Consider the following 50,575-nt stretch of genomic DNA (forward strand, 5'->3'; position numbering starts at 1 on the left):
GCGCTTCGCTTTTTTGCTGCGTTGGAATGGGTCAGTCCTCCGGCCGCTTGAGGCGGCGGGGGCGGCGCGGGGCCAGAAAGTCCACGGCGGTGGCTGGGTCAAAGGGGCGGCTGGTCTGCTGGAGCCAGGCGGGCATGTGGTACTTCTGCGCCTGTGCTGTGGGGGCCGCATCCTCCCAGCGGCGGTGGGTCAGCCAGCGGGCCGGGTGGGGGATATACCGCCCGCCTGCCTCCTTCCAGGGGGCGCTTTCGCATTGGGTGGAAAGTGCTGCCAGCATGGTGTTTACCAGTTCCTGACTGGGCCGCAGGGCCTTCCAGGCTAAAAGAGCGGCCCGTTTGTCCGCCTTGCGGGGATAGGCCTGCCAGAACCGCTCAAAGCCGGCTGGCGTATCGGCCGAGAGCTGTTTGGACTTGGGTTCAGTCTTCGGTGTGTCGTTCCCCAATTTCTCAGAGGAGGGGGAAGACGCACGTCCGCCGCAGGCGGTGTATGTGTGTTGGGTATCTTCTTGGATATCTTTTTGGGTATCTTTTATAGCTCTTGCGGATTCATCACTTGAATGTTCCGAATTCGTTTGTTGCAAGTGACGATTTTGAAACATGGAAGCAGCGGATTCGCTGACTGCATACCACAGGGTGCGGTCAAAGGCGAAACGGCCGAAGCGGCCCTCTATAAGTGCGCCCTGCCGGACAAGACTTTTCAGCAGGCGGCGGATCTGGGGCACGCTCCAGAAGGAAAAATGTTCCGCCAGACGGGCGGCGCTGGCGTACATCCAGCAGCGGCCTTCTTTCTGGCAGTCCGGGTTCGACTGGTTTTTCTCACACCAGAACCGGATGTGATCCAAAAGAATTGCCTCCTCCACGCCGTAGCGGGCGGCGGCTTCGGTATCAAAGGAATAACGCATGTGTGACCCTCCTTTTTGAAAATAGACCGGGAAAACAAAAACCGCCCCCGGCGCGCCTGTGTTTGCACAAGGCGCACCGGATGACGGTTTGCAAAAAAGGCGGGGCCTGCACCGGCTCCGCCTGATCTTTTCAGTATACAGAATAGCACAGGATGAACCGGGCTTGCCAAGGGTCAAAATGTAAAAAAATCCGGGCTTTCCGGGTCAAAATCGGGATTTAGCCGGGCTTTTCGCGGTGGAGGGAAGGAGGGCGCAAAAAAAGCCCCGCGCGGCGTTGAAACGGGCGCGGGACGAGAGGGGTGGAGTAAAATTATTTTGCGGGGGTGGGGTCCTCCGGCTTCGGGGCGCTGCCCCGGGCCGAGAATTCGCAGCCGCACCAGTCCTGCCGGTAGAGGCCGTACTGGGCCGAAAGCTCCAGGCTGCGCTTGTGGCCCTCCTTGCGCTTGAACTCGTTGGGCAGATGGCGCACGCCGTATTTTTCTTCCAGCTCCCGGCCGATGGCGTTGATCTTCTCCGCGTCCTTGCGGGGGCTGATCGAGAGGGTGGAGCAGAACCAGTCAAAGCCATGCTCGGCGGCGTATTTGGCCGCGTGCTCCATCCGCAGCCGGTAGCACACGGTGCAGCGGCCGCCCCGCTCCGGCTCTGTTTCCAGCCCGGCCACGGCGGTGTAGAATTCGCTCTGGTCGTAGCCCTCCTCCACCAGCGTGATGCCCGGCAGCTTTGCCTGCTTCACGAACTGGTGCAGCTCGTCCGCCCGGCGGCGGTACTCGGATGCGGGCCAGATGTTCGGGTTATAATAAAGAATGGTGATGTCGAAAAAGCCGCACAGCATCTCCAGCACGGCGCTGGAGCAGGGGGCGCAGCAGGCGTGCAGCAGAAGGCGGGGGCGGCGCTCGCCCAGGCTCAGCAGCACCTGTTCCATCATTTTCGGGTAGTTGGGGCGGTTTGCCATAGGGAAAAATCTCCTTTTTGCGGGCCTTTTGGGGAACGGCCCTTCGGCGCTTATTGTATCACGTTTTGCGCCCTTGCGCCAGCGTCCGGCCCGGCAAAATGGACCTGCGCCTGGTCCAGCAGAGCGCGCAAAGAAAGCGGCGGGGCACCGGCGGCAGCCGGTATAAAGTCCGCCACGGTCCGGGCCAGTGCGTCCGGGTTCGCCTCTGCCTGCAGGCAGAGCACCTGCCGGGGAAACGCCCGGGCCAGCTGCCGGTAGAAGGCCCGCTGCCGGGGCACCAGCAGCAGGTTGGAGTCAAAGGCTCCCCGCACCCGGGCGGTGTCGCCGTCCCGGCGGCGGCGCAGCACCGGCTCCTCGGCGTACAGATACACCACCCCGTTTGCCAGCGGAGCATCGCCGGATTCGGCAAGCACCCGGGCGCAAAAGCGGGGGAGCACCTCCCACTCCAGCCCGTGGGCCCGGGGGTAGACCGCCGTGTGGGCGATCACATCCAGCACCCCCATGTCGTTGAGGCGGATGCTCCCCGAAGCCGGTTCAGCGGTTTGGTACCGGCGCAGGGTATTGCGGAAAAACCACAGCTGCTTTTCCAGAAAGTCCTCCGGGGTGTGCCAGTGAAGGTAAGGGTTCGGGATGGTGGCCAGCAGCTCCGGTACGCACACCGCGCCGGGCAGCGCGGCGAACAGGCGGCGGGCCAGCGTGGTCTTGCCCACCGCGCTGGGGCCGTCCAGATCAAGAATCATGGCAATCTCTCCTTTATAATAATATGGTCAGTTGAGCACTTACATCTGAAGAAAAGTATACTGCAAAATCCGCTTTTCGCAAAATGTTTATAGGCCTATCACGAATTATCCACAATTTGCCTGTAAGATAATAAGCGTAGACCGAAGGAAAGACAATCGTCTTTCAAAACCCGGTATTACTGACGCGGCAGGGCGGCCAGGGCCGAATTGCTGCCCGCCGCGCACTTACACTGGAGCCCGGCGATGCGAGGCATTGCAGTGCCGAGCCGGGACCAGACAACCATCTCCGTTTTCCTCTGTAAAGGAAAGCTTCCTTATAATCGCTGTTGCAAAGCCAGCCCGGCAGAAATGCCGGGCTGACTTTGCGTTTTGCGGTAAAATCTGCTACAATAGCCCCTAGGCAACACCACACAATTCACGCCGAACGGCTCAGGCGGCGTATCACGCCAAAATTTTCCGTGCTATTTTCCAAAAATGCGCGCCAAGCCACCAAGGCTTGGCTGTGCTTTTTGGTTCATATCACAAAAAATTTTCCGGCGTGCTCCACTATCTGGAATTGTGCGGTATTGCCTTTGTATCCCAAAAGCAATGAACACAGAAAGTGAGACATACAATATGACCAAGGAAAAGATCGCCCGCATCAACGAGCTGGCCAAAAAATCCCGCACCGAGGAAGGCCTCACCGAGGCGGAAAAGGCCGAGCAGGCCGCCCTGCGCCGGGAGTACATCGACGAGATGAAGCAGAGCCTGCGCAGCCAGCTGGACAACGCCGACTACATCGACGACAAGGGCGTGCGCCGCCCGGTGTCCGACCTGAAAAAAACGAAGAACTGATAAAACAGGCAGCAGCCTGCAAAAAGCCCGTACAACCACTGGTCAACGGGCTTTTGCTATGTTATAATAAAGCGGTGAATCGAATGATCCGGTTCGGTTCGCACAAAGAGAGGAAGGATTCAACGTGACCAAAGCCCTGATCCGGCTTTTTGTGAAAAACCATGAGAACACCCGCGACCCCGCCGTGCGCGGCGCCTACGGCCGCATGGCCGGTGTGGTGGGTATCTGCTGCAACCTGGCCCTGTTCGCGGGCAAGTTCATCGCGGGCACCGTGTTCGGCAGCATCGCCATCGCGGCGGACGCCATCAACAACTTGTCCGACGCGTCCTCCAACATTGTGAGCCTGATCGGCTTCAAGCTGGCGGAAAAGCCCGCCGACGAGGACCACCCCTACGGCCACGCCCGGTTTGAGTATCTGGCGGGTCTGGCGGTGGCGGTGATGGTGCTGGTCATCGGCGTGGAGCTGGCCAAGAACAGTCTGGACAAGATCCTGCATCCCACTCCGGTAGTGTTCAGCTGGCTGTCGGTGGCGGTGCTGGCGGCGTCCATTCTGGTGAAGCTGTGGATGGCGGTGTTCAATACCCACATCGGCAAGCTGATCGATTCCTCCACCCTGCAGGCCACCGCGGCGGACAGCCGCAACGACGTGCTCAGCACCGGCGCGGTGCTGCTGGCCACCCTGATCAGCCGGTTCACCCCGCTGGAGCTGGATGGCTGGATGGGCCTTGCGGTGGCGGCGTTCATTCTGTACAGCGGCGCGGGCCTCATCAAGGAAACGCTGGACCCCCTGCTGGGTCAGGCACCGGACGAGGCGCTGGTGCATTACATCCACGACAAGGTGATGAGTTACCCGGGCGTGCTGGGCACCCATGACCTGATGGTGCACGACTACGGCCCCGGCCGTCAGTTCGCCAGCGTGCATGTGGAGATGGCCGCTGAGGGCGACGTGATGGAAAGCCACGATGTGATCGACAACATCGAGCAGGACTTCTGGGACAAGGACCACCTGCATGTGGTGATCCACTTCGACCCCATCATCACCAGCGACGAAAAGGTGAACGACGCCCGCCACTGGCTGGGCGAGCTGGTGAAGGAGATCGACCCGGCGCTGACCATCCACGATCTGCGCATGGTGGCGGGCCCCACCCACACCAACCTGATCTTCGACTGCGTGACCCCCGCGGGCTTCGAGATGGACGAGGCCGACCTGAAACAGGCCATCAAGCAGGCGGTGCGCAGCCGCCGACCGGATTATTTCTGCGTCATCACGGTGGAGAGCGGCTACGCCTCCATCCCCCATTGATTGGGCATTTTATAAAGGAAAGAAGCGATTCGGCATGGAATTCCGTTATTCAAACAAGGTCAAACAGATGAAACCCAGCATCATCCGCGAGCTGCTCAAGCAGATGAGCGACCCGCAGCTGATCAGCTTTGCGGGCGGCAACCCGGCGGCGGACAGCTTCCCCGCGGACACCATCCGCAAATTCAGCGACGAGCTGCTGGCCACCGACCCGGTGGGCATGCTGCAGTATTCCGTCACCGAGGGCTACGGCCCCCTGCGCAAAGCCGCCCGGGACTACGCCAACCGTCAGTGGCCGGTGGTGAGCGATGCGGATGATCTCATTATCACCAGCGGCAGCCAGCAGATCATCGAGTTTATGACAAAGCTGCTCTGCAACGAGGGCGATGTGATCGCGGTGGAGGAGCCCGCCTTTCTGGGCGCCTACAATTCCATGCGCAGTTTCGGCGCGCGGCTGGCCGGTGTGCCTCTGGAGGCGGACGGCGTGAATCTGGAGGCTTTGGAACAGGTCTTCCGGGATCAGCAGCCCAAGTTCTTCTACTGCATTCCCAACTTCCAGAACCCCACCGGCTACACCACCAGCCTGGCAAAGCGCAAGGCCATCTACGAGCTGGCGGTGCGCTACGGCGTGCCGGTGCTGGAGGATGACCCCTACGGCGCGCTGCGCATCTCCGGCGAAGCGGTGCCGCCTATCAAGCACTTCGACACCACCGGAGCGGTGGTGTATGCCGGGTCCTTCAGCAAGGTGCTCTGCCCGGGCATGCGTCTGGCCTTCTGCGCCGGTGCGCCGGAGCTCATCGGCAAGATGGTGGTGGCAAAGCAGGGCAGTGATGTACACACCAACGTGTGGGCCCAGCGGGTCTGCGAGCGGATTCTGACCCAGACCGATCTGGACGCCCATCTGGCCCGCCTGCAGGACATCTACCGGGACAAGGCCAATTACATGATGGCGGAAATGGACGAAAAACTGGCCGGCCGGCTGACCTACATCAAGCCCGAGGGCGGCATGTTCATCTGGGCCACCCTGCCCGAAATAGTGGACACCGATGCCTTCGTGAAAAAGTGCCTGGAGCACAAGCTGGCGGTGGTGCCGGGCAGCGCCTTCTACACCACCGATGCCGACTGCCCCAGCGTGCGGCTGAATTTCTCCACCCCCTCGAAGGAGCAGATCAAGCAGGGCGTGGAGATCATGGACAAGGTTCTGCGGGAGCTGGGCGCGTAACGCGCTTTCCCCGATTCCCCCCAAACGAGAGAAAGAGAGGACAAGCCGATGGAAAAGATCAAGATGACCACCCCCCTGGTGGAGATGGACGGCGACGAGATGACCCGCGTGCTGTGGCAGTGGATCAAGGAGGAGCTGCTGTGCCCCTTTGTGGAGCTGAACACCGAATATTACGACCTGGGCCTGCCCAACCGAGACGCCACCGGCGACCAGGTGACCATGGACGCGGCGCTGGCCAACAAGAAGTACGGCGTGTCGGTCAAGTGCGCCACCATCACCCCCAACGCCCAGCGTATGACCGAGTATGACCTGCACGAGATGTGGAAGAGCCCCAACGGCACCATCCGCGCCGTGCTGGACGGCACCGTGTTCCGCGCGCCCATCCTGCTGGACTGCATCAAGCCGGTGGTCAAGACCTGGAAAAAGCCCATCACCATCGCCCGTCATGCCTACGGCGATGTGTACAAGGGCACCGAGTTCCGCATCCCCGGCCCGGGCAAGGCCGAGCTGGTGTTCACCGGCGCGGACGGCACCGAAATGCGCCAGACCATCTACGATTTCGAGTGCGCAGGCGTTCTGCAGGGCACCTACAACAAGGATACCTCCATCGAGAGCTTTGCCCGCAGCTGCTTTAACTACGCATTGTCCACCAAACAGGACCTGTGGTTCTCCACCAAGGATACCATCAGCAAGAAATACGACCACACCTTCAAGGACATCTTTGCCGAGATCTACGACAAGGAGTATAAGGAGCAGTTCGAGGCCGCGGGCATCGAATACTTCTACACCCTGATCGACGACGCGGTGGCCCGCGTGGTGCGCAGCGAGGGCGGCTTCATCTGGGCCTGCAAGAACTACGACGGCGACGTGATGAGCGACATGGTCTCCACCGCCTTCGGCAGCCTGGCCATGATGACCAGCGTGCTGGTCAGCCCGGACGGCAACTACGAGTACGAGGCCGCCCACGGCACCGTGACCCGCCACTACTACCGCTACCTGAAGGGCGAGAGCACCTCCACCAACCCCATGGCCACCATCTTCGCCTGGACCGGCGCGCTGGCAAAGCGGGGCGAGCTGGACGGCAACGAGGCTCTGGTGAAGTTCGCCAAGACTCTGGAAGCCGCCTGCCTGGACACTTTGGCCAGCGGCGTGATGACCAAGGACCTGTGCGGCCTGGCCGAGGGCGTGGAAACCAAGCCCGTGGACAGCCTGGAGTTCATCCGCGCCATCCGCGCCAACCTGGAAGCCAAGCTGGCCTGAGCGCAGGTTTAAACGAGTAAGAAAAGAACCGCCCCGGCGGCCGAAGAGTTCGGCTGCCGGGGCGGTTTTGCGCTTTGTTATGGGGTCACGGATAACTGCATCCCGTGACCGGCGCGGTCGTTGGGGATGGAGGAAAACCCGAGGGATTCATAAAATGGCTCTTTGCCGCCCGCGCTGACCAGGGCAATGGTGCAGCGCTCTCCATCGGCAAGGGTCTGCCGGGCATGGGCAATGGTCCGACGGACCAGTTCGCCGCCGATGCCTTTGCCCTGACAGTCCGGTACAACCGCCACATCACACAGAAGATAATAGATGCCGTCGCCCACAAGGCGGGCCATGCCCACCGGCTTGCCGTTCTCAAAGGCGGCCACATTGTACGCAGCGGCATTCAGGGCTCGCTCCAGCTGCGGGGCGGAAAATTCGCTCCAGCCCACGGCGGTGCGAATCCGGTTGACGACCTCCCCCGAAAGGGTATTTTCCCGATAAACGATCATGCAGAACACCTCCGAAAAAAGATTGCATCCATTCTACCTCAAAAAGGCGGACCAGGCAAGGAGAGGGCAGAGGAACTCTGTTCCGAAGCAAGCAGCGTGACCGTGAGCAGACCCTTTTGCTGGCGGTGACGGGCGTATTCCACAAGCTTTTGTGTATTGCTTGCCGGATGCAGCATATAGGCGATCAGGCAGTCGGCATGGTCAAGTACGTAGCGATTTGCCCGGATGATGGAGACTTTGCGGGGGACCATCTCCATACCCGGCGGATAATATGCGCCATCGAAACCAGCCGGAAGCTCGACCGGCCGTTCTGCGGGGTGGTAGGGCAGCAAAAGAAGCAGCGAGACGCTGGGGTGTGTCTGTTTGGCGGCAATCACAGCCTCTGCGGCAAGGTGGTCGAACCTGCCGTAATGACCGACGATAAATTCTGTTACCCCCAGCGTCAGAATGTGCCGTTCCACTTCCGCTCGCAGTATCGGGCCGATTTCAATGGGGGCATCCCGGTGGCCCACAAAAAAGCATGTTTTCCTGCACATCACTCTATCACCAACCCTTTTGAGTTATATTAACTCAAAAGGGTTAAACTTTTCAAGAGGAAACGGGTATCATTTTTTAAAAGTGAGGTGATGCCCGTGAACATTGGCGAAGCGGTGAGGGAACGCATTCTGGAATTGTGCCGGGAGCGGGAACTTTCCATCAATAAGCTGTGCAGCATGAGCGGCGTCACCCAGTCCACGGTGAACAACATCATCAGCGGCCGCAACCGCAGCGCCACCGTGTCCACCATTCAGAAGCTGTGCGACGGGCTGGGCATCACCATCGAGGAGTTTTTCCATTCCCCGCTGTTCCGGGGCCTGGAACAGGAACTGCAATAAACAAAAGCGCCGCCTCCATTGGTCATTTCCAATGGGGGCGGCGCTTTGTTGTGTCAGACGCTCGCCTCCAGCCGGGCGAGGGCGGCGGCGAACACCGGGTGGTCCATTAGGGAGCGGTATTTTTCCTCCTTGTGGATTTCATCCAGCAGCAGGCGGCGCAGCTCCCGGTGGCTGGCCTGGGCGCTTTCCGGGTGCTTGGCGGTCACGCCCGGGGCGAAGATGTCCGCCCGGGGAAAGGCGGGCGGGCCGGTGAGCACCTCCACATACTGCGCAAAGCAGGTGGCGGCTTCGTCCGGCTGGCCCTCCTGCAGGCACAGCTCCATGGCAAGGCCTGCGCTCATGTCCGGAAAATCGAAGGCCCGGGCCAGCGCTCCATAGGCCTCGCACACCGCCCGCTGACGCTCCGGTTCCGGCAGCAGCTTCGGGTTCATCATCGTGGCCAGCAGGCTCTGGGTCTGGCTGATGAGCTTATACAGCTGCTTCTGGATGGTTTCCAGCGCCTTGCCGGGCTGGCCTGTCTTCAGGTAATACTGGGCCCAGGCCCCGGTGGGGTCGCCCACCCGCTCGGGCAGCTGGCGCAGCAGCGCCGCGCCCTGTTCCGGGTCGCCGTCCGTGAGCTCCAGCACCGCCAGCCCGATGGTGGCGGTCTGCCAGTAGGCCGCGTTGCCGCTTTCACGCACCTGCTCCAGCAACTGGCGCTTGCGGGCCCGCCAGCGGGTGCGCACCTCCTCGCCCGCCGCGGGGAAGAACATGGTCAGCGCGTCATAGCTGGCCACAGCGTTGTATTGCAGGGCGGTGCAGCTGGGGTACTGATGCAGCAGCTCCTCCAGCTGCCGCTCGGCGGCCTGCCAGCCGTCCGGCTGCTGGCGCATGGCGGTTTCCAGCAGCCGGTTTATCTGCCGCACCACCTCCTCGTCGCTTAAGGTCTCTTCAAATTGCAGCAGCGCGTCCACGCTGGTGCCCAGCGCCCGGGCCAGCGGGCAGAGCAGAGTGATGTCCGGGTAGGAGGTGTCGGTCTCCCACTTGCTCACCGCCGGGGCACTTACCCCCAGCCGGGCCGCCAGCTGCTCCTGGGTCAGGCCCTTTGCCTTGCGGCGGGCCACGATAGCCGCGCCAATTTTCATCCGGTTCAGTTCCATGGTGTGCTCCTTGTTCGGGTTAAATGGGTGGATGTGCGCCGCGCTCCTTCTGCTTTTATTGTAGTGCATCCCGCCCGCCGCCACAAGCGACGGGTGGTTACGCGCCGGGCAGGTTTTTCTGCCCGCTGGTTACAAAAATGCCCCGGGCCGAAGGTCCGGGGCATGGGCAGAGAGTCAGCGGGGCTGGCGCAGCATCCGGCGCAGGGCCAGCAGCGCCGCGAACAGCACTGCCGCCACCGGCCAGATGATCCAGGTGCGGGTCCACTGGCCGGTGTAAAAGCTCACCGCCAGATAGATGGCGGTGGTCAGGCACCAGTAGAAGCCGGTAAAGGGGTCATTGCGCCGGTTTTCCGCCTTGTGTTCCCGGGTGTAGTCGCCCTCCTCCAGCAGCTTTTCGTAGGCCTCCCAGGGGCAGACCACCCGGATGATGATATAGACGCCCACAGCAATGAGGACTAAGATCAGGCAGACCGCGAACACGCAGGCCAGTTCGGCCTCCAGCGCCATGCAGAAGAACAGCGGCACCACGCTGAGAATGCACAGCACGATGCCCACCACCAGACCCGTGTGGTAAGTGGGGGCGAAGGCCTCCCGCTTGGCCTCCACGATGCCCGCCACCCCGTATTCCGTGGCGATGGGCTCCTTTTCCAAAAATTCATACCGCTCCAGCCGGATGCCGCTGGGCAGCAGGATGGCCACGCCCGCCGCCACGATCACGAACAAAAGCAGCAGGCCGATGGCGGCGACCATGTCCTCGGTGAGGGCGATGCGGCCGTGCTCCGCCATGCCGGCGATGGCGATCAGCGGCACCGGCGACAGGATGAACAGCGCCACCGCCAGCGCAATGAATTTGTGGCAGCGCTCGCTCAGGTCCATATAAGCGTTGGCCTCCTCCAGCGAGATGGGCCGGGGCGCGGGGCCCTCCTCGGGCAGAGGGGCGGCGCAGCCCTCCTCCTCGGCGGCATTGTCCTTTAATAAATAATCGGTGCTCACCCCGAACAGTTCGCTCATTTTTACGATTTTGTCCAGGTCCGGCATGGAGGCCATGGACTCCCACTTGGACACCGACTGCCGGGACACCCCCAATCGCATCGCCAGCTCCTCCTGGGACCAGCCCTGAGCCTTGCGCAGCTTCATAATTTTTTCTGCTAAGATCATATCCCACAACTCCTTCTCACGGGTTCTGTTTTGCTGCTCTCATTGTAGCAAAAGCGCCGGTTTTCCGCCACCCAGTTTGCTGTTCAATTTGTCAACCGGCGGTTGCACCGGAGGAAAACCGGCCGCGCAGGCCCGCCAATCCGGGCAAAAAGAAGCCGCCCGGCCCCATGTTACAACAGGGCCGGGCGTTGTTTTGTTTTGATGTCACATCTCTTCCAGCGGCTCGGCCAGCTGGCGCAGCAGGATCCGTTCCAGCTGGGCGGAAAGGCGGGCGGCGTCCAGCTCGCGGCGGCCGCAGTAGTCCAGCAGAATGCCGGTGAGCGCCCGGGAATTGTAATCCAGAAAGACCTCCCGGTCCGGCTGGTTCACCGCGAAGTTTGGCATAAAGCGTTCCAGCAGCCCGTTCAGAAAGACCCGCACGCAGGCGGTGAGGGCATCGGTGAAGCGCTGCCGCCGGTGGGAACAGAGCAGCTTGTGCAGCACGTCGAATTGCCCGGCGGTGTGGGCGATCAGCAGCTCCAGACCGCAGCGAAGCTGGGGCAGCTCCAGGCTCTGGCGCAGCAGCTGCTCGGTCTCGCGGCGGACAGACCATTCCATCACGTCGTTGATGTCCTGAAAATGGTAATAAAAGGTCTGGCGGGAGATGTGGCACTCCTCGATCAGCGCCTTCACGGTGATCTTGTCCACATTGCCCCGGCGCACCAGCTCCTTGAATTGGCCGGCGATCACCAGCTTCATGTCGATGGGCATAACGGGATACCTCGCAGGGATCAAAAACGATTGGGTGAATTATTTCCCATTATACCAAAAAAACAGCCGGGGAACAATTTGAATTGCCCCGGCTGCGGTAAAATTACTGGTTCCGAGTGTCCAGCTCCCGCTGGATCAGCTCATTGGCGATGGTGAAGGCCTCGATGCGCCGCTTTGCCAGCGTAAGCTGGGATTTATAGCGGGTCGGGTCTTCCTTTGCTTCAAAGGTCTTCACCGTCTGGCGAAGCTTGTGCAGGGTGGAGTCGATCTGGCGCTTTGCCTCGGTCAGCTCGTCGCGGGTGTAGTCCATGGGGTGTCCTCTCTCAAATGTCACATCTGGCCCTTCCAGACCCGGGCCAGAATATCCTTTAATACCAGCAGTGCGTCGGTGGTGTTGTAGCCGTATTCCACCTGCAGCTGGGTGAGCATCTCCCGCAGCTGGGGGGCGTAGTCCTGGATGCGCACCGTCTTGTGGTAGGTGGCCAGCACCGGGTATTTCTTGCTCCAGACCTTGTTCCAGTCGATTTTCGCCTGGGCCTCCTCGCTCACGCTGTCGATCATCTCCCGGGCCTGCTGCTCGTCAAAATCGTATTCCACCAGCTCGTCCAGCGTGATGTGGTACAAAACGGCCAGCCGCTTGGACTGGCGGATGTCCGGCAATGTTTCTCCGGTCTCCCACTTGGAGATGGTCTGGCGGGAAACGCCCAGCTTTCCGGCCACATCCTCCTGGGAAAGGCCGCTCTTTTTGCGGGCGTGATACAAACCGCTTGCAAAGCTCATGGGTAAAACCTCCTGTTGGCTTGTGTATTCTGCCCTTTCAGTATACCGCCAGCCGCGCCAAAAGGCCACCAACCAAACCTGCCGCTTTCGCCCGGTTTGTTAACATCACTTGATGAGGGCAAACCGGTAGGCCTCTTCGGTCCAGTCCAGCAGCTCGGCGTCCACCTCTTTGGGGGTCGTGAGCAGGATGTGGTGGGTCCAGCGGTTGGGGTAGGGCTCGGTGGCCACCGCCACCCGGGGGGACTCCTTATGATAGGAAAGCCCCAGGCTCACCAGCAGGTATTCCTCCGGCCAGCCTTTCACCTTGCGCCAGGGCAGCGACACCGCCGCGAACACATACCGGTTGCGCAGCGAAATCTGGGTGCGGCTCACCTTGGCGGTGAAGGCAAGGCCCCGGTCCGCAAGCCCTTGGCAAAATGCCTCGTAGATGGGCAGCATTTGGGGCATGGAGTCAAAAAACAGCAGCTCGTCGTCGGTCATGGTTGCACACCTGCCTTTTTTTCTTTATTATATCCCCGGCGGGCGGGGCGGGGCAACGGTCAGCGGTGCAGGTCCTGCCCGGCGGTCAGCGCCCGGCGGCGCAGATACAGCTTGCAGAAGCCGAAGGCGCCCACGGCGGCCAGCGCCAGGTTCAGCCAGCTGAGCTGTTGCAGATGGCTGTTGGCCAGATTGGCAAAGCCGGGCAGCACGTTAACCGCCATGATCACGCCGCAGAGGGCCAGCACGCCGTCCAGATGGCGCAGCACGCCCTCCAGATCCGAGAAGATCTCAAAGGGCTGGCCGTCCGATTTCTTTTTCAGGTAGATCCAGTTCAGGCACCGGCCCACCACCTGGATGCCGGTCTCTTCCAGAAAGGCCAGGTAGTCCGGGTCGGTCTTGCGCAGCAGCTGCAGCTGGTACTGGTATTCGCCCGGCTGGCCCTGCTCGAATTCATACACGAAGAACCCCGCCCGGCACAGCTGCCAGCCCTGGCGGCTCATCTCGTTCAGCCAGGCGATCTCCTTTTCAAAGTTCCAGATAAAAAACGTGCGGTGGATGATCTTTTTCATACCGGATTCCCTCCTGTGACCTGTTCGCCGTTTTTCACCAGCTCACGCAGCCGGGCCAGCTCGTTTTCCACGGCGGCTCGGCCCGCGGCGGTGATGCGGTATTCCTTCTTCCGACTGCCCGGGGTGCAGGGCAGCGCCTCGATCCAGCCCTTGTCCTGCAGGGTGTTCAGCGCGCCGTACAGGGTGCCCGCCGCCAGCCGCACCCGCCCGCCGGAACATTCCTCGGCCTTCTGCATGATGCCGTAGCCGTGCAGCGGCTGATACAGCGAAAGCAGAATGTAGTAAAAGGCCTCGGTCAGCGCGATGTGTTCGTTCATCTGCGGCCCTCCTTTGTTTTACTCGGGAAACGTTATATCGTCTTCCGATATAACTATATCAGGTGCCGATATACTTGTCAAGCAGTCGGGGACCGGCGACGGGATGAGAAAGGAAAAGATTGCGACAAAAATCTATGGCAAAAAGGGCGGAAAGAATGAATTAGCACTCTAAGATGTAGAGTGCTAACAATTAACAAAATGTTCATAAATCAACCAATTTTATGTCACAAACCGGCGGTAGAATATAGTTGTCAAAAGGGAACGGGAGCCAAGGCCAAAGGTCCTTGGAAGCAGACCCGGACGATTCCGATTGACAAAGCGGCGCAGCCCCCGCGTATCATGCGCGCCGCATTACAACAAAAATCTATGATAAATGGCGCGGAGCAAAGGAGCATTTTATGTTTGGTATGATTCCGTTTGGCCGTGAAGAAAACAGTTTGTTCAACTATCTGGATAATATGGAGCGCAGCCTCTTTACCGGTTTCGGTGATATGAGCCAGTTCCGCTGCGACATTCAGGATAAGGGCGATTCCTACCTGATGGAGGCGGAGCTGCCTGGCTTCAATAAGGAGGACATCGCCATCGACCTGAACGGCGACAACCTGATGATCACCGCCCGCCACAACTCCGAGAGCGGCGAGAAAGACGATAAGGGCAACTACGTGTGCCGGGAACGGAAGTTCGGCTCCTTCAGCCGGAGCTTCGACGTGAGCGGCATCGACACCACCGCCATCAAGGCCGCCTACAACAACGGCATCCTGGAGCTGACCCTGCCCAAGAAGGGCGAAGTCACCCCCGCCTCCCGCAGCATCCAGATCGAGGGTTAAGCGCACAGCAAGCCCCGCGGCAGAAAAACAAAAAAGGGCCCCGGCCAGCAAACCCGCTGGCCGGGGCCTTTTTTGTGCATGCTCGGGCAGGATGACGCATCCGGCGGGCGGAATTCCCGTCCGGTGTGCTGGAAAAATTTTTATCGACCTGCTATGATGGAGACAGAAAAAGGAGGGCGACGGAATGAGTCTGGCAAAACGAATCGCAGCCTGCCGCAAGCAGGCGGGGCTTTCGCAGGAAAAGCTGGCCGAGCGCATGGGCGTAAGCCGGCAGACGATCTCCCGCTGGGAGACCGGGGAGGCACGGCCGGATCTGGAAAAGTTTGAACAGCTGTGCAGTGTGTTTTCGGTCAGCGCCGACGCCCTGCTGTTCGGCGCTCAAAGCCAGGCGCAGCCGGGCGATCTGGAGCAGCCGGGCGATCTGGAGCAGCCGGACGGCCGGGAGCAGTCCCGGCGGGCAAAGGCACATTTTCGCATGGCGGCGGCAGTGGTTCTGGCGGCAGCGGGCGTGCTGCTGGTGGTGGCGGCGCTGCTGTTTGCTCTGATTGAAAGCCAGCAGCCCTATCAGACCTGGTATACAGCGCTGGGGCCGTACGCCAGCCACCTGTTCTGCACCTGGCGGGTGTGGCTGCTGGTGCTGGGCATCGGAATGGCCGGGGCAGGTGGAGTGTGCATCACGCGGGAATACCGACGGCTGTAACGGCGTTACAGCTCCCACACCGCCGGGCAGGTGCTGGACACCGCCACCGCGCCCGCGCCCAGTGCGTCGATCACATCCTGCTTGTCGGCGATCAGGCCGCTGGCGATGAGCGGCGCGTTCAGCTCGTGGCTTAAACGGGCGATGAGCTTCGGCATCAGGCCGGGCAGAATCTCGATGAAGTCCGCCCACTGGCTGCCGCCGCTTTTGCGCAGGCTTTGCAGAGCCATGTTATCCAGAAGGAAGGTGCGGTACACGCCCGCAAGCCCCAGGGCCTTGGCCCGCCGCACCAGCGCCGCCTTGGTGCTGATGACCCCGTCCGCCTCGGTGGCCCCGACCAGATATTCCACCGCCGCCTCCCGGGCGGAAAGGCCGTCCAGCAGGTCCACGTCCACGAAGACGGTCTTGCCCGCCTCCTTCAGCCGCCGGACGATGTCCGGGATGCTCACCACCGAGCCGTACAGCACGAACACCACCGGCTTCGGGTTTTGAAGGCAGCGGGCAAGGCCCTCCTCGTCCTTGATGGCGATGATGATGGGGTTTTCCTCCAGCAGAGCGGGCAGCGGGGTGATCATGGGGCATCCTCTTTTCGTTTGTGATGATACCTATTATAGCACTCCGCCGCCGGGCCCCACAACGCTTTGTGCGCATGGCACAAAAAGCCGGGGATATTTTTTGCGGGTCTGCCCATTGCGCCCCGGCGGCAGCGGCCTCTATAATAATAGTATGACCAATAAACGCGGCCACGGTGCCGCCAGAAAAATGCCCGGGGCTTTCGGCAGGCTCCGGCCTGTGCAAGAGTGAAGAGCAGCAGAACAAACGCCAAGGCGTGTTTCTGCTGCTCTTTTTTTGTTGGGCGCTGCCACGGCCTTCACGCCTGCCGGCTCAGGCGGCGTATCGCACCAAAATTTTCCGTGGAATTTTCCAAAAATACTCGCCAAGCCACCAAGGCTTGCCTGCGCTTTTTGGTTCATTCCGCAAAAAATTTCCGGCGCGCTCCACCACCTGAAAGGCCGTGTCACCGCCCATTGGGTGCTGCCACGACCTTCACGCCCAAAACTGCCGCCCCCGAAATTCAGCAATCAAAACGAGGTGCATGATGACAAAGCAAAGAAAATGGTTCAAACGAATCGGGCTGGCGCTGCTGGCGCTCGTGCTGGCTCTGGTGCTGGCGGTGGGTGGCTATGTACTCTACCTGCAAACCGGCTATTACCGCATTCCGGACGGGGAGGTTCTAATGGTGGAGAATCTCCAGACCGGGCAGCTGGCCCCCGGGCAGGACTACACCGCCCTGACCTACAACATCGGCTTCGGGGCCTACGAGCCGGACTACAGCTTCTTCATGGACACCGGCACCATGGCGGACGGCACTCCGGTGCAGGGCAAATGGGGCAAGGCAAAAAGCAGGGAATCGGTGCTGGTCAACACCCAGGGCGCGCTGGATACCATCGCCGCCCAGAATGCGGACTTCCTGCTGCTGCAGGAGGTGGACGTGGACGCCCACCGCAGCTACCAGGTGGACCAGCGGGCTATGCTGAAAGAGGGGCTGCCCGGCTACGGCGCGGTGTTTGCCTCCAACTTCCACACCCGGTACCTTTTGTATCCCTTCCACGACCCTCACGGCGCAGTGGACGCGGGCCTGCTCACCTTCAGCCGGTATTCGGTCAGCGAGGCGGTGCGCCGCAGCTACCCGGTGGACGAGAGCTTCTTTGTAAAATTCACCGATCTGGACCGCTGCTTTGCCCAGCTGCGCATCCCGGTGGAGGGTGGGGGTGAGCTGGTGCTCATCAACAGCCACATGTCCGCTTACGACGAGGGCGGCACCGTGCGGGCCCGCCAGCTGGAAATGCTCTGCGGCGTGATGCGTGAGGAATACGAAAAGGGCAACTACGTGATCGTGGGCGGCGACTTCAACCACGCTTTGGGCGAGGGCACGGCCGAGGCCTTTGAAAGCGGCCAGCTTCTGCCGGACTGGGTGGCCCAGCTCACCGATGAGGACCTGCCCGAGGGCTTTTCCCTCCAGCGGGCGGAGAACCAGTACCAGACCCCCACCTGCCGCACGGCAGACATTCCCTGGGAGCCGGGGGTCAACTACACCACCGTGCTGGACGGGTTTATCGTTTCGGATAACATCACCGCCACGGCGGAACATATCGACACCAATTTTGCTTACAGCGACCACAACCCGGTGAAGCTCACCTTCCGGCTGGGTCAGGCTGCGGAATAAAAGGAGGAAACAGTTATGGTAGATGTGGCAATCATCGGTTGCGGCGTGACCGGCGCGGCGGTGGCATACCACCTGGCGAAAAAGCAGGTCAGCGTGCTGATTCTGGAAGCGGAAAACGATGTGTCCATGGGCACCACCAAGGCCAACAGCGCCATTCTGCACGCGGGCTACGACCCGGAGCCCGGCACCGCCATGGCCCGGCTGAACGTGCGGGGCAGCGCAATGGCAAAGGAAATCTGCGCCGCGCTGGATGTGCCTTATAAGCAAACCGGCAGCTTCGTGGTGGCCTTCGGCCCCGAGCAGGAGAAGACCCTGCAGCGGCTGTATGAAAACGGCACCGCCAACGGGGTGCCAGGGCTGGAGATTTTAAGCGGCGAAACCGCCCGGGAGCTGGAGCCGAACCTCTCGCCGGAGATCACCGCCGCCCTGCACGCGCCCAGCGCGGCCATCGTGAGCCCCTGGGAGTTCGCGCTGGCCATGGCGGAAAACGCGGTGGAAAACGGGGCTGACCTGCACTTGGAAAGCCGGGTCACCGGCCTTGCCCCCATCGAGGGCGGCTGGAAGATCGAGACCACAAGGGGCGACTTTGAAGCCCGCTTTGTGGTGAACGCCGCCGGTGTGGACGCGGGCAAAGTGCACGCGCTGGCCGCGCCGGAGAATTTTGTGACGAAACCCTGCCGGGGCGAGTATTACCTGCTGGACAAATCCGCCGGCAATACCGTGGGCCGGGTCATCTTCCAGTGCCCCACCGCCGCGGGCAAGGGCGTGCTGGTGGCCCCCACGGTACACGGCAACTTGATCGTCGGCCCCAACGCCCAGGACATTTCCGATTCCGCCGACACAGCCACCACCGCCCAGGGCCTTGCCCAGGTGGCCCAGAGTGCACGGAAAAGCGTGCCCGGCGTGGACCTTTCCGCCTGCATCCGCAACTTTGCGGGCATTCGGGCCAACACCGACCGGCCGGACTTCGTCATCCAGTGGGCGGCCCCCGGCATGCTGGACCTGGCGGGCATGAAGAGCCCGGGCCTTTCCGCCGCTGCCGCGGTGGGCGAGGAGGCCGTGGCCCTGCTGGCCGAAGCGGGCCTTGTTCTGACGGAGAAACCGAACCCGATGACCAGACGCACCCGGATTCGCTTCAAAGAACTGACCGGCGAGGAAAAAGCGGCAATCATCGCCCGCCAGCCCAGCTATGGCCGGGTGATCTGCCGGTGCGAGACCGTGACCGAGGGCGAAATCATCGCCGCCTGCCATACGGCCATCCCACCCCGCAGCATCGACGGGGTCAAGCGCCGGGTGGGCGCGGGCATGGGCCGCTGCCAGGGCGGCTTCTGCGGGCCGCGGGTCATGGAAATTCTGAGCCGGGAACTGGGCAAGAGCCCGCTGGACATCCCGCAGGAGGGGGCGGCGAGCATTCTGCTCACCGGCCGGACGAAACAGGCAAAGGGGGACAAAACCGTATGACAGACCGGCAGGAATATGATGTAATTGTGGTGGGCGGCGGCCCGGCGGGCCTTGCAGCCGCCCTGAGCGCAAGGGAAAACGGCGCGGAGCAGGTGCTGATTCTGGAGCGGGACGAGGAGCTGGGCGGCATTCTGAACCAGTGCATCCACAACGGCTTCGGCCTGCACCATTTTAAAGAGGAGCTCACCGGCCCGGAATACGCCGGGCGGTTCATCCAGCAGCTGGAGGGCACTGGCATCGAAGTGATGCTGGGGGCCATGGTGCTGGAGGTGAACGCCCAGGCCCATACCGTGCAGGCCATCAGCAAAACCCTGGGCTACCGGCTGCTGCGGGGCAAGAGCATCCTGCTGGCCATGGGCTGCCGGGAGCGCACAAGGGGCGCCATCGGCATCCCCGGCACCCGCCCGGCGGGCGTGTTCACCGCGGGCGCGGCCCAGCGGTACGTGAACATGGAAGGCTACATGGTGGGCAAGCGGGTGCTGATCCTGGGCAGCGGCGACATCGGCCTCATCATGGCCCGCCGCATGACGCTGGAGGGCGCCAAGGTGCTGGCCTGCGTGGAGGTCATGCCCTATTCCGGCGGCCTGATGCGCAACATCGTCCAGTGCCTGCAGGACTACGATATCCCTTTGTATCTCTCCCATACCATCATCGACATTCAGGGCAAGGACCGGGTGGAGCGGGCCGTGGTGGCCAAGGTGGACGAAAACCGCCGCCCCATCCCCGGCACCGAGATGGTCTTTGACTGCGACACCATTCTTTTGAGCGTGGGCCTGATTCCGGAAAACGAGCTCACCAGCGGCGCACACATCACTCTGGACCCGCGCACCAAGGGCCCGGTGGTGTTCGAGAACATGGAGACCAGCGCCCCCGGCGTGTTCGCCTGCGGCAATGTGGTGCATGTGCACGATCTGGTGGACTTCGTCACCGCCGAGAGCCAGCGGGCCGGTGCCGCCGCCGCCCGGTATGCGCTGGGGCAGGCAAACGACGGCCCGGCGGTGGAGATCACAAACGGTGAGGGCGTGGGCTACACGGTGCCCCAGAAAGTCCGCCCGGCAGCGGTGGACAAAAAGCTGGAGATCTTCTTCCGGGTGCGCCGGGTGTACGGCAATTCGGCGGTGGTGGTCGAAAGCGAAGGCGAGCCGCTGGCCCGCTTCAAGCGGGAGCATCTGGCCCCCGGTGAGATGGAGCACATCACCCTGCCCGCCGCCTTGCTGGCAAAGGCCAAGGGCGCGCTGGAAGTGGCGGTAGAGGAGGAACAGGCATGAAGGAACTGATCTGCATCGTGTGCCCCAAGGGCTGCCGTCTGCACGTGGACGAGAACGATGGCTACAAAGTGACGGGAAATACCTGCCCACGGGGCGAAGAATATGGTAAAATAGAACTAACGAACCCCACCCGCACCATCACCAGCACGGTGGCCGTGCGGGGTGCGGCCCATCCCCGCTGCCCGGTGAAGACCACAAAGCCCATTCCCAAGGGACTGATTTTTGAGGCCATGCAGGCGCTGGACGGCCTGGAGCTGACCGCGCCGGTGGCCCTTGGCCAGGTGGCGGTGGCCAACGTGTGCGGCACCGGGGTGGACTTTGTGACCACCCGCGCGCTGGAGGCCCAGGGCGCGGCAAAGGAGGAAATGCAATGAGCAGCCGGTACATCCTTGCCCTGGACCAGGGAACCACCAGCAGCCGGGCGATTCTGTTCGACGAGGAGCAGAACATCCTGGAAATGACCCAGCGGGAGTTTGAGCAGATCTACCCCAAAGAGGGCTGGGTGGAGCACGACGCCATGGAGATCTGGTCCAGCCAGTACAGCGTGATGATGGAGGTGGTGGCAAAAAGCGGGGTGGACCCGGCGGACATCGCGGGCATCGGCATCACCAACCAGCGGGAGACCACCATCCTGTGGGAAAAGGAGACCGGCCGGCCCATCTACAACGCCATCGTGTGGCAGTGCCGCCGCACCGCCCCCATCATCGACGAGCTGGTGGCAAAGGGCTACGGTGAGACCATCCGCAAAAAGACCGGCCTTGTGCCGGACGCCTACTTCTCCGCCAGCAAGATCAAGTGGATTCTGGACCAGGTGCCCGGCAGCCGGGAAAAGGCGGCGCAGGGCGAAATCCTGTTCGGCACCGTGGACACCTGGCTGGTCTGGAAGCTCACCGGCGGCAAGGCCCACATGACCGACCGCACCAATGCCTCCCGCACCATGCTGTATAACATCGACACGCTGGACTGGGACGACGAGCTGCTGGAGCTGCTGGACATTCCCCGGGCCATGCTGCCCACCGTCTGCTCCTCCAGCGAGATCTACGGCTATACCACCATCGGCCCGGTGCAGGTGCCGGTGGCAGGCATCGCGGGCGACCAGCAGGCGGCCCTCTTCGGGCAGGGCTGCTTTGAGGCCGGGCAGGCCAAAAACACCTATGGCACCGGCTGCTTTTTGCTCATGAACACCGGCGAGACCCGCCACCAGAGCGAAAACGGCCTGCTCACCACCATTGCCGCCACCGTGAAGGGCCAGCCGGTGCAGTACGCGCTGGAGGGCAGCGTGTTCGTGGGCGGCGCGGTCATCCAGTGGCTGCGGGACGAGATGCGCTTCTTCACCGAAAGCCGGGACGCGGAGTACTACGCCCAGAAGGTGCAGGATACCGGCGGCGTGTATCTGGTGCCCGCCTTCACGGGTCTCGGCGCGCCCCACTGGGACATGTACGCCCGGGGCTGCATTGTGGGCATCACCCGGGGCACCAAGCGGGAGCACATCATCCGGGCGGCCCAGGAGTCCATCGCCTACCAGTCGGCGGATTTAGTGGCTGCCATGGAGAAGGACACCGGCATCCCCTTAAGCGTACTCAAGGTGGACGGCGGCGCCTCCCGGGACCGCTTTTTGATGCAGTTCCAGGCGGACATCCTGAACAAGGCGGTGCGCCGCCCCATGATTCGGGAGACCACCGCCCTGGGCGCGGCCTATCTGGCCGGGCTTGCCGTGGGCGTCTGGAAGGACACCGACGAGATCAGCCGCCTGTGGAGCTGCGACGTGGATTTCGCCCCCGACATGGCCGAGGACAAGCGCGCCCGGCTGCTGGCAGGCTGGCACAAGGCCGTGGGCCGCAGCCTTGACTGGGCACGGCCGGAGGACTGACCGGAAGAAACTACACAAAAATCCCCGAGGGAAAAGCCCTCGGGGATTTTTGCTGTTATGGGAGAATTGAAAAAATCAAAGGTCATCCACCAGCGCGGTGCTTTTGGCGTAGGCGGTGCTTTTGGCCTCGAAGAAATCGGTCTTCACCATGTTGGCGTTGGAGTACTGGCTCACCCAGCTCATGGAGGCGGGCTCGGTCTGGTTGTCCTCAAACAGAGGCCCGAAGCCGAGGCCCGTCCAGCGCAGGTTGCCCAGATACCGAATGTAGTCGGTGACCATCTGTTTGGTCAGACCGGGAATGGCGTCGCCGATCACATAATGGCCCCAGGCGATCTCCTGCCGCACGCCCTCCTCCAGCATCTCCTTCAGCACCTGCACATTTTCGGGGCTGAACAGCTCCGGCTCCTCCTTCTGCAATTCCAAGAGAATATTTCGGAACAGCCACAGATGGGTGTTCTCGTCCCGGTTGATGTAGCGGATCTCCTGGGCCGAGCCGGGCATCTTGCCGTTGCGGGCCAGGTTGTAAAAGAACATGAAGCCGCTGTAAAAGTAGATGCCCTCCAGAATGTAGTTGGCCATCATCACTTTCAGCAGGGTAAAGGGGTCCTTGTGCTGCTGGAACTCATTGTACAGATCGCCGATGAAGGTATTCCGGCGCAGCAGGTGCTCGTCGGTCTTCCACTGGTAGAGGATGTCGTTGCGCTCCACCGGGCTGCAGATGCTGTCCAGCATGTAGCTGTAGCTCTGGCTGTGCACGCACTCCTGAAAGGCCTGGATGGACAGGCACAGGTTCACCTCGTTGGCGGTGATGTATTCCCCGATGTTGGGCAGGTTGGCGGTCTGGATGGAGTCCAGAAAGACCAGAAAGCTGAGGATCTTGTCGTAGGCGGTGCGCTCGGCGGCGGACAGGTTCGGGTAGTCCTTGGTGTCCTGGGCCAGGTTGATCTCCTCGGGAATCCAGAAGTTGTTCATGGCCTGTCGGTACCAGTCGCTCACCCAGGCGTAGCGCATGTTGTTGAAGTCGTTCAGGTTGGTGGTGTTGCCCCCGATCATCCGCCGCAGGCGCACGTCGGTGTCGCCGCCCGGGTTGAAGAGGGGCTTTTTGATCAGCTGAGTCATGGTTCACACTCCTTCAGAATGGGCCGGGGGTCAGGAAGAGCAGCTCTCGCACTCTTCCACTTCCAGCGATTTGCTGCGGATGTAGTAGATGGTCTTCACACCCTTTTCCCAGGCCAGCAGATACAGGTTCAGCACCTGGCGCAGGGTGTAGTCGTTGGTGATGTACAGGTTCATGCTCTGGGCCTGGTCGATGTGCCGCCCGCGTACGCCCGCCGCCCGCACGCTCCAGCTCTGGTCGATCTGGTGGGCGTTCTTGTAATACCAGTAGGTGCGGGGGCCAAGCTCGGGGGCCACCCGGGGCAGCATGCTGCCCTTTTTCTCCTCCAGGAAGAAGCGCTTCATCACCGGGTCCACGCCCGCGGTGGTGCCGGCCAGAATGCTGGTAGAACTGGTGGGGGCCACGGCCAGCAGATAGGCGTTGCGCATGCCCTGCTTTGCCACGGTGGCGGCCAGCTGCCGCCATTCGGGGCTTGTGTAGCCGCGCTTTGCAAAATACGCGCCGGTCTGCCAGTCGCTGCCCTCGAAGGTGGAGTAGCTGCCTTTTTCGGCGGCGATGACGCTGCTGGCGGCGATGGCTGCCTTGTTGATGGTCTCGAACACCTCGTCCGCGAAGGCCAGGTGCTCCTCGCTCTCCCACCGGATGCCCGCCTTGGCCAGCATGTGGTGGTAGCCGCTCACGCCCAGGCCGATGCTCCGGTACTTCCGGTTGGTGAGCTTGGCGTAGGGCAGGGGATAGAAGTTCAGGTCGATCACGTTGTCCAGCGCCCGCACCGCGGTGGACACCACCTGGCTCATGTAGGCCTTGTTGGTCACCGGCAGGTTGCCCAGCGACAGGCTGGCCAGATTGCAGACCACGAACTCGCCGGGGCGGGTGGTGGTGACCACCACCGGGTCGCCCTGCTCGGTGGAGATTTCGGTGCTCACCGTCTCGATGGGGGCCATGTTCTGGGCGATCTCGGTGCAGAGGTTCGAGCAGTAGATCATGCCCTTGTGGCCGTTGGGGTTGGCCCGGTTCACCGCGTCCCGGTTGAAGGTGAAGGGGGTGCCGGTCTCCACCGCGCTTTTCAGAATCAGCCGCACCAGCTCCTTCACGGTGACGGTGCGCTTCTGGATGCGGGGGTCGGCCACGCAGTCCCGGTAGCGGGTCTCCCACTCCTCGCCCCAGTAATCCTCCAGGCAGTAGCCCTTCACCGTCTCGATCTGGTGGGGGCACATCAGGTGCCAGGGGGCGTCCAGATTTTCTTTTGCCAGCTTCCAGAACAGGTCCGGGTAGCACACCGCCGGGAATACGTCGTGGGCCTTCATCCGGTCGTCGCCGTTGTTGGTGCGCAGCTGCAAAAACTCCGGCAGGTCCTTGTGCCAGGCGTCCAGATACACCGCCACGGCGCCCTGACGCACGCCCAACTGGTCCACCGCCACGGCGGTGTCGTTCACCAGACGAATCCAGCGGATCACGCCGCCGGCCGCGCCCTCAAAGCCCCGGATGCTGCCGCCCGCGGCCCGCACCTTGCCGAAGTAAAGGCCCATGCCGCCGCCGAACTTGCTCACCTGGGCGAAGTTGTCCACGCTGCGGTAGATGCCTTCGAGACTGTCCGGCACCGTGTCGATGAAGCAGCTGGACAGCTGGTGGTAGGGCTTGCGGGCGTTGGACAAAGTGGGGGTGGCCATGGTCACCTCCATCCGGCTGAGCATGTCGTAGAACTTTTTCACCCAGCCCGGCCGGTCGGTTTTTTCCTCCATGGCAAGATGCAGGGCAATGCCCAAAAACATCTCCTGGGGCGTTTCCAGCGCCACGTGCTGCCGGGTGTGGATCACATACCGCTTGAGCAGCAGGTCCAGACCGGAATAGGTGAAGAGCTTGTCCCGCTCGGGGCAGAGGAAGGCCTCGGCCTCGCCGATCTCGGCCCGGGAATAGTGCTCCAGAATGTAGCTGCCGTAGAGACCCTCGTCGGTGAGGTAGCGCAGCTTGTCATAAAGGGTATGAATGCCCCGGCGGGAGAGTTCGGTCTCCAGCCGCAGGGAAAACGAGAGGTTCAAAAGGCGCGCCGCCACGAACTCCCACTTGGGGGCCTCGGGGCTGGTCAGCTCCACCGCCGCCTTGGTCAGAGCGGCCAGCAGTTCAGCGGTGTCCATCTCGGGCTTTGCAAAGCCCGCAAACCGGGCCGCCAGCGCGGTGAGGGGGTAAACCAACTGGTCGAAGTCCTTCTGGATGCTCATGAGGCACTCCTCCAGACCGGGCGCGTTCACCTGCGCCGCGATGGCCTGGCGGGCGGCCCGCAGCTCGGCGTGGCGGGAGCGGTAGAGAATGTAGCTTTTGGCCGCCTCAAAGTGGCCCTGCTCCATCAGCGCCCGCTCCACCTGGTCCTGAATCTGCTCCACCGTGACCAGCTCGCCGCTCAGCCGTCCGGTCACCGCGTCCAGCAGGCCGGCCAGCTGCTCCACGCTGGGCGCCTGGCCCACGCTGGCAAAGGATTTTTCCATGGCGGCAAGGATCTTGCCCCCGTCGAAGGCCTCGGCCTGGCCGCTGCGTTTTTGGATCTGCATGGTGTTTCCTCCCGTGAATCGTCTATTTTGCAACGTTTCCTATTATACACCACATCTTGCATTCGCTTCAATGCGCAAAACCCATATCTGGTGTGTGAATTGTACCGAAATAGTGTACAAAACAGAGAAAATGCGCCCGCAGCGAGACGGGCCGCATCTTGCAAACATGGGATTTTACGATATGATAATATTGAATGCCTGTGTGCAGGAGGAAAAGAGAAGCGGGAAAGGAAACGGAACGGATTTATGGTGACTGTGAGCAAGCGAAACCGATGGATTGCGGCGGACTGGTTTGCGGATTTTTTTGAGCGAAACCGCAATGGGATGTTCCTGTGCGTGATCGCCACCTTTGCATGGGGGCTGGTGACCCATGCCTATATTTTTCTGCACAGCTCCTTTTCCCACGATTCGCTGAATGAGTTCAACGCGGCGGTGTTCGGCAATGCCTGGCGGATACAGCTGGGCAGAATATTCGTGCCCGCCTACCGGCTTCTGGTCCGGGAAGCCATCACCCTGCCCTGGCTGATCGGGGTTTTGTCGCTGCTGTACATCAGTGCGGCGGTGTTTCTGACCGTGAAGCTGTTTGGAATCCGGCCCAGACTGCTCACGGCGCTGATTGCCGGTGTTTACACCGCGAATATCACGGTGACCGCAACGGCGGCCACCTATATCCATGATCTGGACTGCAACATGCTGGCGCTGGCATTGGCGGTTCTGGCGGTTTATTTGTGGAAAAGGTTCGACAAGGGCTTTTTGTATGGAATGCTGCCGCTGTGTGTTTCCATGGGGCTGTATCAAAGCTATCTGTCGGTGGCCATCACGCTGGTCATTTTGTATCTGGTGTTGCAGCTGCTGGACGGCCACCCCTTTGCGGAGGTGTTCGGCAAAGGGCTGAAAAGCCTGGGGATGATCGTGGGCGCGGGTGTGCTGTATTATCTGGCCATTCAGCTGGTTTGCCGCATCACCGGTCTTTCGCTGGTCAGCGGGACCTACAATTCCATGGACTCCATCCTCTCCCGTCCGGTGCCGGAAATCCTTTACACGGTGGTGACCGGGTATATCCAGGTTGGCTACAAGCTGTGCACCGCCGTCTCGGCCTATCCGGGAGGGCTTGTGCTGGCGGTACATATTGTGATGGTGGGAATCAGCGGTGCGGTCGTGCTGTTCCGGATCGTTCAAAGAGAAATCGGAGTGCCGGAAAAGCTGCTGGCGCTGCTTTTGCTGGCGCTGGTGCCGCTTGGCATGAATGTGACCTATATTCTGACCGGCGGCATGAGCCATGATCTGATGCAGTTTGCCTTTTGGCTCGCTTATCTGTTTGTGCTGCTGATTGCCTGGTGGGCCGTGGACCGGAAGCTGCTGAGAAAGCCGGTGCTGCAATACGGGCAGCGCTGCGCGGCGGTGGGGCTGGTTTTTGTGGTGCTGTGGGGAAATGTGCAGACTGCAAACGCCGCCTACCTGAAAAAGGATCTGGAGCAGCAGGCAAGCCTGTCGCTGCTCACCCGGATCGTTTACCGGATGGAGGATTGCCCGGGATACGTAACCGGCCAGACCCCGGTGGTATTTGTGGGAATGCCGGACGCGGCGCTGGAAAATCAGGTGGCCGGGTTTGAGCGGCTTTATGAGATGGTGGGCAACGAGATCGGATACGCGCTCGGAGTCGCGGGGCAGAGCTACTATCAGGCATATTTCGACAATGTTCTTCAGAATCCGGCGGTGATGGCGGATGAGGGGACCTGGTTTCGGTTTCGAAAGGACGACCGGGTCGCGGCGATGCCCTGCTATCCGGCAGAGGGCAGCGTCGGGATGCTGGATGGAGTAATGATCGTGAAACTGGGCGAACGCTTCCGGTAACAGGAGGCGGAGCCCCAAAGGAGGAAAGAGCCCATGAAACCCAGCGTCGGAATCTGGCCCTGCCTGAACCGGGATGCCATCAAGGCCATCGCCATGGCCACCATGCTGTTGAATCACATTGCAAATGCGCTGCTCTCGCCGGAAAATCCCTGGTTTGAGCCGCTGGTGGACATCGGCTACTTCACCGCGGTGACCATGTGTTATTTTCTGGCCGAGGGCTACGAGTACACCCATGACCGCAAGGCCTACGCGCTGCGGCTGCTGGTGTTTGCCCTCATCTCCCAGATCCCCTACCAGCTGGCGCTGGGCTTTTTCCAGCTGAACATGCTGTTCACGCTGCTGGTCTGCCTGGGAACCGCCCATGTGGCCCATGAAATGGCCACCCGGCCCGGCGAGCGGCTCGGGCGGAATTTCGCGGCGCTGCTGGGGCTGTTCTTTGTCAGTCTGTTCATGGACTGGGGAACGATGGCCCCGCTGTTCACCTTCCTGTTCTGCGGCTGGCGGTACGGAAAAGCCGGGCTGGGGGGCAGACGCAGCGGGCTGGCGCTTGTCTTTTTCGGGGAAGCGTTGATCTTTTTCTTCCAGACCATGCCGGGGGACTGGACGGTGCATACGGTGCTGCACACGGCGGCAAGCACGCTGGGCATTCTGGTGGCGGGCGCGGTGATCCTGCTGTTTTATAATGGAAAGCGGGCCGAGCACGGCCGGGCGTTCTGGAAGTGGTTTTTCTATCTGTTTTATCCGGCCCATCTGGCGGTGCTGGCGGCGGTGAAGCTGCTTGTCTTACAATAATAAAAGCGAAAAAGGCTCTGCCCGTGGGTTTTCCACAGGCAGAGCCTTTTTGTGTTGAAAAATGGGGCCGAAAAATCAGCCGTTTGCGCCCAGGGTCTTCACGTCGTCGTTGTCCGCGAAGGCCACGGCGGCAAAGCCCTGATTTTCCAGCGCGCCGAACTGCTTGCCCAGCTTTTTGGCCTGGGGCAGCACGGTCACGGTGTAGCCCTCCCGCAGGGTGGCCGCCTTGGCCAGCACCTGGGCGAAGTCCGCGTCGGGCAGGTAGAGCAGGGCCATCTTGGGCTTCTGGGCCGGGATGGCAAAGCCCTGCTCGGCCAGAATGCCGCAGATGCGCTCGAAGCCGATGGAGAAGCCCACCGCGGGCACCTGCTGGCCGATGAACTTGCCGATCATATTGTCGTAGCGGCCGCCGCCTGCCACCGCGCCGCTGAATGCCGCGCAGGTGACCTCGAACACCATGCCGGTGTAGTAGCCCTGGCCGCGCACCAGGCTGGGGCAGTAGGCGATCTTATACTTGCCGCCGGCCAGAGTCTCCACGGTGGCGATCACCTTGCCCAGGTTTTCGGCAAGGGTCTTGTCCTCGCACAGAGCGCCGATGGCCTCCAGGCTGAACTCGCCTTTCGCCAGAAAATCGCTCAGGGCGGCAACGGCCTCGGCGGGGCATTCCTTCTCGGTCAGCTCCTTGGCCACGCCCTCGGCGCCGATCTTGTCCAGCTTGTCGAAGGTGATGCAGACGCTGTCCAGGCTTTCGGGGGCAAAGCCCATGCTGGTCAGCATGCCGCGCAGAAGGCGCCGGTCATTGATGTTCACGGTGAAGTCGTCAAAGCCGATGTTCAGCAGCGCCCGGGCGGTCACGTCGATCAGCTCGATCTCCGCGTTGCAGGAGCCGTCGCCCAGAATGTCGATGTCGCACTGGACGAACTCACGCATCCGGCCCTTCTGGGGCCGCTCGGCACGGAACACCCGGTCGGTCTGGATGACCTTGAAGGGGCTGGGCAGCTTGTCCTTGTTGGCGGCGTAGTAGCGGGAGAGGGGCAGAGTCAGGTCGTACCGCAGGCCCATGTCGGACAGATCCTTTTCGTTGCCGGAGGCAATGGCGCTTGCCAGCTTGTCGCCCCGCTTGAGTACCTTGAAGATCAGGTTCAGGTTGTCGCCGCCGTCGCTCTTGTCCAGATTCTCCATATCCTCCAGCATGGGGGTGGAGATGCGCTCGAAGCCGCTGGCGCGGTAGGTTTCCAGAATGCGGCCCTGCACATAGTCGCGCAGCGCCTGCTCTGCGGGCAGATAGTCCTTCATGCCCTTCAGCGGATTGGTTTTCATTGATGTTCCTCCCACAAATCTATTTTAATGAAATAAAGTGCTTTTATCTTCTAATGATAGCCCGGCGAGCCGGTATTTGTCAAGGCAACACCGCGCAATTCCAGATGGTGGAGCACGCCGTAAAATTTTTTGTGAGATGAAGCAAAAAGCGCAGCCAATCCTTGGTGGCTTGGCGAGCATTTTTGGGAAATATCACAGAAAATTTTGGCGCGATACGCCGTCTGAGGCGTTTGCCGTGAATTGTGCGGTATTGCCTCAACAAAAAGGGGGAACACTAAGCCAAAAAGAAAAGAGAGGAACAAAACAATGGGGCAGTTTGTGAAACAGCACCCCTGGGCGATCCTGGCGGCGGGGGCGGCCATCCAGCTGCTGGCGGGCATCCCCACCGCCTGGGGCGTGTTTCAGGAGCCGGTGCGCTCAGAATACGGCTTTGAGGAGGAAACGGCCAGCTTTGTGCTCAGCTGGCTGGTGGCGGCCTTCGGCGCGGGCGGGGTGGCCGGCGGCTTTTTGCAGGATAAACTCGGCCCCCGCTTCGCCGCCCTTTTGGGCAGCGCCGGGCTCTGCGCCGGGTTCGTGGCGGCGGGCTTTGTGCCCGGGCAAATGCCTTGGCTCTTTTATCTGGCCTTCAGCGCCCCGGTGGGGGCGGGCTGCGCCTTTTTGTACCCGGCGGTGATGGGCTGCGCCCAGAAATGGTACGCGGACAAAAAGGGCCTTGCCACCGGGGTGATCGGCGTGGCGGTGGGGCTGTCCGGCGCGGCGCTCACGGTGCTGGTGAAGTGGTTCACCGGGCTGTGGGGCATCCGGGGCTGCTTCTGGGCATTGGGGGCGCTGCTGGGCCTTGTGTGCGGCGGGGCAAGTCTTTTGCTGCAGAACCCGGAAAAAGCGCCCGCGGCCCCAAAGCAGCAGGGCATGACCCCGGGGCAGATGCTGCGCACCTCCGCCTACTGGTGGATCACCGCCTCGGTGGCGCTGGCCACCCCGGCGGTTCTGCTGTTCAGCCCCCGGATTCTGGAGCTGGCCCGGCAGAGCGGCCTGCCGGAGACCGCCGCGGCCTGGATGGTGGCGGTGGGCGCGGCGGGGTCCGCCGCAGGGCGGCTGAGCCTTGCCGCGGCGGGGGACAAGCTGGGCCGACGGGCGGTGCTCATCGCCGCCTTCGGGGCGCTGGCGGCTTTGTCCGCCGGATTTGCCTTGGTGAAAGAATGGCTGTTTCTGGCCGTTTACGCCGGGCTGTGCTTTTTCTATGCCGGTCAGGCGGCGGTGCTGCCCAGCCTCTGCACCGAGCGGTTCGGCCTGGCCCACACCGGGGTTAACTATGGTCTGCTGGCGCTGGGGATGGCGGCGGGCAGCCTGGGCTTTCCCTTCGCGGCCAAGGCCCTTGGTCTGGACGCCGGGCGGCACTGGCTGGCGGTGGGCGCGGCGCTGGCCGGGGCCTTCTGTTTGTGGAAGCTGGGCCCGGTGCAAAAGAAGAAAACCTCCGGTTGACAGCGCCCTTTGGGAATGCTATGGTGAAGGTAACCGGGCGGGCCCGGTGCGAGGGTCCGCCGCATTATAATGGTAAAGGAGCGATTCCCCATGGCAAAACTGGATGGTAAAGCGGCACTCATCACCGGCGCGGCGGCCGGACTGGGCGAGGGCATTGCCACCGCCTACGCAAAATACGGCGCAAAGATGGTTCTGGTGGACCTGGACCCCCGCGTGGAAGAGACCGCCCAGCGGCTGCGCGCCGAGTACGGCAGCGAGATCATCACCGTAGTGGCCAACGTGGCCGACCGGGCCCAGATGGACGAGGCCGCCCGCAAGGGCGCGGAGGCCTTCGGCGCCATCGACATCGCCTGCTGCAACGCGGGCGTCTGCCGCCTGGCCCCCTTTGAGGAGATGGACGACGCCACCCGGGATTTCCACATCGATGTGAACATCAAGGGCGTGTGGAACACCTGCAAGGCGGTTATCCCCTATATGCTGAAGCAGGGCGGCGGCAGCATCGTGATCGCCTCTTCCGTCACCGGCGACATCGTGGCCGACGCGGGCGAGGCCGCCTACGCCATGACCAAGGCCGCGCTGGTGGGCCTGACCAAGTGCCTGGCGGTGGAGTACGCCGGGCGCAACATCCGGGTAAACTGCTCCCAGCTGGGCTATGCCCGCACCCCCATGGTGGAGAAGATGGCGGTGGAATCCAACCCCGAAAACCCGGAAGCTGCCATTGCGGCCATCGCGGCGGGCGTGCCCATGGGCCGGCTGGCAAAGCCCATCGAGGTGGGCGAGCTGTTCGCTTTTCTGGGCAGCGATGAATCCAGCTATCTGACCGGCAGCCAGATCGTGATCGACGGCGGCAGCACCCTGCCCGAGACCATGAGCATCGGCACCAACTGACCGGAAAAACAAAAAGGGCCGCGCACCGTGAAGATACGGTGCGCGGCCCTTGCTGCATTTCGTGACGCTTAGCCCTTGGTGTCGCCGAACAGGTTGAAGCGGTAGAGCTTGGCCTCGTCCTCGGGCTCGGAGCACTCGAACTTGGCCTCGGCGATCTGGCCGCCCTGAATCAGGGTGGTGAAGCCGATCAGCTGGCACAGCTTGCTCTTCAGGTTCAGCCGGTCGCCCTCGGGGGTGATCATGTAAATGTCGCCCTTGCAGGAGGCCAGCATCTCGCTGAAATCACGAACATTGAAATTATGAAGACTGATGCGATCCATAAAACGGATTCCTCACTTTCGTTTTTGCAGGCCCCGGCGCATCAAACAAGCCGGGCCGCCTTCTCTGGCAGTTGCCAATACTTTCTCCCTCGCGCGGGCCTTGCCGCCCGTGCACCTATACTATAGCACTGCATTTGTGCATGTGCAACAATGAAAATGGTGTTTCTTTGTACGTATTGACGATTTAATTCGCACAAAAATCCAGCAGCGGGCAAAAACGGGAAGGGCGGTGCAATTTTTTGGCTGAACAAATGGAAAAACGCCTTGCAAAACCATTCGCCCCTATTTATAATGAGAAGGTAGATGTTGTGAAATCCGCAACAAGCTTACAAAGAGAGCAAAGGAGAGTACTATTATGACCTATTCTCATGAAGTAGAGCGTATGTGTCCTCTGACCAAAGGCCCCCATCACGGCCCCGCCCCCATCCCGGAGGAGGGCGCCTGGGTTAAGGCCTATGAGATCAAGGATATTTCCGGCCTGACCCACGGTGTGGGCTGGTGCGCCCCTCAGCAGGGCACCTGCAAGCTGACTCTGAACGTTAAGAACGGCGTGATCGAGGAAGCTCTGGTCGAGACCATCGGCTGCTCCGGCATGACCCACTCCGCCGCTATGGCCGGCGAGATCCTGCCCGGCAAGACCATCCTGGAAGCTCTGAACACCGACCTGGTGTGCGACGCCATCAACGTGGCTATGCGCGAGCTGTTCCTGCAGATCGTTTACGGCCGCAGCCAGACTGCCTTCAGCGAGGGCGGCCTGCCCATCGGCGCCGGCCTGGAGGACCTGGGCAAGGGTCTGCGCAGCATGACCGGCACCATCTTCTCCACCAAGGCCAAGGGCGTTCGTTACCTGGAGCTGACCGAGGGCTACATCCTGAAGACCGCTCTGGATGAGAACAACGAGGTCATCGGTTACCAGTTCGTCCGTCTGGGCAAGATGCTGGAAGCCATCCGTCACGGCGAGGACCCCAAGACCGCGTTCGAGAAGAACATTGGCACCTACGGCCGGTTCGATGGCGCTGCCAAGTACATCGACCCCCGCGAAGAATAAGAGAGGAGGAGAAACATTATGGCTACTTTTGAATCTATGGATCGCCGCATGCCCAAGATCGAGGCATGCCTGAAGGCCAACGGCCTGGAATCCCTGGACGCCTGCCGTGAGATGCTCCTCGAGAAGGGCATCGACTGCGACGCTATTGTTAAGGGCGTTCAGCCCATCTGCTTTGAGAACGCCGTTTGGGCTTACACCCTGGGCACCGCCATCGCTGTGAAGCGTGGCCTGAAGAACGCCGCCGAGTGCGCCGCCGCCATCGGCGAGGGCCTGGAGGCTTTCACCATCCCCGGTTCTGTTGCCGAGCAGCGCAAGGTTGGTCTGGGTCACGGTAACCTGGGCGCCATGCTGCTGAGCGACGAGACCAAGTGCTTCGCCTTCCTGGCTGGCCACGAGAGCTTCGCCGCTGCTGAGGGCGCCATCGGTATCGCCCGCACCGCCAACAAGGCTCGTAAGACCCCTCTGCGCGTTATCCTGAACGGCCTGGGCAAGGATGCTGCTTACATCATCAGCCGCATCAACGGCTTCACCTACGTGGAGACCGATTATGACTTCAAGACCGGCGAGCTGAAGGTTGTTCGCGAGAAGGCTTTCTCCGACGGCGAGCGCGCTGCTGTTAAGTGCTACGGCGCCAACGACGTTCTGGAAGGCGTTGCCATCATGAAGGCTGAGGCTGTTGAGGTTTCCATCACCGGTAACTCCACCAACCCCACCCGTTTCCAGCACCTGGTTGCCGGCACCTACAAGAAGTGGGCCATCGAAAACGGCAAGAAGTACTTCTCCGTTGCTTCCGGCGGCGGCACCGGCCGTACCCTGCATCCCGATAACGTGGCTGCCGGCCCCGCTTCCTACGGCCTGACCGACAGCATGGGCCGTATGCACGGCGACGCTCAGTTCGCCGGCTCCTCCAGCGTGCCCGCTCACGTGGAGATGATGGGCCTGATCGGTATGGGCAACAACCCCATGGTTGGCGCCACCGTGGCCTGCGCTGTTGCTGCTTCTCAGGTCTAATCGACCCGTTAAGCACACTGTGTTTTGACAAAGAGCACCGTCCCCTTTTGGGGGCGGTGCTTTTTTGTGTGCCCAAAGGGGGACGCCGGTGGATTTTTGCCGCCTGCGCACTGGCTTTTTTGCTGGATTGTATGCTACAATAAGAAAAATAATGCAGTCCAAAAAAGAGGAGGCGGCGGGTTATGTATGATATGGCGGAATCACAGATGACCCTTTACGATTATGTGCAGCCCTTTGGGGGAACACTGGATGAGAATAACCGCTGGGTGAAGCTGGCGAAGGAGATCGACTGGCAGGAGATGGAGCGCCACTATGCGGGCAACTTCGGCCGGGCAGGCAATCAGGCGCTGCCCCTGCGCATGGCCTTCGGCAGCCTGGTCATCCGCCAGGCGCTGGAGCTTTCCGACCGGCAGACCGTGCAGATGATCCGGGAAAACCCCTACCTGCAATACTTCATCGGCATGACCAGCTTTAGCCACACCGCGCCCTTTGTGGCCCACAGTATGGTGGGCTTTCGCCAGCGCATTCCCCAGGAGCAGGTGGACAAGGCGGTGAAGCTGTTCAAACGCATTTCCCGCCAGTGCGAGCGGGAACAGTGAGGGGCGTTTCGGCATAAAATAAAGGCGGCGCGTTCCGGTTATCCAATGTGATAAAGTCACTTTTCAAATGCACGCTAACATGATAGAGTTTGGGCAGCACCACATAATTCCAGGTGGTGGAGCACGCCGGAAAATTTTTTGCGGAATGAATCAAAAAGCGCAGGCAAGCCTTGGTGGCCCCGCGAGCATTTTTGGAAAATTCCACAGAAAATTTTGGCGGGATACGCCGCCTGAGGCGTTCGCCGTGAATTGTGTGGTGGTGCCCCAAGAAAAAACAACGGAAGATAGCGCTTTCGGGCGCTGTAATAAAAAATATTCTTACTTTATTGGAGGGAGTTTGTCATGAATCTGAAGGGTTCCAAGACCGAAGCCAACCTGATGGCCGCCTTTGCCGGTGAGAGCCAGGCCCGCAACAAGTACACCTACTACGCATCCAAGGCCAAGAAGGAAGGCTACAACGAGATTGCTGCCGTCTTCGAGGAGACCGCCAACAACGAGAAGGAGCACGCCAAGATCTGGTTCAAGCTGCTGCACGACGGCGAGGTGCCCGGCACCCTGGCCAACCTGGCCGACGCCGCTGCCGGTGAGAACTACGAGTGGACCGACATGTACGCCAGCTTCGCCGCCACCGCCAAGGAAGAGGGCTTCGACCGCATCGCCGCCCTGTTCACCATGGTGGGCGACATCGAGAAGGAGCACGAGGCCCGTTACCGTGAGGTGGCCAAGCTGCTGGAAGAGGGCAAGCTGTTTGCCCGCGAGACCGAGCAGGTTTGGATCTGCACCAACTGCGGCCACATCCACATCGGCACCCACGCTCCCGCCAAGTGCCCGGTCTGCGACCATCCTCAGGGCTACTTCGTGCTGCGCGCGGAAAATCACTGATTCATTTTGAACCTTTGGCCCCCCGGCTTTTGCCGGGGGGCTTTTTCTTTTGCGAAAACTCTGTGTGTGCTCTTGACAGAAGAACGGTTTGTCCTGTATACTTCCTTGTAGTATTACATTATCACAATAAAGCAAAACAGGGAGGCGAGCCGGGATGCAAAACGACCAGCTGCTGAAAAACGAAGAGCGGGCGGTGATCGCCCTGCGGGCTTTGTACCAGAGCTATGGGTACCTGCCCTATAAAATGAGCCGTTTCGAGGAATACGAGCTGTATGCCCGCAACAAGGACTTTCTGCTCAGCGACCGGGTCATCACCTTTACCGACACCAACGGCCGCCTGATGGCCTTAAAGCCGGACGTGACCCTTTCCATCCTGCAAAAGGGCGAGGAGAACCCCGGCTGCAAGCGCAAGGTGTGCTACAACGAAAACGTGTATCGGGTGTCCCGCCGGTCCGGCCAGTTCAAGGAGATCATGCAGACCGGTCTGGAGTGCATCGGCGACGTGGACGAATACGATGTGTTCGAGGCGGTGGAGCTGGCGGCCAAGAGTCTGGCGCTCATCGGCCCGGAGTACGTGCTGGAGATCAGCCATCTGGGCGTTGTCTCCGCCTTGCTGGAGGCGGCGGGCGGCGGCGAGGAGTTCCGGCGCAGTGCGCTGGAGGCCCTCTCCCAGAAAAACGCCCACGATCTGGCCCGCATCTGCGAAGAAAACCGCGTGCCCGCCGAATGTGCCCGGCGGCTGGCGGATCTTGTCACCATCTACGGCAGCCGGGGCCCGGCGCTGCAAAAGCTGCGGGAACTCTGCGGCGATGTTGCCGGGGAGGCGGTGGCCGAGCTGGAGCAGCTGAGCGCCCTGCTGGACGCGGCGGGTCTGGGCGACGAGGTGGTACTGGACTTCTCGGTGGTCAACCACATGGACTACTACAACGGCATCGTGTTCCGGGGCTTTTTGCAGGGCCTGAGCCAGAGCGTGCTGGCGGGCGGACGATACGACCGGCTGATGCGCCGGATGGGCCGCAGCCAGGGCGCGGTGGGCTTCGCCCTTTATCTGGACCGGCTGGACCAGCTGCGCAGCCCCCGCCCGGAATGGGATGTGCAGGTGCTGCTGCTCTATGAAAACGAGACCCCCGCGGCAGCGGTGGCGGCGGCGGTGCAACAATTGCGCGCCGAGGGCAGAAGCGTGAGCGCCCAGAAGGCGGTGCCGCCCAAGCTGCGGTATCAGGAATGCATCCGGCTCAACAAGGAGGGGAAACCATGCTGAACATCGCGCTGCCCAAGGGCCGCCTGGGCGAAAAGGTCTATGCCATGTTCGAGGCGGCGGGCTACGAGTGCCCGGCCATCCGGGAAAACAGCCGCAAGCTGATTTTTGAAAACGCCGAAAAGGGCATCCGGTATTTCTGGGTCAAGCCCTCGGATGTGAGCATCTATGTGGAACGGGGCGCGGCCGATGTGGGCGTGGCCGGAAAAGATATTTTACTGGAATACCACCCGGACGTGTACGAGCTGCTGGACCTGAACGTGGGCCGCTGCAAGATGGCGGTGGCCGCTCCCCGCGATTTCCATGACGACGGGGAGCGCACCCTGCGGGTGGCCACCAAGTTCGCGTCCATCGCGGCGGACTACTACGCGGGCATGGGCCGGGATGTGGATTTCATCAAGCTGAACGGCTCCATCGAGCTGGCCCCCATTCTGGGCCTGTCCGATGTGATCGTGGACATCGTGGAAACCGGCACCACCCTGCGGGAAAACAACCTGGAGGTGGTGGCGGACATTCTGCCCATCAGCGCCCGGCTGATCGCCAACAAGGCCAGCTTCAAATTCAAAAACCGCCAGCTGGAAGAGATGCTGGCCAGGATGAAGGAACAGGTGAAGTGACATGATCCCCATTTATGAATACGGCCAGGTACCAAATAGCGAAATTTTTGCCCGGGATAACATCGCCTCCAATGTGGAGGGCGCGGTGACCGAGATTCTGGCCCAGGTGGCCGCCCGGGGCGACGAGGCCCTGCGGGAATACACCCTGCGCTTCGACAAGGCCGACCTGACTGATCTGGAAGTGACCGAAGCGGAGATCGACGAGGCCTTCGCGGCGGTGGAGCCGGAATTTGTGGAGATTCTGCGCCAGGCGGCGGCGAACATCCGCGCCTTCCATGAAAAGCAGCGCCGCAACAGCTTTGTGGTGGCCGACCAGCCCGGCGTAGTGCTGGGCCAGAAGATCGTGCCCATCCAGAAGGTGGGCCTGTATGTGCCCGGCGGCACCGCGGCCTACCCCTCCACCGTATTGATGGACAGCATCCCCGCCAAAATCGCGGGCTGCCCCCAGCTGGTGATGGTCACCCCTCCCGGCGCGGACGGCAAGGTGAACCCGGTGATTCTGGCGGCGGCGAAAATCGCGGGCGTGGACCGCATCTTCAAGGTGGGCGGCGCACAGGCGGTGGCGGGCCTTGCCTATGGCACCGAGACCCTGCCCAAGGTGGATAAGATCGTGGGCCCCGGCAACGCCTATGTGGCGGAAGCCAAAAAGCAGGTATTCGGCCGGGTGGCCATCGACATGATCGCCGGACCCAGTGAAATTCTGGTGGTGGCGGACGGCAGCTGCAACGCCAAAATCGTGGCGGCGGATATGCTCAGCCAGGCCGAGCACGATAAAATGGCCAGCGCGGTGCTGGTCACCGACAGCGGCGAGTTGGCCAGGGCAGTACAGGCGGAGCTGGAGCGGCAGATTCCGCTGCTGCCCCGCAGTGAGATCGCCCGGGCCTCCATCGATAACAACGGCAAGATCATCGTGGCGGAAAATCTGGATCTGGCCATTGACATCGCCAACGAGATCGCCCCCGAGCATCTGGAGCTGTGCGTGGACGCGCCCTTTGATTATCTGGACCGGGTGCGCTGCGCCGGGTCCATCTTCCTGGGCAAGAACTGCCCCGAGGCCCTGGGCGATTACTTCGCCGGCCCCAACCACACCCTGCCTACCAGCGGCACGGCGAAATTTTCGTCGGCGCTGTCGGTGGATGATTTCGTGGTGAAGAGCCAGTTTACCTATTACACCGCCGACGCGCTGGCCAAGGTGGGCGAACAGGTGGCCTATTTCGCCCGCAAGGAAGGGCTGGACGCCCACGCCAACAGCGTCACCGTGCGGCTGGAGGAGAAAAAGCAATGAGCCGATTTTTTTCAAGTCGTTACGCGGCGCTCACCCCCTATACTCCGGGCGAGCAGCCCCAGGACCAGGACTACCTGAAGCTGAACACCAACGAATCCCCGTTCCCGCCTTCGCCGGGGGTGGCGGCGGCGGTGGCCGCTCAGTGCGGCAAATTGCAGCTGTATTCCGACCCCCAGTGCGCCGGGCTGCGCCGGGCGCTGGCGAAGCGCTACGGGGTGAAGCCCGCCAATATCATGGTGGGCAACGGCTCGGATGAGGTACTGGACCTGGCCTTCTGCGCCTTTGCGGGGGAGGAGCGGCCCCTGTATTTCGCGGATGTGACCTACGGCTTTTATCCGGTGTTCGCGGCCAAGAACCGGCTGCCCTATGAGGTGATCCCCTTAAAGGAGGATTTCACCATCGACCCGGCGGATTACTTCGGCAAAAACGGGGTGGCGGTGATCGCCAACCCCAACGCCCCCACCGGTCTGGCGCTGGGGCTGGATGCCATCGAAGCGATTCTGAAGGCCAACCCGGACGGGGTGCTGATCGTGGACGAGGCCTATGTGGACTTCGGGGCCGAGAGCGCCGCCGCCCTGCTGGACCGGTACGACAATCTTCTGGTGGTGCGCACCTTCTCCAAGTCCCGCTCCATGGCAGGGGCCCGTCTGGGCTTTGCCATCGGCTGCGAGGCGCTGATCGCCGATCTGGAGACCCTGCGCTATTCCACCAACCCCTACAACGTGAACCGGATGACCCTGGCGGCGGGCGAGGCCGCGCTGGCCGAGGATGACTATTACATGGACAACTGCCGCCGCATCGCCGCCATTCGGGACAAGGTGGCCGGGCAGCTGGAGGCCATGGGCTGGCGGGTGCTGCCCAGCAAAACCAACTTCCTGTTCGCGGCATCTCTCAAGCTGGGCGGCAAGGCCATGTATCAGGCCCTGCGCCAGAAGGGCGTGCTGGTGCGGCATTTTGATGCCCCCCGCACTCGGGATTTTATCCGCATCACCATCGGCGACGAAGCCCAGATGGAGCGGTTTGTGAACACTGTCAAGGAAATTGAAAAGGAGGCAGCCCAGTGAGAACGGCAGAGATCAAACGCACCACCGCCGAGACGGACATTTCCCTGCGCCTTGTGCTGGAGGGTACCGGCAAGGGCAGCTGCGCCACCGGCTGCGGCTTTCTGGACCATATGCTGGTGCTGTTTGCCCGGCATGGCCGGTTCGATCTGGATCTGACCTGCACCGGCGACACCTACGTGGACTACCACCACACGGTAGAAGATGTGGGCATCTGCCTGGGCGATGCCTTCCGGCAGGCCCTGGGCGACAAGCGGGGCGTATGCCGCTACGGTCAGTCCCTGCTGCCCATGGATGAAACCCTGATTCTGGCGGCGGCGGACCTGTCCGGCCGGGGCGGCTATTATGGCCAGGTGGAGATCCCCACCCAGAAGGTGGGCGACTTCGACACCGAGCTGTTCGAGGAATTCTGGATCGCCTTCGCCCGTCAGGCCCAGCTGACCCTGCATCTGCAAAAGCTGGCGGGGGCCAACTCCCACCACATCATGGAGGGGGCCTTCAAGGCGGCGGCCCGCTGCCTGCGGGCGGCAGTGGCCATCGACCCGGAGTTCGCCGGGGAAATTCCATCCACAAAAGGGGTGCTGTGATGATCGGCGTAATTGACTACGGGGTGGGCAACCTGTTCAGCCTCTGCTCCTCCCTGCGCTATGTGGGGGCCCAGGTGCAGGTGAGCGCCGACCCCGCCGTTCTGGAACAGGCGGACAAGCTGGTCTTGCCCGGCGTGGGCGCCTTTGGCGACGCGGCCCAAAAGCTGCGGGCCACCGGGCTGGACCAGCTGGTGATAAAGCAGGCGAAAAAGGGCGTGCCGGTGCTGGGCATCTGTCTGGGCATGCAGCTGCTCTTTGAAGAAAGTCTCGAATACGGCCGCCACAAGGGGCTGGGCCTTTTGGCCGGGCGGGTGGTGCCCATGGAGGGAGCCATCCCGGCGGAGCTGAAGATCCCCCACATCGGCTGGAACGCCCTGCAGCCGGTGGCCGAAAGCCCGCTGCTGCGGGATGTAAAACCCGGCGACTGCGTATACTTTGTTCATTCCTACTACGCCGACGGCTGCGCCGACAGTCTGGTGGCCACGGCGGAGTACGGCATCCCCATCACCGCCATGGTGCAGAAGGGGAACGTGATGGGCTGCCAGTTCCACCCGGAAAAAAGCGGCCCGGTGGGCCTTGCCATCCTGCGGGCCTTTTGTGAAGAGGAGGGAAAAGCATGATCCTGTTTCCGGCCATCGACCTGTACGAAGGGCAGGCGGTCCGGCTTTATCAGGGCGATTACCGGCAGATGACCGTGTACAGCCCCGACCCGGCGGCACTGGCCAAACAATTTGCCGAAACCGGCGCCACCCACATCCATCTGGTGGACCTGGAGGGCGCGCGGGACGGCACCACCCCCAACCTGGAGCTGATTCGGCGCATCGCCGCTGAGACCGGCCTGTTTGTGGAGGTGGGCGGCGGCATCCGGAATATGGACATTGCCCGCACCTATCTGGAAAACGGGGTGAGCCGGGTGATTCTGGGCACTGCTGCCGTCACCGACCCGGACTTTCTGCAAAACGCGCTGGATACCTGGGGCGAGCGGGTGGCCGTTGGGGCCGACCTGCGGGACGGCCAGGTGGCCATCCGGGGCTGGCAGCAGACCAGCGACGAGGGGGCCGAGGCCTTCTTTGACCGGATGCAGGGCCTTGGCGTTTCCACCATGATCTGCACCGACATCTCCCGGGACGGGGCCATGCGGGGCGCGAATCTGGAGCTGTACCGCAGTCTCGCCAAACGGCAGGGCCTGCAGATCGTGGCCTCCGGCGGCGTGAGCAGCCTGGACGACATCAAAGCCCTGCGTCAGATGGACCTGTACGGGGCTATTCTGGGCAAGGCCTACTACACCGGCGCAGTGGATCTGGCCGATGCACTGGAGGCGGCGAAATGATCACAAAACGAATCATCCCCTGCCTGGACGTGCGGGACGGCCGTGTGGTGAAGGGCGTAAATTTTAAAGGGCTGTCGGATGTATCCGACCCGGTGGAGCTGGCCCGATACTATTCCGAGAGCGGAGCCGACGAGCTGGTCTTCTACGACATCACCGCCTCCGCCGAGGGGCGCAAGCTGTTTACCGACATCCTCTGCCGGGTGGCGGAGACGATTTTCATCCCTCTCACCGTGGGCGGCGGCGTGAACACCCTGGAGGATTTTGACCGAGTGCTCAAATGCGGCGCCGACAAGGTGAGCGTGAATTCCGGCGCCATCCGGGACCCGGAGCTGATCCGCCGCGCCGCGAAGCGCTACGGCAACCAGTGCGTGGTGCTCTCGGCGGACATCAAACGGGTGAACGGCCGGTTTCAGGTGTTCGCCAAGGGCGGCCGGGAGGATACCGGCATCGAGGCCATCGGCTGGCTGCGCCGGGGCGTGGAGCTGGGCGCGGGCGAGGTGGTGGTGAATTCCATCGACACCGACGGCGTGAAGCAGGGCTTTGACCTGGAGCTGCTGGACGAGGTCTGCCGGGCGGTGCCGGTTCCGGTGATCGCCTCCGGCGGCGCGGGCAGCCAGCAGGATTTTGTGGAGCTGTTCAAAAAGGTCCCCAGTGTGGACGCGGGCCTGGCGGCCTCGGTCTTCCACTTCGGCGAGATCGCCATTCCGGACCTGAAACAGACCCTTTGGGAAAACGACATCATAGTGAGGCGATAAGATATGCTGAACATTCAAGACCTGAAATTTGACGAAAAGGGCCTGATCCCGGCGGTGGTGGTGGATGCCAAAAGCCGCAAGGTGCTCACCGTGGCCTACATGAACGCGGAGAGCCTGGCCATCAGTATGGAGAAAAAGCTCACCTGCTTCTGGAGCCGTTCCCGTCAGGAGCTGTGGCTCAAGGGCGAGACCAGCGGCAACTATCAGCACATTGTGAGCATCACCGCCGACTGCGACCGGGACGCGCTGCTGGTGCTGGTGGAAAAGGATGGCCCGGCCTGTCACCTGGGCAACGACTCCTGCTTTGAGGATGTATTGTTCCAGAGCGACGAGCGGGGCGACTTCACCCTGCAGGGCCTGTACGATCTGCTGGTGCAGCGCAACGCGGACCGGCCCGAGGGCTCCTACACCACCTATCTGTTCGAGAAGGGTCTGGATAAGATTCTGAAAAAGGTGGGCGAGGAATGCACCGAGGTGATCATCGCGGGCAAGGCCGAGGATAAAAAGGAGACCATCTACGAGCTGGCGGACCTGGCCTACCACGCCATGGTGCTCATGGTGCAGATGGGCATCACCGTGGAGGACGTGCGGGATGAGTTGGCCAGCCGTCACATCATCGACCACAAGGTCAAGCAGGAAAAGATGACCTCATGAGACCCTACAATCTGCACACCCACACCATCTTCTGCGACGGCGACAACACCCCCGAGGAGCTGGCCGCGGCGGCGCTGGCGGCAGGCTGCGAAACCCTGGGCTTTTCCGGCCACAGCCACACCGGCTTTGACGAGCGGTATTGCATGAGCCTTGCGGGCACCCGGGAATATAAAGAGCGGGTGCGGCGGCTGCAGGTGGAATACGCGCCCCGGCTGCGGATTCTCTTGGGCATCGAGCAGGATTATTACTCGGAGCTGCCCGCGGAAGGATACGATTTTGTCATCGGCTCGGTGCATTATTTGTATCGTCATGGGGAATACCTGCCGGTGGATGAGGACCCCCAGTGGCAGCAGGGCATCGTGACAGACCACTACGGCGGGGACTACTATGCCTTTGCGGAGGATTACTTCGCCACGCTGGCGGATGTGCACCGCCGTACCGGGTGTGACATCGTAGGCCACTTTGACCTGATCGCCAAGTTCAACGAGGGCGGCGTGCTGTTCGACGAAGCTCACCCCCGCTACCGGGCGGCGGCGCTGGCCGCGCTGGACCGGCTGGCCGGGGAGGGCGTGGCCTTCGAGGTGAACACCGGCGCGGTGGCCAAGGGCTGGCGCACCCAGCCCTACCCGGCCGATTGGCTGCTGAAAGAGCTGCAGGCCCGGGGTGCTTGGCTGGTCTTTTCCAGCGACTGCCACAACGCCGGCCAGCTGCTGGACGGCTGGGAAACCTGGGGGCCCCTGTGCGGCCCTTCTCTCTGACAGGCTGATATTGTGAATGAGAAGCCGCCCGGCGGGGGAGTGAAAGCCCCGGCCGGGCGGTTTTGCTTTGCCCCGGCGGGGCCGGTCTGCTATAATACGTTATATATTACGATATAAGGGGGAACGAATATGGCCTGCCTGCCCTGCCTGGTGCTGGATCACGACGATACCGTGGTGGCCAGCACACCTACCATCCACTACCCGGCCTTTCTGGATGCTATGAAAATCCTGCGCCCGGAGGTGAACTGGAGCCTGCAGGAATATGTGCTGTATAACTTCGAGCCGGGCTTTGAGGCCATCTGCCGGGAGATGCTGCACCTGACCGATGAGGAGATGCAGCTGGAGGGCCAGGTCTGGAAGCAGTGGACCAGCACCCATGTGCCGCCCATGTTCCCGGGCATGGCCGAGCTGCTGCGCCGGTACCGGGATGCCGGGGGAATCATCTGCGTGGCCAGCCATTCCAGCGAGGAGATGATCCGGCGGGATTACCGGGTGCACTGCGGCTTCGAGCCGGAGCTGGTGTTCGGCTGGGAGCTGCCGCCCCAAAAGCGCAAGCCCGCCTCCTATGCGCTGGAGGAGATCATGCGTCATTACGGCCTTGCGCCGGATGAGCTTTTGATGGTGGACGATTTAAAGCCCGGCTGGCAGATGGCGAAAAGCTGCGGCGTGCCCTTTGCCTTTGCGGGCTGGGGCTGCGAGGTGGAGCCGGTGCGCGACTTCATGAAAAAACATTCCACCCACCCATTGGACACCGTGGACCAGCTGACCCCGCTGCTGGGCCTGTAAGGCCCGGATTTCTATACAAAGAGGACAAACCGGGCAGCATATTAGCAAAGTGATACTTTTTCGAAAAAAATTGAAAAAAGGTGTTGACTTCTGGTTGCAGGCTGTGGTATTATAACTGAGCCGTCAACGACGGCAAGCCGCTCGGAAGAGCTTGAAAAAATATTTCAAAAAAGTGCTTGACAACAAGAACTTGGTGAGATATAATAAACAAGCTGTCCCGCGAGGGAGAGCGGCACAGGACCTTGAAAATTGAACAATATCGAAGCTTGAACGGAACCTTATCGTGATGGAAAATCACGTTAAACAATTCCAATATACAAGTAATTCGTGGATGCAAGCGTTATTGTATCTGAGAAATTACAGTGATTTAATTCAGAGTAATCTGGTTTAAATACCATTTTATGAAGAGTTTGATCCTGGCTCAGGACGAACGCTGGCGGCGCGCCTAACACATGCAAGTCGAACGGAGCTTGCTTGTCAGATCCTTTCGGGGTGACGACTTGTAAGCTTAGTGGCGAACGGGTGAGTAACACGTGAGTAACCTGCCCCAGAGTGGGGGACAACAGTTGGAAACGACTGCTAATACCGCATAAGCCCACGGAACCGCATGGTTCTGGGGGAAAAGGAGCAATTCGCTTTGGGATGGACTCGCGTCCGATTAGCTAGATGGTGAGGTAACGGCCCACCATGGCGACGATCGGTAGCCGGACTGAGAGGTTGATCGGCCACATTGGGACTGAGACACGGCCCAGACTCCTACGGGAGGCAGCAGTGGGGAATATTGCACAATGGGGGAAACCCTGATGCAGCGACGCCGCGTGGAGGAAGAAGGCCTTCGGGTTGTAAACTCCTGTCGTAAGGGACGATAATGACGGTACCTTACAAGAAAGCCACGGCTAACTACGTGCCAGCAGCCGCGGTAAAACGTAGGTGGCAAGCGTTGTCCGGAATTACTGGGTGTAAAGGGAGCGCAGGCGGGTCTGCAAGTTGGAAGTGAAACTCATGGGCTCAACCCATGAACTGCTTTCAAAACTGCGGATCTTGAGTGGTGTAGAGGTAGGCGGAATTCCCGGTGTAGCGGTGGAATGCGTAGATATCGGGAGGAACACCAGTGGCGAAGGCGGCCTACTGGGCACTAACTGACGCTGAGGCTCGAAAGCATGGGTAGCAAACAGGATTAGATACCCTGGTAGTCCATGCCGTAAACGATGATTACTAGGTGTGGGAGGATTGACCCCTTCCGTGCCGCAGTTAACACAATAAGTAATCCACCTGGGGAGTACGACCGCAAGGTTGAAACTCAAAGGAATTGACGGGGGCCCGCACAAGCAGTGGAGTATGTGGTTTAATTCGAAGCAACGCGAAGAACCTTACCAGGTCTTGACATCCCGTGCATAGTCTAGAGATAGATGAAGTCCTTCGGGACACGGAGACAGGTGGTGCATGGTTGTCGTCAGCTCGTGTCGTGAGATGTTGGGTTAAGTCCCGCAACGAGCGCAACCCTTATCGTTAGTTACTACGCAAGAGGACTCTAGCGAGACTGCCGTTGACAAAACGGAGGAAGGTGGGGATGACGTCAAATCATCATGCCCTTTATGACCTGGGCTACACACGTACTACAATGGCAATTAACAAAGAGAAGCGAAGCCGCGAGGTGGAGCAAACCTCATAAAAATTGTCTCAGTTCAGATTGCAGGCTGCAACTCGCCTGCATGAAGTCGGAATTGCTAGTAATCGCGGATCAGCATGCCGCGGTGAATACGTTCCCGGGCCTTGTACACACCGCCCGTCACACCATGAGAGCCGGGGGGACCCGAAGTCCGTAGCCTAACCGCAAGGAGGGCGCGGCCGAAGGTAAAACTGGTGATTGGGGTGAAGTCGTAACAAGGTAGCCGTATCGGAAGGTGCGGCTGGATCACCTCCTTTCTAGGGAGTCAGACGGCCACGACAGACTGGTTCTGTTGTTGGACGGACAGGTTGCTGTGAGAGCATTCGATATTGTTCAATTTTGAGGGCCCTGAAAAGGAACCTCAAAAAGATAAGCGAGACCGAAACGCGAAAGCGTGGGGGTATAGCTCAGCTGGGAGAGCACCTGCTTTGCAAGCAGGGGGTCAAGAGTTCGAGCCTCTTTATCTCCACCATATGGGCTCATAGCTCAGGTGGTTAGAGCGCGCGCCTGATAAGCGCGAGGTCGGTGGTTCGAGTCCACTTGAGCCCACCACTTTTGTGGAAACACGAAAGTGCAGCAAGCTAAATCTTGCTTATCGTGCTTATACGAAGCGAATGCGGAGTATAAGCAATCTTCCTTCGATGATTCGATGGTGCAGCGATGCACACTTCGACGAAGTCGAAGGCAGATGCGACGCAAGTCGCAGATGCACCTTGAAAACTGAATAATAACTGCGAAATGAGATACAAAGTAAAATGTTATTTAACTACAATTTTGTTTTGATCTTGTTGGCAAATTAGGAGAATCAATAAAGCATAAATACGGTCAAGCTAAAAAGGGCGCAGGGCGAATGCCTTGGCACTGGGAGCCGAAGAAAGACGTGATAAGCTGCGATAAGCCGCGGGGAGATGCAAATAATCTTTGATCCGCGGATTTCTGAATGGGGAAACCCACTGGAGCAAACCTCCAGTACCGTATACTGAATCAAATAGGTATACGGAGGGAACCGCCTGAACTGAAACATCTAAGTAGGGCGAGGAAGAGACATCAACCGAGATTCCGTAAGTAGTGGCGAGCGAACGCGGAAGAGGCCAAACCGAGGGTAGAAATACCTTCGGGGTTCGGACTGCTTTAAGGACTGCAATTGTTAACCGAAGGGCATGGGAAGGCCCACCGAAGAGTGTGAGAGTCACGTAGGTGAAAACGAAAGCAGCTGCGCAGTATCCAGAGTACGGCCAGACACGTGAAACCTGGTCGGAACACGGGGGGACCACCCTCCAAGCCTAAATACTACCCAGTGACCGATAGCGTATAGTACTGTGAAGGAAAGGTGAAAAGAACCCCGGGAGGGGAGTGAAATAGAACCTGAAACCCTGTGCCTACAAGCACATAGAGCACGTCAAAGTGTGATATGGTACTTTTTGTAGAACGGTCCGGCGAGCGACTGTATGCAGCGAGGTTAAGTTGTTAAGCAATGGAGCCGAAGCGAGAGCGAGTCTGAATAGGGCGTTTAGTTGCATGCAGTGGGCCCGAAACCGGGTGACCTATCCATGGTCAGGTTGAAGTGGAGGTAAAACTCCATGGAGGACCGAACCGACCCCCGTTGAAAAGGTGGCGGATGAACTGTGGATAGCGGAGAAATTCCAATCGAACCCGGAGATAGCTGGTTCTCCCCGAAATAGTTTTAGGACTAGCCTCATGTTAGATTTCCGGAGGTAAAGCACTGAATAGCCTAGGGCCCGAGAGGGTACCGAAGCTTATCAAACTAAGAATGCCGGAAAATTGATGCATGGGAGTCAGACTGTGTGAGATAAGTCTCACAGTCAAAAGGGAAACAGCCCAGATCTACAGCTAAGGTCCCAAAGCAGGTTTAAGTGGAAAAGGATGTGAAGTTGCTAAGACAACCAGGATGTTGGCTTAGAAGCAGCCACTCATTCAAAGAGTGCGTAATAGCTCACTGGTCGAGTGACTTTGCGCCGAAAATTCAACGGGGCTAAAACCTGCACCGAAGCTTAGGCAGGCGTCTTTGACGTCTGGGTAGGGGAGCGTTGTGTACGCGGTGAAGTTATAGCGTAAGCGGTAGTGGAGTGTACACAAGTGAGAATGCCGGAATGAGTAGCGAGAATTGTGTGAGAATCACAATGGCCGAAAGCCTAAGGTTTCTGGAGGAAGGTTCGTCCGCTCCAGGTTAGCCGGGAGCTAAGGTGAGGCCGAAAGGCGTAGCCGATGCACATACGGTAGAGATTCCGTAGCCACCGAAACAGTTAAGCATGGGGACACTTTTGAAATGTTTGAGCCGGGCGTTGGTTGCCCCGGTCGTGAGGGACCGAAATATAGTAGGGAAGTCGAGCATGGAGAGAGGCGAGAAAAGCCATGTGTATTTGTAAGGTGCCCGTACCGCAAACCGACACAGGTAGGTAGGAAGAGGATTCTAAGGCCAACGGGAGAAGGGTTGTTAAGGAACTCGGCAAGTTGACCCCGTAACTTCGGGAGAAGGGGTGCTCACGAGAGTGAGCCGCAGAGAATAGGCCCAAGCAACTGTTTAGCAAAAACACAGGTCTGTGCTAAATCGAAAGATGACGTATACGGGCTGACACCTGCCCGGTGCTGGAAGGTTAAGGGGAGTTGTGCAAGCAGCGAACTGAAGCCCCAGTAAACGGCGGCCGTAACTATAACGGTCCTAAGGTAGCGAAATTCCTTGTCAGGTAAGTTCTGACCCGCACGAATGGTGTAATGATTTGGGCACTGTCTCAACAGCCCGCCCGGCGAAATTGTAGTACCGGTGAAGATGCCGGTTACCCGCGACAAGACGGAAAGACCCCATGGAGCTTTACTGTAGCCTAATATTGGGTCTTGGTATTACATGTACAGGATAGGTGGGAGACTAGGAAACCCGGGCGTCAGCTCGGGCGGAGTCACCCTTGGGATACCACCCTTGTGATACTAGGATTCTAACCTGCGGCCCTGAATCGGGTCGGGGGACATTGTTAGGTGGGCAGTTTGACTGGGGCGGTCGCCTCCTAAAGCGTAGCGGAGGCGTTCAAAGGTTGGCTCAGCATGGACGGAAACCATGCTATTGAGTGCAAACGCATAAGCCAGCCTAACTGCGAGACCGACGGGTCGAGCAGTAACGAAAGTTGGAGTTAGTGATCCGGTGGTATGTGAGTGGAAATGCCATCGCTCAACGGATAAAAGTTACCCTGGGGATAACAGGCTGATCTCCCCCAAGAGTCCACATCGACGGGGAGGTTTGGCACCTCGATGTCGGCTCATCGCATCCTGGGGCTGTATTCGGTCCCAAGGGTTTGGCTGTTCGCCAATTAAAGCGGTACGCGAGCTGGGTTCAGAACGTCGTGAGACAGTTCGGTCCCTATCTGTCGTGGGCGCAGGATATTTGATGGGATCTGTCCCTAGTACGAGAGGACCGGGATGGACGCACCTCTGGTGCACCAGTTGTCACGCCAGTGGCACAGCTGGGCAGCTATGTGCGGATCGGATAAACGCTGAAAGCATCTAAGCGTGAAGCCGGCCCAAAGATAAGATATCCCACTGAGTCAATCAGGTAAGACCCCTTGAAGACTACAAGGTTGATAGGCACAAAGTGTAAGCGCGGCGACGCGTTGAGCTAGCGTGTACTAATAGGTCGAGGGCTTGACCACAAGTCTTTATGGTACTTCTAATTTGCAAGCAGTTTATTATTCAGTTTTGAGGGTGCATCCCTCGAAGTAAAGAGAATATGTAAGGCCAGTATGCTGAACATATGGCCGGTGCCGATGACGCAGAGGTCCCACCTGTTCCCATTCCGAACACAGAAGTTAAGCTCTGTTGTGCCGAA

The 50,575-nt window shown here is 60.7% G+C and carries 49 protein-coding genes, 2 tRNA genes and 3 rRNA genes; 36 read left to right on the plus strand and 18 right to left on the minus strand.

Going from position 1 to position 50,575, the window contains the following annotated elements; all coding sequences use genetic code 11:
* Positions 1-31 precede the first annotated feature (31 nt).
* From B5F28_RS12410 to B5F28_RS12420, 3 genes are all read right to left on the minus strand, one after another.
* Complete coding sequence (locus B5F28_RS12410; RefSeq protein WP_087296193.1) at positions 32-901, minus strand: hypothetical protein; 870 nt, start codon at positions 899-901, stop codon at positions 32-34.
* Between the two features lie 310 nt (positions 902-1,211).
* A complete protein-coding gene (locus B5F28_RS12415; protein WP_087296194.1) occupies positions 1,212-1,853 on the minus strand; it encodes an epoxyqueuosine reductase QueH in 642 nt (213 codons plus the stop codon).
* Between the two features lie 50 nt (positions 1,854-1,903).
* A complete protein-coding gene (locus B5F28_RS12420) occupies positions 1,904-2,593 on the minus strand; it encodes a nucleoside/nucleotide kinase family protein (RefSeq protein ID WP_087296195.1) in 690 nt (229 codons plus the stop codon).
* Between the two features lie 615 nt (positions 2,594-3,208).
* On the opposite strand from B5F28_RS12420, the gene B5F28_RS12425 reads away from it, so the two are divergent.
* The 4 genes from B5F28_RS12425 to B5F28_RS12440 all read left to right on the plus strand — a co-directional run bounded on the left by B5F28_RS12425 (position 3,209) and on the right by B5F28_RS12440 (position 7,209).
* Entirely contained in the window at positions 3,209-3,427 is a 219-nt protein-coding gene (locus B5F28_RS12425; RefSeq protein ID WP_087184946.1) for a DUF896 domain-containing protein, read from the plus strand.
* A gap of 124 nt (positions 3,428-3,551) precedes the next feature.
* On the plus strand, positions 3,552-4,730 hold the full coding sequence (locus B5F28_RS12430; protein ID WP_087296196.1) for a cation diffusion facilitator family transporter: 1,179 nt from the start codon (positions 3,552-3,554) through the stop codon (positions 4,728-4,730).
* A gap of 67 nt (positions 4,731-4,797) precedes the next feature.
* Entirely contained in the window at positions 4,798-5,949 is a 1,152-nt protein-coding gene (locus B5F28_RS12435; RefSeq protein ID WP_247643486.1) for an aminotransferase-like domain-containing protein, read from the plus strand.
* Between the two features lie 48 nt (positions 5,950-5,997).
* Complete coding sequence (locus B5F28_RS12440; RefSeq protein ID WP_087296198.1) at positions 5,998-7,209, plus strand: NADP-dependent isocitrate dehydrogenase; 1,212 nt, start codon at positions 5,998-6,000, stop codon at positions 7,207-7,209.
* A 77-nt stretch (positions 7,210-7,286) separates the two neighbouring features.
* Here B5F28_RS12440 and B5F28_RS12445 read toward each other — a convergent pair whose 3' ends face one another.
* Entirely contained in the window at positions 7,287-7,703 is a 417-nt protein-coding gene (locus B5F28_RS12445) for a GNAT family N-acetyltransferase (protein WP_087296199.1), read from the minus strand.
* Positions 7,704-7,741: 38 nt separating this feature from the next.
* Complete coding sequence (locus B5F28_RS12450) at positions 7,742-8,215, minus strand: hypothetical protein (RefSeq protein ID WP_247643487.1); 474 nt, start codon at positions 8,213-8,215, stop codon at positions 7,742-7,744.
* A gap of 114 nt (positions 8,216-8,329) precedes the next feature.
* Here B5F28_RS12450 and B5F28_RS12455 point away from each other — a divergent pair, with 114 nt between their 5' ends.
* Complete coding sequence (locus B5F28_RS12455; protein WP_247643488.1) at positions 8,330-8,578, plus strand: helix-turn-helix domain-containing protein; 249 nt, start codon at positions 8,330-8,332, stop codon at positions 8,576-8,578.
* Positions 8,579-8,631: 53 nt separating this feature from the next.
* On the opposite strand, the gene B5F28_RS12460 is transcribed toward B5F28_RS12455, so the two are convergent.
* The 8 genes from B5F28_RS12460 to B5F28_RS12495 form a co-directional block, all read right to left on the minus strand.
* On the minus strand, positions 8,632-9,717 hold the full coding sequence (locus B5F28_RS12460) for a helix-turn-helix domain-containing protein (protein WP_158097603.1): 1,086 nt from the start codon (positions 9,715-9,717) through the stop codon (positions 8,632-8,634).
* A gap of 174 nt (positions 9,718-9,891) precedes the next feature.
* A complete protein-coding gene (locus B5F28_RS12465; protein ID WP_087296202.1) occupies positions 9,892-10,875 on the minus strand; it encodes a helix-turn-helix domain-containing protein in 984 nt (327 codons plus the stop codon).
* A 204-nt stretch (positions 10,876-11,079) separates the two neighbouring features.
* Positions 11,080-11,625: a TetR family transcriptional regulator gene (locus tag B5F28_RS12470; protein WP_087296203.1), complete on the minus strand. Its 546-nt coding sequence runs from the start codon at positions 11,623-11,625 to the stop codon at positions 11,080-11,082.
* Between the two features lie 103 nt (positions 11,626-11,728).
* Positions 11,729-11,935 (minus strand): hypothetical protein, encoded by a 207-nt coding sequence (locus tag B5F28_RS12475; RefSeq protein WP_087296204.1) that lies wholly within the window; start codon positions 11,933-11,935, stop codon positions 11,729-11,731.
* 20 nt (positions 11,936-11,955) lie between these two features.
* Positions 11,956-12,405: a helix-turn-helix transcriptional regulator gene (locus B5F28_RS12480; protein ID WP_087182475.1), complete on the minus strand. Its 450-nt coding sequence runs from the start codon at positions 12,403-12,405 to the stop codon at positions 11,956-11,958.
* Between the two features lie 105 nt (positions 12,406-12,510).
* The gene (locus tag B5F28_RS12485; protein ID WP_087296205.1) at positions 12,511-12,885 is read right to left on the minus strand and encodes a DUF5655 domain-containing protein; all 375 of its coding nucleotides are present in this window, start codon (positions 12,883-12,885) and stop codon (positions 12,511-12,513) included.
* Between the two features lie 59 nt (positions 12,886-12,944).
* A complete protein-coding gene (locus tag B5F28_RS12490; protein ID WP_087296206.1) occupies positions 12,945-13,454 on the minus strand; it encodes a DUF2812 domain-containing protein in 510 nt (169 codons plus the stop codon).
* Positions 13,451-13,771: a PadR family transcriptional regulator gene (locus B5F28_RS12495; protein WP_087296207.1), complete on the minus strand. Its 321-nt coding sequence runs from the start codon at positions 13,769-13,771 to the stop codon at positions 13,451-13,453. Before B5F28_RS12495 ends, B5F28_RS12490 begins: the two co-directional genes overlap by 4 nt.
* Positions 13,772-14,169: 398 nt before the next feature.
* On the opposite strand from B5F28_RS12495, the gene B5F28_RS12500 reads away from it, so the two are divergent.
* Together B5F28_RS12500 and B5F28_RS12505 are read left to right on the plus strand one after the other, a co-directional pair.
* Complete coding sequence (locus B5F28_RS12500; RefSeq protein WP_087296208.1) at positions 14,170-14,598, plus strand: Hsp20/alpha crystallin family protein; 429 nt, start codon at positions 14,170-14,172, stop codon at positions 14,596-14,598.
* A gap of 184 nt (positions 14,599-14,782) precedes the next feature.
* Positions 14,783-15,298, plus strand: coding sequence for a helix-turn-helix domain-containing protein (locus B5F28_RS12505; RefSeq protein WP_087296209.1), 516 nt, complete (start codon positions 14,783-14,785; stop codon positions 15,296-15,298).
* Between the two features lie 5 nt (positions 15,299-15,303).
* Here B5F28_RS12505 and B5F28_RS12510 read toward each other — a convergent pair whose 3' ends face one another.
* The gene (locus B5F28_RS12510) at positions 15,304-15,870 is read right to left on the minus strand and encodes a glycerol-3-phosphate responsive antiterminator (RefSeq protein WP_087296210.1); all 567 of its coding nucleotides are present in this window, start codon (positions 15,868-15,870) and stop codon (positions 15,304-15,306) included.
* A gap of 524 nt (positions 15,871-16,394) precedes the next feature.
* Here B5F28_RS12510 and B5F28_RS12515 point away from each other — a divergent pair.
* Genes B5F28_RS12515 through glpK form a run of 5 tightly spaced genes read left to right on the plus strand, consistent with a single transcriptional unit; the run spans position 16,395 to position 22,121 of the window.
* Positions 16,395-17,522, plus strand: coding sequence for an endonuclease/exonuclease/phosphatase family protein (locus tag B5F28_RS12515; RefSeq protein ID WP_087296211.1), 1,128 nt, complete (start codon positions 16,395-16,397; stop codon positions 17,520-17,522).
* Between the two features lie 15 nt (positions 17,523-17,537).
* A complete protein-coding gene (locus B5F28_RS12520; RefSeq protein ID WP_087296212.1) occupies positions 17,538-18,983 on the plus strand; it encodes an NAD(P)/FAD-dependent oxidoreductase in 1,446 nt (481 codons plus the stop codon).
* Entirely contained in the window at positions 18,980-20,251 is a 1,272-nt protein-coding gene (locus B5F28_RS12525) for an NAD(P)/FAD-dependent oxidoreductase (RefSeq protein ID WP_087296213.1), read from the plus strand. The genes B5F28_RS12520 and B5F28_RS12525 overlap by 4 nt, the downstream gene beginning before the upstream one ends.
* The gene (locus B5F28_RS12530) at positions 20,248-20,625 is read left to right on the plus strand and encodes a DUF1667 domain-containing protein (RefSeq protein ID WP_087296214.1); all 378 of its coding nucleotides are present in this window, start codon (positions 20,248-20,250) and stop codon (positions 20,623-20,625) included. Before B5F28_RS12525 ends, B5F28_RS12530 begins: the two co-directional genes overlap by 4 nt.
* Positions 20,622-22,121, plus strand: coding sequence for a glycerol kinase GlpK (gene glpK, locus B5F28_RS12535; RefSeq protein WP_087296215.1), 1,500 nt, complete (start codon positions 20,622-20,624; stop codon positions 22,119-22,121). The genes B5F28_RS12530 and glpK overlap by 4 nt, the downstream gene beginning before the upstream one ends.
* 75 nt (positions 22,122-22,196) lie before the next feature.
* Here glpK and B5F28_RS12540 read toward each other — a convergent pair whose 3' ends face one another.
* Together B5F28_RS12540 and B5F28_RS12545 are read right to left on the minus strand one after the other, a co-directional pair.
* Positions 22,197-23,240: a ribonucleotide-diphosphate reductase subunit beta gene (locus B5F28_RS12540; protein ID WP_087182463.1), complete on the minus strand. Its 1,044-nt coding sequence runs from the start codon at positions 23,238-23,240 to the stop codon at positions 22,197-22,199.
* Positions 23,241-23,270: 30 nt separating this feature from the next.
* The gene (locus B5F28_RS12545; RefSeq protein ID WP_087296216.1) at positions 23,271-25,784 is read right to left on the minus strand and encodes a ribonucleoside-diphosphate reductase subunit alpha; all 2,514 of its coding nucleotides are present in this window, start codon (positions 25,782-25,784) and stop codon (positions 23,271-23,273) included.
* A 246-nt stretch (positions 25,785-26,030) separates the two neighbouring features.
* Here B5F28_RS12545 and B5F28_RS12550 point away from each other — a divergent pair, with 246 nt between their 5' ends.
* On the plus strand, positions 26,031-27,638 hold the full coding sequence (locus B5F28_RS12550) for a glucosyltransferase domain-containing protein (protein WP_087296217.1): 1,608 nt from the start codon (positions 26,031-26,033) through the stop codon (positions 27,636-27,638).
* 33 nt (positions 27,639-27,671) lie between these two features.
* Entirely contained in the window at positions 27,672-28,430 is a 759-nt protein-coding gene (locus B5F28_RS12555) for a TraX family protein (RefSeq protein WP_087296218.1), read from the plus strand.
* Positions 28,431-28,505: 75 nt separating this feature from the next.
* Here the strand turns inward: B5F28_RS12555 and hisS are convergent, their stop codons facing one another.
* Complete coding sequence (gene hisS / locus B5F28_RS12560) at positions 28,506-29,750, minus strand: histidine--tRNA ligase (protein ID WP_087184968.1); 1,245 nt, start codon at positions 29,748-29,750, stop codon at positions 28,506-28,508.
* Between the two features lie 306 nt (positions 29,751-30,056).
* On the opposite strand from hisS, the gene B5F28_RS12565 reads away from it, so the two are divergent.
* Both B5F28_RS12565 and ucpA read left to right on the plus strand, forming a co-directional pair.
* Positions 30,057-31,232, plus strand: coding sequence for an MFS transporter (locus B5F28_RS12565; protein WP_087296219.1), 1,176 nt, complete (start codon positions 30,057-30,059; stop codon positions 31,230-31,232).
* 90 nt (positions 31,233-31,322) lie between these two features.
* Entirely contained in the window at positions 31,323-32,120 is a 798-nt protein-coding gene (ucpA, locus tag B5F28_RS12570) for an SDR family oxidoreductase UcpA (protein WP_087296220.1), read from the plus strand.
* Positions 32,121-32,188: 68 nt separating this feature from the next.
* Here ucpA and B5F28_RS12575 read toward each other — a convergent pair whose 3' ends face one another.
* On the minus strand, positions 32,189-32,440 hold the full coding sequence (locus B5F28_RS12575; RefSeq protein WP_087296221.1) for a hypothetical protein: 252 nt from the start codon (positions 32,438-32,440) through the stop codon (positions 32,189-32,191).
* Positions 32,441-32,795: 355 nt separating this feature from the next.
* Here B5F28_RS12575 and B5F28_RS12580 point away from each other — a divergent pair, with 355 nt between their 5' ends.
* The 20 genes from B5F28_RS12580 to rrf form a co-directional block, all read left to right on the plus strand.
* A complete protein-coding gene (locus B5F28_RS12580) occupies positions 32,796-33,488 on the plus strand; it encodes an iron-sulfur cluster assembly scaffold protein (protein WP_087182457.1) in 693 nt (230 codons plus the stop codon).
* Between the two features lie 18 nt (positions 33,489-33,506).
* Positions 33,507-34,499, plus strand: a complete 993-nt coding sequence (locus B5F28_RS12585) for a GGGtGRT protein (RefSeq protein ID WP_087296222.1) — start codon at positions 33,507-33,509, stop codon at positions 34,497-34,499.
* A 182-nt stretch (positions 34,500-34,681) separates the two neighbouring features.
* Positions 34,682-35,098, plus strand: a complete 417-nt coding sequence (locus B5F28_RS12590) for a transposase (RefSeq protein ID WP_087184971.1) — start codon at positions 34,682-34,684, stop codon at positions 35,096-35,098.
* A 342-nt stretch (positions 35,099-35,440) separates the two neighbouring features.
* Positions 35,441-35,980 carry a rubrerythrin gene (gene rbr, locus B5F28_RS12595; protein WP_058962667.1) on the plus strand — a complete coding sequence of 180 codons (540 nt, stop codon included), beginning with the start codon at positions 35,441-35,443 and terminating at the stop codon, positions 35,978-35,980.
* A 154-nt stretch (positions 35,981-36,134) separates the two neighbouring features.
* On the plus strand, positions 36,135-37,241 hold the full coding sequence (locus tag B5F28_RS12600; RefSeq protein WP_087296223.1) for an ATP phosphoribosyltransferase regulatory subunit: 1,107 nt from the start codon (positions 36,135-36,137) through the stop codon (positions 37,239-37,241).
* Positions 37,235-37,855 carry an ATP phosphoribosyltransferase gene (hisG, locus tag B5F28_RS12605; protein ID WP_087184973.1) on the plus strand — a complete coding sequence of 207 codons (621 nt, stop codon included), beginning with the start codon at positions 37,235-37,237 and terminating at the stop codon, positions 37,853-37,855. The genes B5F28_RS12600 and hisG overlap by 7 nt, the downstream gene beginning before the upstream one ends.
* Before the next feature lies 1 nt (position 37,856).
* The gene (gene hisD, locus B5F28_RS12610) at positions 37,857-39,140 is read left to right on the plus strand and encodes a histidinol dehydrogenase (RefSeq protein ID WP_087296224.1); all 1,284 of its coding nucleotides are present in this window, start codon (positions 37,857-37,859) and stop codon (positions 39,138-39,140) included.
* The gene (gene hisC, locus B5F28_RS12615; protein WP_087296225.1) at positions 39,137-40,204 is read left to right on the plus strand and encodes a histidinol-phosphate transaminase; all 1,068 of its coding nucleotides are present in this window, start codon (positions 39,137-39,139) and stop codon (positions 40,202-40,204) included. The genes hisD and hisC overlap by 4 nt, the downstream gene beginning before the upstream one ends.
* Positions 40,201-40,788 carry an imidazoleglycerol-phosphate dehydratase HisB gene (gene hisB / locus B5F28_RS12620; RefSeq protein WP_087296226.1) on the plus strand — a complete coding sequence of 196 codons (588 nt, stop codon included), beginning with the start codon at positions 40,201-40,203 and terminating at the stop codon, positions 40,786-40,788. Before hisC ends, hisB begins: the two co-directional genes overlap by 4 nt.
* Positions 40,788-41,408: an imidazole glycerol phosphate synthase subunit HisH gene (hisH, locus tag B5F28_RS12625; protein WP_087296227.1), complete on the plus strand. Its 621-nt coding sequence runs from the start codon at positions 40,788-40,790 to the stop codon at positions 41,406-41,408. The genes hisB and hisH overlap by 1 nt, the downstream gene beginning before the upstream one ends.
* Entirely contained in the window at positions 41,405-42,118 is a 714-nt protein-coding gene (gene hisA, locus B5F28_RS12630; RefSeq protein WP_087296228.1) for a 1-(5-phosphoribosyl)-5-[(5-phosphoribosylamino)methylideneamino]imidazole-4-carboxamide isomerase, read from the plus strand. The genes hisH and hisA overlap by 4 nt, the downstream gene beginning before the upstream one ends.
* Positions 42,115-42,873 (plus strand): imidazole glycerol phosphate synthase subunit HisF, encoded by a 759-nt coding sequence (gene hisF / locus B5F28_RS12635; protein WP_087296229.1) that lies wholly within the window; start codon positions 42,115-42,117, stop codon positions 42,871-42,873. The genes hisA and hisF overlap by 4 nt, the downstream gene beginning before the upstream one ends.
* Positions 42,874-42,876: 3 nt before the next feature.
* A complete protein-coding gene (gene hisIE, locus B5F28_RS12640) occupies positions 42,877-43,527 on the plus strand; it encodes a bifunctional phosphoribosyl-AMP cyclohydrolase/phosphoribosyl-ATP diphosphatase HisIE (protein ID WP_087296230.1) in 651 nt (216 codons plus the stop codon).
* Positions 43,524-44,285 carry a histidinol-phosphatase HisJ family protein gene (locus B5F28_RS12645; protein WP_087296231.1) on the plus strand — a complete coding sequence of 254 codons (762 nt, stop codon included), beginning with the start codon at positions 43,524-43,526 and terminating at the stop codon, positions 44,283-44,285. Before hisIE ends, B5F28_RS12645 begins: the two co-directional genes overlap by 4 nt.
* 129 nt (positions 44,286-44,414) lie before the next feature.
* The gene (locus B5F28_RS12650; protein WP_087296232.1) at positions 44,415-45,071 is read left to right on the plus strand and encodes an HAD family hydrolase; all 657 of its coding nucleotides are present in this window, start codon (positions 44,415-44,417) and stop codon (positions 45,069-45,071) included.
* A gap of 398 nt (positions 45,072-45,469) precedes the next feature.
* A 16S ribosomal RNA gene (locus B5F28_RS12655) occupies positions 45,470-46,997 on the plus strand.
* Positions 46,998-47,136: 139 nt separating this feature from the next.
* Positions 47,137-47,212: transfer RNA gene (locus B5F28_RS12660), tRNA-Ala, on the plus strand.
* Positions 47,213-47,215: 3 nt separating this feature from the next.
* A tRNA-Ile gene (locus B5F28_RS12665) sits at positions 47,216-47,292 on the plus strand.
* Between the two features lie 271 nt (positions 47,293-47,563).
* Positions 47,564-50,399: ribosomal RNA gene (locus tag B5F28_RS12670) — 23S ribosomal RNA — on the plus strand.
* 104 nt (positions 50,400-50,503) lie between these two features.
* A 5S ribosomal RNA gene (gene rrf, locus B5F28_RS12675) occupies positions 50,504-50,575 on the plus strand; the annotation flags it as partial.

Origin of the sequence: Gemmiger sp. An194 (genome assembly GCF_002160145.1) — a bacterium.
Classification (GTDB): Bacteria; Bacillota; Clostridia; order Oscillospirales; family Ruminococcaceae; genus Allofournierella.

Coding starts and splice junctions, on each gene's coding strand:
- B5F28_RS12410 (WP_087296193.1), bottom strand. CDS start 901: ATGCGTTATTCCTTTGATACCGAAGCCGCCGCCCGCTACGGCGTGGAG.
- B5F28_RS12415 (WP_087296194.1), bottom strand. CDS start 1,853: ATGGCAAACCGCCCCAACTACCCGAAAATGATGGAACAGGTGCTGCTG.
- B5F28_RS12420 (WP_087296195.1), bottom strand. CDS start 2,593: ATGATTCTTGATCTGGACGGCCCCAGCGCGGTGGGCAAGACCACGCTG.
- B5F28_RS12425 (WP_087184946.1), top strand. CDS start 3,209: ATGACCAAGGAAAAGATCGCCCGCATCAACGAGCTGGCCAAAAAATCC.
- B5F28_RS12435 (WP_247643486.1), top strand. CDS start 4,798: ATGAAACCCAGCATCATCCGCGAGCTGCTCAAGCAGATGAGCGACCCG.
- B5F28_RS12440 (WP_087296198.1), top strand. CDS start 5,998: ATGGAAAAGATCAAGATGACCACCCCCCTGGTGGAGATGGACGGCGAC.
- B5F28_RS12445 (WP_087296199.1), bottom strand. CDS start 7,703: ATGATCGTTTATCGGGAAAATACCCTTTCGGGGGAGGTCGTCAACCGG.
- B5F28_RS12455 (WP_247643488.1), top strand. CDS start 8,330: ATGCCCGTGAACATTGGCGAAGCGGTGAGGGAACGCATTCTGGAATTG.
- B5F28_RS12460 (WP_158097603.1), bottom strand. CDS start 9,717: ATGGAACTGAACCGGATGAAAATTGGCGCGGCTATCGTGGCCCGCCGC.
- B5F28_RS12465 (WP_087296202.1), bottom strand. CDS start 10,875: ATGATCTTAGCAGAAAAAATTATGAAGCTGCGCAAGGCTCAGGGCTGG.
- B5F28_RS12470 (WP_087296203.1), bottom strand. CDS start 11,625: ATGCCCATCGACATGAAGCTGGTGATCGCCGGCCAATTCAAGGAGCTG.
- B5F28_RS12475 (WP_087296204.1), bottom strand. CDS start 11,935: ATGGACTACACCCGCGACGAGCTGACCGAGGCAAAGCGCCAGATCGAC.
- B5F28_RS12480 (WP_087182475.1), bottom strand. CDS start 12,405: ATGAGCTTTGCAAGCGGTTTGTATCACGCCCGCAAAAAGAGCGGCCTT.
- B5F28_RS12485 (WP_087296205.1), bottom strand. CDS start 12,885: ATGACCGACGACGAGCTGCTGTTTTTTGACTCCATGCCCCAAATGCTG.
- B5F28_RS12490 (WP_087296206.1), bottom strand. CDS start 13,454: ATGAAAAAGATCATCCACCGCACGTTTTTTATCTGGAACTTTGAAAAG.
- B5F28_RS12495 (WP_087296207.1), bottom strand. CDS start 13,771: ATGAACGAACACATCGCGCTGACCGAGGCCTTTTACTACATTCTGCTT.
- B5F28_RS12500 (WP_087296208.1), top strand. CDS start 14,170: ATGTTTGGTATGATTCCGTTTGGCCGTGAAGAAAACAGTTTGTTCAAC.
- B5F28_RS12505 (WP_087296209.1), top strand. CDS start 14,783: ATGAGTCTGGCAAAACGAATCGCAGCCTGCCGCAAGCAGGCGGGGCTT.
- B5F28_RS12510 (WP_087296210.1), bottom strand. CDS start 15,870: ATGATCACCCCGCTGCCCGCTCTGCTGGAGGAAAACCCCATCATCATC.
- B5F28_RS12515 (WP_087296211.1), top strand. CDS start 16,395: ATGACAAAGCAAAGAAAATGGTTCAAACGAATCGGGCTGGCGCTGCTG.
- B5F28_RS12520 (WP_087296212.1), top strand. CDS start 17,538: ATGGTAGATGTGGCAATCATCGGTTGCGGCGTGACCGGCGCGGCGGTG.
- B5F28_RS12525 (WP_087296213.1), top strand. CDS start 18,980: ATGACAGACCGGCAGGAATATGATGTAATTGTGGTGGGCGGCGGCCCG.
- B5F28_RS12530 (WP_087296214.1), top strand. CDS start 20,248: ATGAAGGAACTGATCTGCATCGTGTGCCCCAAGGGCTGCCGTCTGCAC.
- glpK (WP_087296215.1), top strand. CDS start 20,622: ATGAGCAGCCGGTACATCCTTGCCCTGGACCAGGGAACCACCAGCAGC.
- B5F28_RS12540 (WP_087182463.1), bottom strand. CDS start 23,240: ATGACTCAGCTGATCAAAAAGCCCCTCTTCAACCCGGGCGGCGACACC.
- B5F28_RS12545 (WP_087296216.1), bottom strand. CDS start 25,784: ATGCAGATCCAAAAACGCAGCGGCCAGGCCGAGGCCTTCGACGGGGGC.
- B5F28_RS12550 (WP_087296217.1), top strand. CDS start 26,031: ATGGTGACTGTGAGCAAGCGAAACCGATGGATTGCGGCGGACTGGTTT.
- B5F28_RS12555 (WP_087296218.1), top strand. CDS start 27,672: ATGAAACCCAGCGTCGGAATCTGGCCCTGCCTGAACCGGGATGCCATC.
- hisS (WP_087184968.1), bottom strand. CDS start 29,750: ATGAAAACCAATCCGCTGAAGGGCATGAAGGACTATCTGCCCGCAGAG.
- B5F28_RS12565 (WP_087296219.1), top strand. CDS start 30,057: ATGGGGCAGTTTGTGAAACAGCACCCCTGGGCGATCCTGGCGGCGGGG.
- ucpA (WP_087296220.1), top strand. CDS start 31,323: ATGGCAAAACTGGATGGTAAAGCGGCACTCATCACCGGCGCGGCGGCC.
- B5F28_RS12575 (WP_087296221.1), bottom strand. CDS start 32,440: ATGGATCGCATCAGTCTTCATAATTTCAATGTTCGTGATTTCAGCGAG.
- B5F28_RS12580 (WP_087182457.1), top strand. CDS start 32,796: ATGACCTATTCTCATGAAGTAGAGCGTATGTGTCCTCTGACCAAAGGC.
- B5F28_RS12585 (WP_087296222.1), top strand. CDS start 33,507: ATGGCTACTTTTGAATCTATGGATCGCCGCATGCCCAAGATCGAGGCA.
- B5F28_RS12590 (WP_087184971.1), top strand. CDS start 34,682: ATGTATGATATGGCGGAATCACAGATGACCCTTTACGATTATGTGCAG.
- rbr (WP_058962667.1), top strand. CDS start 35,441: ATGAATCTGAAGGGTTCCAAGACCGAAGCCAACCTGATGGCCGCCTTT.
- B5F28_RS12600 (WP_087296223.1), top strand. CDS start 36,135: ATGCAAAACGACCAGCTGCTGAAAAACGAAGAGCGGGCGGTGATCGCC.
- hisG (WP_087184973.1), top strand. CDS start 37,235: ATGCTGAACATCGCGCTGCCCAAGGGCCGCCTGGGCGAAAAGGTCTAT.
- hisD (WP_087296224.1), top strand. CDS start 37,857: ATGATCCCCATTTATGAATACGGCCAGGTACCAAATAGCGAAATTTTT.
- hisC (WP_087296225.1), top strand. CDS start 39,137: ATGAGCCGATTTTTTTCAAGTCGTTACGCGGCGCTCACCCCCTATACT.
- hisH (WP_087296227.1), top strand. CDS start 40,788: ATGATCGGCGTAATTGACTACGGGGTGGGCAACCTGTTCAGCCTCTGC.
- hisA (WP_087296228.1), top strand. CDS start 41,405: ATGATCCTGTTTCCGGCCATCGACCTGTACGAAGGGCAGGCGGTCCGG.
- hisF (WP_087296229.1), top strand. CDS start 42,115: ATGATCACAAAACGAATCATCCCCTGCCTGGACGTGCGGGACGGCCGT.
- hisIE (WP_087296230.1), top strand. CDS start 42,877: ATGCTGAACATTCAAGACCTGAAATTTGACGAAAAGGGCCTGATCCCG.
- B5F28_RS12645 (WP_087296231.1), top strand. CDS start 43,524: ATGAGACCCTACAATCTGCACACCCACACCATCTTCTGCGACGGCGAC.
- B5F28_RS12650 (WP_087296232.1), top strand. CDS start 44,415: ATGGCCTGCCTGCCCTGCCTGGTGCTGGATCACGACGATACCGTGGTG.